The organism is Gordonia sp. GN26 (assembly GCF_054823965.1).
The window spans coordinates 1-57,671 of sequence record NZ_JSYC01000010.1 but is presented as its reverse complement, the minus strand read 5'-3'; the positions used below and the strand labels follow the sequence as shown (position 1 = coordinate 57,671).

Sequence of the window (57,671 nt, the reverse complement as noted above, 5' to 3'; positions counted from 1 at the left end):
CCTGCCGTGTCGACGGCGCCTTCCGCAAGCTCTGGGACGCCAACAAGGGCGACCTGGGCGGCTGCCTGACCCCGGCCTACGGCGTTCCCGGTGGCAAGGCCCAGGACTTCGCCAACGGCCGCATCTTCACCGGCCCGAAGGGTCCGAAGATCGCGACCGGCGCGATCGGCGGAGCCTACGTGTCGGCCGGCGGTCCCGGCGGGCGTCTCGGCAAGCCGGTGAGCAACGAGGAGCCGACCCGCGACGGCAAGGGTCGGGTCAACCACTTCGAGCACGGCCGCATCACGTGGACGGCCAAGGACGGCACGAAGGTTCTGAAGTGAGGCCCCAACCTCGACCGCACGTGTGCGGGCGCTGAGACTTCGCTGAGGAATCGAGGTGTTCGTGCAGGTCGCGCCGGTGGGCGGGATCGTCGAGGGGTGTGGGGACGGTAGCCTGGCGGGGCGTGCGGTGCAGTGTCCGGCTGTGCCGCGTCCGGCGGGATAGAGGTTCGACAGGAAGTGGCGATGACAACGAAGTGTGCTCGGCTGGTGCTGCCCCTGGCGGGCCTCGCACTCGCGCTCGGTTCGGTCTCGGCGTGCTCCGACGATTCGACGGCCAGTGCGCCGATCACCAACAACCCGGTCACCACCACGTCGCTGTACTCGGCCGCGGGATCGTCCACACCCGCGTCGGGTTCGGCCTCGGCCGAGCCGACCGCCAAGGTCTCGGACGCGCCGTCGGGCACCACCTCGAGGCTGCCCGAGACCGAGCCCAACCCGAGCACCAAGGTCCCGGACAACTTCCCGGGGCCCAGCGGTGCCCCGCTCGACGCCAAGGCCAAGGCCTACCTCGCGGCACTCAAGGCCGACAACGTCACCTTCATGGGCGACGGCGACCACTCCGTCTCGCTCACCATGGCGAAGTACGTGTGCGGAGCCAAGCAGAAGGGCACCGACCCGGGCATGGTGAAGGCCTTCGTCACCGCGTCGGTAGGGCCGGGGACCAAGACTGTCGAAGAGGCGAACACCAAGGCCGACAAGGTGATTCGCGCAGCAGAACAGCACTACTGCTGACGTGATGGCCAGACGCACCGCGGGCCGCGCTCGAAAGAGCCCCGCCCGGCGGTTGGGGAAGTTCTCCCTGTTCCTCCTCGCGCTCGCGGTCATCGCGATCGTTCTCATCGTGCTGCTCATCCTGGTGTGGCTGAGGCCCGGACCGATCCCGCCGATCGGACCGGAGGTCCCGTCGACGCCGTCCAAGGAACGCCCCGAGGCGCAACCCGCGGACTGTCCCGATGTGCTGACCGTGGTGATCCCCGGCACCTGGGAGTCGAGTGCGACCGACGACCCGTACGCGCCGTCGGCGAACCCGAATTCGCTGATGCTGCGGGTCTCGCGCGCGTTGTCCAAGGAGTTCGACTCGTCGCGGACGGAGGTCTACACGGTGCCCTACACCGCACAGTTCCGGAACCCGACGAACCTCGCCGACCGTCAGGCCGACTACAACGTCTCACGCACCCAGGGGTACAAGCGTGCCGCCGGCAAGATCATCAACACCAACAAGCGCTGCCCGCTCACCAGCTACGTGCTGATGGGCTTCAGTCAGGGGGCGGTGATCGCGGGTGATCTCGCCAGCAACATCGGCAACGGCCGGGGTGTGCTCGAAGACGGTGACCAGGATCTCGTCCTCGGAGTCGGGCTCATCGCCGACGGGCGCCGCCAGCCCGGCAAGCAGAACGACGTGGACCCCAGCCCCGACGGCGTCGGCGCGGAGATCGCGCTCGGCGGTATGGGCAACATCGTCCCCGGCATCACCATGACCGGCCCGCGCAACGGCGGCTTCGGCGACCTCGAGGACCGCGTGCAGTCCATTTGTGCGCCAGGCGATCTCATCTGCGATTCGCCGACGGTCCTCAATCCGCTCGCCGCGGTGTCGAAGCTGGCCAACGCCGCGAGCAACCCGATCCACGCGATGTACGCCACCACCAAGTACTGGGAGTCTGACGGTCGCACCGCGACCCAGTGGATGTACTCGTGGGCCCAGGACCTCATCGACGAGGCCCCGCGTCCCGCGCACGAGTGACCCCTCGGCGTCCCGCGGTCGGCCAACTCGCTGTAACCCTGTCGCCGAGACCACCGATTCGTTTTGCGGGGCCGTCACGCTGCATTAACGTGTTGGGCTGGCCCGGGCTTCGTCCGGGCGATCGACACAGGGTGCCGTACGGCGTCCCCGACGGCCGGACACGAGGAGAGGACAGCGATGACGCAACCCCCGAATGATGCGGGTGGCAGCTCCTCCGGTCTGCGCAAGTTCCGCTTCGGTGCGGGCGGTGAGGGCAACAAGGACGAGGGCGGAGCCCGCAAGTTCGTCAAGCTGGCCCAGACCGCCGAAGAGTACGGCTACGACACCTTCGCGGTGCCCGATCACCTGGGCAACCAGGTCGGTCCGCTGGCCGCGCTCGGTGCGCTGACCCAGGCCACCAGCACGATCCGTCTGGCGACGTCGGTGCTGGCCAACGGCTGGCGCCACCCGGCGCTGCTGGCCAAGGAGGCCACCACGATCGACGTGCTGAGCAAGGGACGACTCGAGCTCGGCATCGGCGCAGGCTGGATGAAGGAAGAGTTCGACAAGGCGGGGATCGAGTTCGAGTCCCCGGGCGTCCGCATCCGCCGGCTCGACGAGGCGCTGACCATTCTCGACGGCCTGATGCGCGGCGAGACCGTCGACTTCGACGGCGAGTTCTACAAGATCAACGGCCTCGAGGGCAGCCCGCGACCCCGACAGGGACCGCGCCCGCCGATCGCGGTCGGCGGTGGCGGGCCCAAGATGCTGGCTCTCGCCGCCAAGCACGCCGACATCATCTCCGTCGCCCCGGGCACCACGCCCGACGGCAAGATGAAGCTGTCGGACATGACCATCGAGAAGACGGCCGAACGCGTCGACCGCATCCGCCAGGCCGCGGGTGATCGTTTCGACGAGATCGAACTGAACTGGACCATCGCCGTCATCGTCATCACCGACGATCGCGTGGCAACCGCCGAGATGGCGCTGAAGGCCCTCGAACAGGGCTACCCGCCGAACATCGCGCACGACACCGAGTTCACCGTCGACGACGTGCTGTCCTCGCCGTACATCGCGATCGGCAGCTTCGAGGAGATCGCGGATCAGATCCGCGAGGTCCGCCGCCGGACGACCATGTCCTACGTCGGGGTCTTCCCCACCCAGATGGACGCCTTTGCGCCCGTACTGGCCCAGTTGAAGGGGGAGTAGGATGGCCGTCTGTCTCGCGAGTGAACTGCGAGGTGGTGGGTCGTTGAACCGAAGGTGTGCGCCGGATGACCGTCGTACGCTTTTTCGAAGCTGACCATGACGATCACAAGCTTTTCGTTGTGTAACTGGACGTGCGCTACCGTATCCCGCGGTCGGCACAGGACGTGGATGGCAGAAGCGCCGGGTGTTGTCGCCGAAGGACGTCACCGGGGAACTGCACTCGCGTGGGGGAGTCCACGAGGGGGCCACAGGAGTAATGAATGCTGAAGACTGAACTCGAAGACTTTCTCGATGAGACCGGAAACATCTCTTTCACCGAGGAAGCAACGCTTGTCGACTACGTCGAGCAGAACGTACGTGAGCAGGCCGACACGCTGGCTTACCGTTTCATCGACTACAGCCGCGAGCGCGACGGCGAAGCCCAGGACCTGACTTGGGCGCAGTTCGGCAAGCGCCTGCGCGCGGTCGCCGCACGCCTGCAGCAGGTGACCAAGCCCGGTGATCGTGTTGCGATCCTCGCGCCGCAGTCGCTTGAGTACGTGATCGGCTTCTTCTCCGCGCTGTACGCCAGCAACGTCGCGGTGCCGCTGTTCTCGCCCGACGAGCCCGGCCACACCGATCGTCTGCACGCCGTCCTCGACGACTGCAAGCCGACCGCGATCCTCACCTCCACCAAGTCCGCCGAGGCGGTCCGCGACTTCTTCGCGCCGCTGCCGGCCAAGGAGCGCCCGCGCGTCATCGCCGTCGACGCGGTCCCCGATTCGGTGGGTTCGAGCTGGGTCGCCCCGATCGCGGGCAAGGACCACAACAAGGACACCGTCGCGTACCTGCAGTACACGTCCGGTTCGACCCGCGTCCCCGCAGGCGTGGAGATCACCTACCAGGCGGTCGCCGCGAACGTCCTGCAGATCTCCGACACCATCCAGATCGACCGCAACGCGCGCGGCGTCACCTGGCTGCCGATGTTCCACGACATGGGTCTGCTGACCGTGATCCTGCCGGCGCTCGGCGGTCGTTACATCACGATCATGAGCCCGCAGGCGTTCGTCCGCCGCCCCGGCCGCTGGATCAAGGAACTCGCCGCGGCCGCCGACGGCGCGGAGACCTACGCCGCGGCCCCGAACTTCGCCTTCGAACACGCCGCCGCGCGCGGCCTGCCCAAGGAGGGCGAGGAACTCGACCTGTCGAACGTCATCGGCCTGATCAACGGCTCGGAGCCGGTCACGGTCAGCTCGATGAAGAAGTTCAACGAGGCCTTCGCGCCCTACGGCCTGCCGAAGACGGCCATCAAGCCCTGCTACGGCATGGCCGAGGCCACCCTCTTCGTCTCCGCGACCCAGCGTGAGAACGAGGCGAAGGTCATCTACGTCGACCGCGACGATCTCAACGCCGGCAAGCTGACCGTCGTCGAGGAGGGCACGCCCAACTCGGTCGCCCAGGTGTCCTGCGGCCAGGTCGCGGTGAGCCAGTGGGCGGTCATCGTCGACCCGGAGACCGCCTCCGAGCGTCCCGACGGTCACGTCGGCGAGATCTGGCTGCACGGCCTCAACATCGGCGCCGGCTACTGGAACAAGCCCGCCGAGACCGAGGAGACCTTCCACAACAAGCTCGTCGCCCCGCTCCCCGAGGGCAGCCACTCCGAGGGCGCCCCGGCCGACGGCCTGTGGATGCGTACCGGCGACTACGGCGTCTGGCTCGACGGCGAGCTCTACATCACCGGTCGCGTCAAGGACCTGGTCATCGTCGACGGACGCAACCACTACCCGCAGGACCTCGAGTACAGCGCCCAGGAGGCCAGCACCGCGCTGCGTCCGGGCTTCGTCGCCGCTTTCTCGGTGCCGGCGAACCAGCTGCCCGCCGTGGTCTTCGAGTTCGGCAGCGGTCTCACCCCTGACCCCGACGACGCCTCCGAGCAGCTGGTCATCGTGGCCGAGCGCGGACCGGGCCGCAAGGCCGATCCGCAGGAGGTCGCCGACACCGTGCGTGCCGCCATCGCGCAGCGCCACGGCGTCATGGCTCGCGACGTCCTGCTGGTTCCCGCCGGTTCGATCCCGCGTACCTCGTCGGGCAAGATCGCCCGCCGGGCCACCCGTGCCGCCTACATCGACGGCAGCCTGCGCGGCGGCTACAAGCAGACGGCGTTCCCGGACGCTGCGGAATAGCGCGTCCGCACCCGTTCACGGCCGCGGTGTCGGTGATCGTCAGCAACAGTCACCCGGCACCCGGTTTCGGGTGTCGACGAGAGCAGTAGTCTGGAAGCGATGTCTGAACTGAATACCGACGAGTCCCGCGGCACCGATCTGCCCGACGCCTCGTCCCTCGAGACCCCCGGTTCGGTAGACGGAGCAACCGCCGACTCGACCGACGCCACGTCGAACGGTGAGGCCACCCCCGGCGAGACCGCCGGTGACCTCACCGTCGACGAACTGCGGGACTGGCTGCGGGAATGGGTGTCGCAGGCGACGGCCGTGCCGGTCGCCCAGATCGACGTCGACCGCCCGATGGAAGAACTCGGACTCTCCTCGCGCGATGCCGTGGCGCTCGCCGCCGACGTCGAGGACAAGACCGGGGTCATCCTGACCGCGACCGTGGTCTACAACCACCCGACGATCTCGTCCCTCGCGCAGCGCATCATCGACGGCGACCCCGACGAGGGCCTCGACGACACCGCCGACACCTTCTGGCAGCGTGAGCGCACCGCGGACGACGACATCGCGATCGTCGGTCTGTCGACCCGTTTCCCCAAATCCGGCACCACCCCGGAGTCGACCTGGGAGGCGCTCGTCGGCGGCGTCGACGGCATCTCCGACCTGCCCGAGGGACGGTGGACCGAGTTCACCTCCGATCCGCGCTTCGCCGAGATCCTCGAATCGTCGAACATCAAGGGCGGCTACCTCGACGACGTGCGCTCGTTCGACGCCGACTTCTTCCAGATGAGCCCGCGCGAGGTCGAGATGGTCGATCCGCAGCAGCGGCTCGCGCTGGAACTCACCTGGGAGGCGCTGGAGCACGCCCACATCCCGCCAAGCGACCTCAAGGGTGCGCCGGTCGGTGTGTTCATCGGAACGTCGACCAACGACTACCAGCTGCTCGCGACCCTCGGGCTCGGTGAGGGCGCCGAGGACACCGCGGCGTACGCGCTGACCGGTACCTCGACGGCCATCGTCGCCAACCGCGTCTCCTACTTCTACGACTTCCGCGGACCGTCGATCGCCATCGACACCGCGTGCTCGTCGTCGCTGGTCGCGATCCACCAGGCGGTCCGCAGCCTGCGCACCGGCGAATCCGATGTCGCCCTCGCCGGTGGCGTCAACATGCTGATCACGCCCGCCGCGACCCTCGGCTTCGACCGGATCGGCGCGCAGGCCAAGGACGGCCACATCAAGGCCTTCTCCGCCGACGCCGACGGCATGATCCGCGCCGAGGGCGGCGGTCTCGTCGTGCTCAAGCGCATGGCCGACGCCCGCCGCGACGGCGACGACGTCCTCGCGGTCATCGCCGGTTCGGCCGTCAACTCCGATGGTCGTTCCAACGGTCTGCCCGCCCCGAACCCGGAGGCCCAGGTCGAGGTGTTGCGTTCGGCGTACACCGATGCGGCGATCGACCCGCGCACCGTCGACTACGTCGAGGCCCACGGCACCGGCACCATCCTCGGCGACCCGATCGAGGCCGACGCCCTCGGGCGCGTCGTCGGGCGCGGCCGTACCCCCGACAAGCCGATGCTGCTCGGTTCGGTGAAGACCAACTACGGACACATGGAATCCGCCGCGGGTGCGGGTGCGATCGCCAAGGTCGTCCTCGCGCTGAAGAACGGCGTGATCCCGGCGTCGCGCAACTACAGCGGCCCCAACCCGTACATCCAGTTCGACGCGACCAATTTGAAGGTCATCCCGGAGGCCACCGAGTGGCCCCGCTACTCGGGCCACGCCGTTGCCGGCATCTCCGGCTTCGGCTTCGGCGGCACCAATGCCCACGTGGTGGTCCGCGAGGTCCTGCCCAGCGACCTGAAGCCGGAGACGGCTGCGGTCGACGCCGGGGCCTCCGAGCTCCCGGCCACCGAGTCTCTGCCCGGCGAGCCGGATCTCGACGACGAGGACGAGTTCCTGACCGAGGCCGAGCGGGCCGTCCTGGCCGCGCAGGCCAAGAATGTCGAGCCGGTGGTCGCCGAGACCGCGACCGACCCGGCCGAGGGCTTCGCGCCGTGTGCCGTCGAGGGTTCGGTGGTCCCGCTGGTGATCTCCGGCTTCCTGCCGTCGCGTCGCCGCAAGACCGCCGCCGACCTGCTCGAGTGGCTCGAGTCCGACGAGGGCCGGGCCACCCCGCTCGCCGACATCGGACGCGCACTCGCGCACCGCAACCACGGTCGGTCGCGTGCCGTGGTGATGGCCCGCACCCATGAGGACGCCATCACCGGTGTCCGCGCGGTCGCCGAGGGCAAGGGCAATCCCCTTGTGTACTCGTCGGATTCGCCGGATGCGGCGTCGGCCGTGTGGCTGCTGTCCGGCTTCGGTTCGCAGCACCGCAAGATGGCCAAGCAGCTCTACACCGAGAACCCGATCTTCGCGAAGTACGTCGACCGCGTCGACGCGCTCATCCAGAACGAGCTGGGTTACTCGATCGCCGAGATGTTCCTCGACGACGAGCAGACCTACGGCATCGAGACCAGCCAGGTCGGCATCTACACCATTCAGGTCGCACTCGCCGACACGCTGCGCCATCACGGAGCGGAACCCGGTGTCCTGGTGCCGCATTCGATGGGCGAGGCCTCGGCCTCCTACATCAGCGGCGGCCTGTCGCTGGAGGACGCGACCCGCGTCATCTGCCAGCGTTCGCGACTGATGGGCGAGGGCGAGTCGATGCTGCAGGGTGACGACATCCGCCTGATGGCACTGGTCGAGTACAGCGCCGAGGACATCAACGACGTCCTCGTCGACTACCCCGACCTGGAGATCTGCGTCTACGCAGCGCCGACGCACACCGTCATCGGCGGACCGGAGTCGCAGGTCGACGCGATCGTCGAGCGGGCCGAGGCCGAGGGCAAGCTCGGCCGCAAGCTGCAGACCAAGGGCGCGAGCCACACCTCGCAGATGGACCCGATCCTCGGTGAACTCGCCTACGAGCTCACCGGCATCGAGCCGCGACGCCTCACCACCGGGTTCTACAGCTCGGTCGACCGCGAGGTGTTCTACCGCGCGGGTCACGAGCCGGTCCACACCATCGACTACTTCCTCAAGGGTCTGCGCCACAGCGTGTGGTTCAGCCAGGCGATCCAGAAGTCGGTGGAGAACGGTCACCGCACGTTCCTGGAGCTGTCGCCCAACCCGGCGGTCCTGATCTCCGTTGCCGCCGTGACCTTCTCGGCCGGACTGCACGATGCCGAGCTCATCGAGACCCTGCGTCGCAAGGAAGACGAGAGCTTCGGTCTGGTCAACGCCCTGATGAAGCTGTACGTGCACGGCCACCCGGTCGACGTCGCGTCGCTGTTCGGCACCGGCGGTTACGCCGCCATCCCGCGAACCCGCTTCGAGCGCAAGGAGTTCTGGCTCAAGGCGCAGCTGTCGTCGGGTGGTTCGGCCGGTTCGGTCCCCGGATCGCATGTCGCGCTGCCCGACGGCCGGCACGCCTGGGAGGTCAACGCCGCCGCCGTCACCGACCCGCGCGCCCTGGTGCACGCCGCCGCCGCTCAGGTGTTGAAGAACGCCGCGGTCGGTGCCGCGGTGTCGCACGGAGAGATCCCGAAGGCGGGCACCGTCACCACCACGCTGAGCCCGCATCCGGGCGGCGCGTCGGTGAGCCTGCATGTGAAGGCCGACAAGAACTTCCGTCTGCTCTTCGAGGCCGTCGTCACCGGCGACCTCGACGAGACCGCCGGCACGGTGTCCGCGCCGGCGGCGGCCCCCGAGTCCGGGGCCGCGGCGTTCGCCGACGACAAGGTCGTCGTCGAGGACGAGGTCGTCGACGACATCGGGAACAAGTGGAACCCGGAATCCGGTGAGACCGTGGGTGATCGCCTCGCGATCATCGTCGGCGAGTCGATGGGTTACGACCCCGAGGACCTGCCGCGCGAGATCCCGCTCATCGAGCTGGGCCTGGATTCGCTGATGGCCGTGCGGATCAAGAACCGCGTCGAGTACGAGTTCGACATCCCGCAGCTGCAGCTGCAGGCGATGCGCCAGGCGAACCTGGCCGACGTCCAGAAGTTCGTCGAGTTCGCGGTCACCCACCGCGACCAGCTCGACGACCTCGCCGAGAACGCCGGCGGCGGAGGCGAACTCGACACCGCAGCGCTCAACGCCTACATCGACGAGCAGAACGCCAAGGACGCATCGTCGGGCCTGCCGGCCGTCGAGGAGTCGCCGGAGCCGAAGCAAGAGGTGGCCCAGGACGTCGTCGACGTCGAGGACGCCGTCGCGACCTCCCCGGGCACCGACCCGGAGCCGGTCACGGCTCCCGCGCCCAAGGCGGAGACCAGGCCGGCCACCGACATCACCTCGCAGAAGGCCGTCGCCGAGGCCGCGGGTTCGGATGTCCCGCCGCGTGATGCGGCCGAGCGTCTGACCTTCGGCACCTACGCGGTCGTGACCAAGAAGTCCGCGGGTGGCATCTTCAACAAGCTGCCGGTCCTGTCGGAGGAGATGGCCCAGCAGCTCACCGACCGCCTCAACGAGCGCACCGGTGGCGACATCGACGTCGAGGACATCCTCGACTCGGAGACCATCGAGGAGATGTCGAACTACGTTCGCGAGCACCTCGATGCCGGCGCGTCGACCGACGGATTCCTGCGCTATCTGCGTCTGGTTCCCGAGGACAAGAAGGTCTACGACCCCGCAGCGGGCGACCCGACCCCGATCCTGTTGTTCCACCCGGCCGGCGGCAACACCTCGTCGTACGAGGCGCTGCTCAAGCGTCTGCCCGACGACCGGCCGGTCATCGGTTTCGACCGCGGCGTCGAGGGAACGATCGAAGACCGTGTCCGCGAATACATCCCGCGTCTGCGTGAACTGCAGCCGAACGGGCCGTACGTGCTGGTCGGTTGGTCGTTCGGTGGTGCCCTCGCCTACGGGGTCGCCCAGGTTCTCCGCGAAGCCGGTGAAGAGGTCGCCTTCGTCGGCCTGATCGACGTCGTGCGTCCGCGGGAGGACATGACCGAGACCCCCGACACCAAGCGGGCCCGCCTGGAACGGTGGAAAGAGTTCGCGATCCGCAACTACGACCTCGACCCGGACGTGCCGATCCCGATGGAGCGGCTCGTCGAGGCCGACGACGAGGGACAGTTCGCGATCATCATGGAGATGATGTCGATGTCGGGCACCAAGATCCCCGGCGGCATCATCGAACACCAGCGGACCTCGTTCATCGAGAACCGCGTGCTCAGCAACATCGCGCCGGAACCGTACGACGGCAAGGTCGTGCTGTACCGCGCCGACAAGATGCACGCCGGGGCGATAGAGCTCGAACCGCAGTGGGCCGAGATCGACGAGGACGGCCGGTGGGGCGAGGTCGTCGACGACCTCGAGATCATCCACATCGGCGGCGACCACCTGTCGATCGTGGACGAGCCGTACATCGCCAAGATCGGCGCCGATCTGGCCACGCGTCTCGGCGAGCTTGATAAGAAGTAGCTTCAACGAGACATCGTGGTCGCGTAGAAAGTGAAGGACCGTGACTGACACCACCGCAGGCAAGCTCGCCGACCTCCGGCAAAAGCTGGAGGCCGCTCGCGAACCCGGAGGGGAGAAGGCAGTCGCCAAGCGTGCGGCGAAGGGGATCTGTTCCCCTCGCGAACGCCTGGCCATGCTGTTCGACCCGGGGACGTTCGTCGAGATCGGCGCGCTCGCCAAGATGCCGGGCGCCGCGGAGAGCGGTTACGGCGACGGTGTGGTCACCGGTCACGGCCTCGTTCACGGACGCCCCGTCGCCGCGTTCTCGCACGACCAGACCGTATTCGGCGGCACCGTCGGTGAGATGTTCGGCCGCAAGGTTGCGTCACTGATGGAGTGGGCGGGCAAGATCGGCTGCCCGATGGTCGGCATCAACGACTCGGCCGGCGCCCGCATCCAGGATGCCGTTACCTCGCTCGCCTGGTACGCCGAGATGGGTCGCCGCAACGACCTGCTCTCCGGTCTCGCACCGCAGATCTCGGTCATCCTCGGCAAGTGCGCCGGCGGTGCCGTCTACACCCCGGCCAACACCGACATCCTCGTCGCCGTCGAGGACAAGTCGTACATGTTCGTCACCGGCCCGGACGTGCTCAAGCAGGTCAACGGCGAGGAGATCTCCGCCGAAGACCTGGGCAGCGCCCACAACCAGGCGCGCTGGGGCAACATCCACCACATCGCGCCCGACGAGAAGGCCGCCTTCGACTGGGTCCGCGAGTACCTGCAGTACATGCCGTCGAGCGCCTACGAGCAGCCGCCGGTGATCAACCCGGGTCTCGAACCCGAGATCACCGAGTCGGATCTGTCGCTCAACGACTTCATGCCGGACAACGACAACGCCGGGTACGACATGAAGGACATCATCATCCGGTTGTTCGACGACGGTGCCTTCCACGAGGTGGGAGAATTGTTCGCACCCAACATCATCACCGGTTACGCGCGCGTCGACGGCCGGTCGGTGGGCGTCGTCGCCAACCAGCCGAGCGTCATGTCCGGTGTGCTGGACACCGATTCGTCGGAGAAGGCGACGCGGTTCGTCCGCATCTGCAACGCCTACAACATCCCGCTCGTGTTCCTCGTGGACACGCCCGGCATCCTCCCCGGCCTCGCCGAGGAGCAGAAGGGCACCATCCGCCGGTCGGGTCGCTTCCTCTACGCCTACGTGGAGGCCGACGTCCCGAAGGTCACCGTGGTGCTGCGCAAGGCCTACGGCGGTGCCTACGCGGTGATGGGGTCAAAGCACCTCGGTGCCGACATCAACTTCGCCTGGCCGACCGCCAAGATCGCAGTGATGGGCGCCGAATCGGCTGCCGCGGTGCTCACCCGCCGTCAGACCGAGGGACTCTCGGCCGCCGAGGCCGACAAGGTCCGTCGTGACTTCATCGACTTCTACAACACGATGATGGCCACGCCGTACCTCGCGGCCGAACGCGGCTACGTCGACGCGGTGATCGAGCCCGCCGAGACCCGCCTGCAGCTCCGGAAGGCGTTGGCGCAGTTACGCGACAAGCAGGTCCTCAAGACCCCGCGCAAGCACTTCCTGATGCCGATCTAACCGCGCAAACCCACCCCTTTTCGCCAAACCCAGCACCCCTCGAGGTGCTGGGTTTGGCCATTTCTGGTGGGTCTACGTAATCGGTTGTGAGTCGATGTCGATGTGCAGGGTTGCGCCGGTCGCGGTGGTCATGTGCTCGACGGCCACACCGGGTGCCAGCTCGCGGAGCACCAGGCCGTAATCCTCCACGTCGATGACGCCGAGATCGGTGATGATCCGGTTCACGACCCCCTGGCCGGTGAGGGGCAAGGTGCACGTGTCGAGGATTTTCGGGTTCCCGGCGCGATCCGTGTGCTCCATCAGGACGATCACGCGCGACGCGCCGTGGACGAGATCCATGGCGCCGCCCATGCCTTTGACCATCTTGCCCGGGATCATCCAGTTCGCGAGGTCGCCGGTGGACGACACCTGCATGCCGCCGAGAACTGCGGTATCAATGTGGCCGCCACGGATCATGCCGAAAGAGCGGGCCGAGTCGAAAAACGCGCCCCCGTCCCGCACGGTGACGGTCTCCTTGCCCGCGTTGATCAGGTCGGGGTCGACCGCGTCCGCCGCCGGATAACCGCCGGTGCCCAGGATTCCGTTTTCCGAGTGGAGGGTCACCCGGACATCGGACGGGAGGTAGGAGGGGATGAGCGTTGGAAGGCCGATGCCGAGGTTGACGTACTCGCCGTCGGTCATCTCGGTAGCGGCGCGGGCGGCCATCTGGTCGCGGGTCCATCCGACGACCGGAGCCGATGCGGTGGAGACGCAGCGGCCTTGATCGGACGGGACGCTGACGGTGAGCTTCTCGATTCGCTTTTCCTGCGGTCCGGTGTGGACGATCCGCTGCACGTAGACACCGGGTAGATGCACTGCGTCCGGGTCGATCTCACCGGGTTCGACGAGACGCTCGACCTGGGCGATGGTGACCTTGCCGGCCATCGCAGCCAGCGGGTTGAAGTTCATCGCGGACTTGTGGAACAGGAGGTTGCCGTCCGTGTCGCCGACCGCCGCGTGCACGAGCGCGAAGTCGGCGGTGATCCCTGCCTCGAAGACGTACGGTTTGCCGTCGAAGACCCGGGTCTCTTTGGGTGGTGAGGCCAGGGCGACCGATCCGTCGGCCGCGTAGCGCCAGGGTAGTCCGCCGTCGGCGACAGGGGTGCCGACACCGGCAGGTGTGTAGAAGCCGGGGATACCCGCTCCGCCCGCCCGCAGTCGCTCGGCGAGCGTTCCCTGGGGGGTGAGTTCCACTTCGAGTTCGCCGGAAAGGTACTGGCGTGCGAACTCCTTGTTCTCGCCCACATAGGACGCGGTGACCCGGCGGATACGTCCTTGGCGCAGAAGCACTCCCAAACCGTGGTCGTCAACGCCGCAATTGTTGGAGAAGACCTCGAGACCGGTGACGGCCGACTCCGCCAGTGCGTCGATGAGCGCATCGGGAATGCCGCACAACCCGAAACCGCCCACCGCGATACTCGCTCCCTCCCGGACATCGGCCACTGCTTCGGCGACTGACACGTACACCTTGGACGACAACACTTCTCCTTTATCGTTCGGTCAGCAGACATCGTCCGCTCTCGTATGACTCAACAATGTCGTTGCGCTGGAGTGCAATATGTACGGCCAACCCACTCGTGAGCTGCTCGCACGGTGAGCATCTGCGTCAGCTACGTTCATTCTGTGAACGCAACGAGTGATGAGCGTCCGCACGTCGTCGCGCGCGTCGGAGCGCTCCTGCGGGCGGTGGGCGCGGCCGAGCCCGCTGGGGCCTCGACGACCGAGCTCGGTCTGGCGACAGGTTTGGCACGCCCGACTGTGCACCGACTGCTGATGTCCCTGGCCGCAGAAGGACTCGTCGATCGTGACCGCGGCACGGGCAGGTGGACACTGGGGCCGGAACTCTATCTGCTGGGCGCGGGAGCGGCTGCACGATATGACATCGGCGAGCAGGCACACGACGTGGTCGCTCGTCTCGCGAGAGAAACGGGGGAGAGCGCGTTCCTGTCCGCCCGCCGGGGTGACGAGACGGTCTGCGTGCTGAGTGAGGAGGGGAGCTTCCCGCTGCGGTCTCACGTGCTTCACGAGGGAGTGCGGTTCCCGCTGGGCGTGGCGTCGGCCGGTCTGGCGATTCTCAGTCATCTCCCGGCGCGCGAAATCGACGAGTACCTGTCCCGAGTCGACCTTCTCGGCAACTGGGGCAGAGCACATTCCGATGCCGACATTCGTTCGCGGATCGAGTCGACCCGCGAGACCGGCTACGCGCTCAACCCTGGGTTGCTCGTCGAGGGAAGTTGGGGTTTGGGTGCGGCGGTCTTCGATCGTGCGGGACGGCCGGCCTGGGCGCTGAGTCTCACCGGCGTCGAGACGAGGTTCCGGCCGGAGCGGGTCGGCGAGATGGGTGTACTTCTGCTCGAACGGGCGCATCTGCTCACCGGTCGATTGCGATCGTGAGATCTGCGACGATGAGTGTATGTCTGACAACAGCTTCGACAACGCCTCTCAGTCCTTTCGGGACGGGCTCGACGTCCGCCGGCAGGTGATGGGTGACGAGTTCGTCGATCGGGTGCTCGCCCGCACCGAAGGAACGGAATCGGCTGTCCTGCAACAGTTCGTAACTGAACACGTCTGGGACGCCGTATGGAACCGACCTGGTCTCGAGCGTCGTGATCGGAGCCTGCTGAACATCGGAATGCTCACCGCCCTACGAGCGCACGAGGAACTCGCGGGACATGTTCGGGCCGCATTAAACAACGGTCTGACGCGGGACGAGGTCGTCGAGGCGATCGTGCACACCGCGGGGTACTGCGGCGCGCCCGCGGCGTTGTCGGCTATGAAGGTGGCCCAGCAGGTCTTTGACGCCTGAGGTCACTCGGTAGCGTGATCGGCGAGCGCCCTCTTGCCGAGGGCGAATGCCCGGTTGCTGTTCGGCACGCCCGTATACACCGCGGTGTGGAGAAAGACCTCGACGAGCAGCTCCGGGTCGACGCCGGCGCGCAGGGCGGCCCGGATATGCATGTCGAGTTCGTGCTCGTTGCCGACCGCGGTGAGGATCGCCAACGTGAGGAGCCGTCTGGTGTGATGGTCGAGCCCCGGACGGGACCAGATGTCGCCCCACGCCGTTCGGGTGATGAAATCCTGGAAGGGCGCGGTGAATTCGGTGCTCTCGGCGATGGACCGGTCCACGTGCGCTTCGCCTAGTACCGCACGCCGGACGGTCATTCCGTTCGTGTAGGTGTCTGTGAACTCCGCGCTGAGGTGCCGGCGCAGGCACTCGGTGACCCGACCCGCCTGCTCGAGGTTGGCGAGTTCGCCGCACGCCCCGACCGCGTGGAACCTGCTGCCGGCGATCTCTCGCGCCCACTGGCGGGCGACGCTTCCCGGCCCGGTGTCGTGTGCGGTGGCGCCCAGCACCAGCGTGGGGGCCACGATGCGGGCGCGATCATGTGCGCCGCCGTCCCATTCGGTAAGCGCATCGCAGCAGGACGCGTACGCCGCAGGCGTCATTCGGCATAATGTCTCACGGAGGCGGTCGACGAGTTCGGGGGCGTTCTTCGCCAGACCTTCGGTGACCCAGCCGGTGATCGCTTCGGGAACGATCGCGGCAATCCCGTGTTCGCGGGCAAGTCGGGAACGCTCGGCCCATGTTGCAGACGTTCCTGCGGCGCCGACGGCGATCAGGGTGAGAGTGAGGGTGCGGGCCGGATGATGGGCAGCGACGTGCTGACCGACGATACTTCCCAGGCCGACGCCGGCGAAATGAGCACTGTCGATGTGATGGGTGTCCAGCAGGGTCAGGACGTCACCGGCGAGATCGGCGACGGAGTACGGTCCGGCGGGCGCCGACGACCATCCGTGACCCCGGAGGTTGACCGCGACTACACGGAAATCTGCTGACAGCGCGCTGATCTGAGGTTCCCAGACCGAGAGGTCGGTGCCAAGCGCGCCCAGGAGAACGACGACGGGAGCATCCGGGTCCCCGAACTGTTCGTGGTCGAGTTCGACTGTCATGACATCTCTCCTCGGCGTGCGGCCAGGGCCCGGTCCACCAGGTCGGTGGCGTGCCCCAGATAGTTGGTGGGGTCAGTGAGTTCGGCGATTCGTGCGGTATCGAGGTGGCGGGTGATCTCGGGCGATTCGCTGAGACGGCTTCCTGATCGTGCTGCGCGCGTGACGATATCCCTTGCCTCCGAGGTGACCTGGGCGAGCGCCGCGGTGACCCGTTCGGCCAGGATGTGTCCCCCGGTGAGTTGGAGATTCCGGGCCATCGCGTCCGAGTCCACCTCGAGCCCTTGGAGGCTGGTCGCGAGTCGGGACGCCGCTCCGCCCGTGCAGCCGAGAAGACCGGTGAGGGTTTCCCACTCGGCGTGCCATGGTCCGCCGGCCCGGTTGAATTCGTGGTCGGAGTTCGCGAGAACGGTGGCGACCAGACCGGGTGCGCGACGTGCCGAAGCCCGGGCAGTGACGGCCGCCGTCGGATTCCGCTTGTGGGGCATCGCCGACGAGCCGCCGGGGTTCTGTTCGGCGACCTCGGCCACCTCGGTCGATGACATGGCGACAATGTCGGTGGCCGGTTTGGACACCGCGGCGGCGGCGACCCCGAGCGCCGTGGCGATCTCGAGGACCGGGGTGCGGTCGGTGTGCCACGGCGCCACCGCACGGGACAGCCCGAGATCGTCGGCGAGGGCGTCGGAAACGCGGAGTCCGTGCGGGTGAGATGCTGCCAGAGTTCCTGCGGCGCCGCCGAATTGAACGGGCGCTGCCGACAACGCCGCGCCGAGGCGGGTGGCGGCACGATCGAGGGACGTGAACCATGTGGTGGCGAGTAGACCGAAGGTCGACGGCAGGGCCTGCTGTCCGAGGGTGCGTGCCACCATGGGCGTCTCCCGGTGGATGTGTGCCAGGTCGGCGGCGGCGTCAGCCGCGGAATGCAGATCGTCGACGACGATCGAACCACCGCGACGGAGGATGAGCAGCAGAGCGTTGTCGAGGATGTCCTGGCTGGTCGCGCCCTGATGAACCAGTTCGGGCTCTACGCCGAGGAGTGTCGCCCGCTCGCGCAGGATCTTCACGAGAGGAATGACCGGGTTGCCCCCGTTGACGGCGGCGCGCCCCAGTTCGGCGATGTCGACACCACCGGGAGCGCCGAGTTCGGCCACCGACGTCTCGATTGCGGCACACTGCTCCGCGCTGAGCAGCCCGATCGTCGCCTGGGCCCGGCCAAGGGCGGCCTCGACGTCGAGCATGGCGCGTACCCAGGCCTCGTCGGACAACTCTGCGCCCACACGGTCCGCGCCGAACAGGGGATCGAAGAGCTCGCCTCGGGTCGACATCAATGCCATTCTCAGACCACGAAGAAGGGTGTCTCCCGACCCAGGGGGTCGGAGTCCTGGACATGAACCGTCCATGAGTAGCCGTCGTTGACACGGGTGGCGATCAGTTTGGGACGGTCGTGCCCGGAGAGCGTGGAGAGAACCGGATCGAGCGCGTGTGCGGTGGTGTCCTCCGGGAAGTACATGCGGGTGACCAGGCGATCGAGCATTCCGCGGGCGAAGATCGAGACGTCGATGTGCGGGGCTTCGACGAGCCCGTCCTCGGCCGGCAACACAGCGGGTTTTACGGTGTGGATGATCGCGGTGCCGGTTCCGTCGGCCGGGCTGCGTGCGAAGCCCCGGAACGTCGTCAGCCCACCGTCCCGCACCGGGAACCGACCCTCGCCGTCCGCCTGCCACGTCTCGACCATCGCGTCCGCGACGGGCTGCCCGTCTCCGTCGACCACGGTGATCGCGACGGTGATGCGGTCGGCATGGTCACCGGACACGACGTCGGGCCCGTCATCCCAGAGCAGGCCGATGTGCCAGTACGGTCCCACCGTCTGTGACGGCGTCGGGCCGTAGGCCGCGGTCGTGAAATCCCCGCGGGTTACCTCGTACACCGGTGCCACGTGGTCAGTCATCATGGTCGTCCTCGCTCTCGAACACGGTGGCTTCCCGCCCGCGCAGCACGATGTCGAAACGGAAGGCAAGAGCCCAGTTCTCGACGTCGGCGTCGTGGTCGGGGATGCTCACCATCCGGTGCCTCGCCTCGGCCGGCACGGCGTTGAAGATGGGGTCCTGGAAGAACATCGGGTCGTCGGGGAAGTACATCTGTGTCACCAGGCGTTGTGTGAACGCGGTCCCGAACAACGAGAAGTGGATATGCGCGGGGCGCCAGGCGTTGTCATGGTTCCGCCACGGGTACGGGCCCGGCTTGATCGTCGTAAAGGTGTAGCGGCCCTCGGCGTCGGTGATGCACCGACCCAGACCGTTGAAATGCGGATCCAGCGGCGCCGGCCAGTTGTCGCCGGTGTGCCGGTAACGTCCACCCGCGTTCGCCTGCCAGATCTCGATCAACGCGTGCGGGACGGGCTTTCGGTCACCGTCCAGTACTCTTCCGTGGACGAGGATGCGTTGACCGAGCGCCTCGCCGCCGTTGGCGATCGTGAGGTCGCTGTCACCGGGGCGTAGGCGGTCCTCGCCGAAGACCGGCCCGCTCAGTTCGGTCAGGCGGTGCGGTAGGAGTTTGAGCGGTTGCTTGGGATGACGCAACACGGTGGTGCGGTAGTCGGCGAAGGCGGCCGGAACCTTCGTGTGGTGAGTTTCGTATCCGGGAGGCAAGTGCAACATGGGATCTCGCTGTCGATTCTCTCTAGGGCGGGAAACGAGCGGTGGTTCGGCGACCGGGGCCGCCGAACCACGTCAGTCGCCGGGGTTCAGGCGCGTCACCTCGTGCCGCCACGCGGTGTCGAGGTTGAGCGAGCCGCCGAGGTCGGGCAGGTCGGCCAGGTCCTCCGGCGGTATGGGGCGGACCGTGCCACCGGCCGCGACGACCGCCAAGGAGAGCGAGGCGATTGTCGCCACCGAGGCTGCTCGCAGAACCGCTTCCTCGACAGACCCGCCGGTGGCGGTGAGGCCGTGGCCGCGCATGACGACGACCGGACGGTCACCCAGTGCCGTCGCCACCTCGTCACCCAGTCCCTCGGTGTGGATGAGGGCGGACCGCGGGTACTCCGGGACTCCGCCGTGTGCCAGGACCGCTCCGGGGATGTCGTAGGCGCCGACGATCGGCAGGATGGGCAGCCCGGCGAGGTTGGCAGCCACCACATCCCGGGGGTGTGCGTGGACCACGCAGTTGACGTCGGGACGATGGTGCAGCACACGGGTGTGCAGCGGGAGCTCGGCCGGCGGCCGGTGTTCGTCGAGTTCGCCAGGAGCGCCCGGAAAACCGTCCATCGTCACCAGGCGGATGTCGTCAGCGGTGGTATGGGCGAGACCCCGCTCGCGGGGTCCGCGGCACCGGACGAGCACCCGCGCTTCGTCGATGCGGACACTGATGTGTCCGAGGATTCCGGGAGCGAGTTCCCGTGCGGCGAGAACCCGGCAACCGATCGCGATCTGTTCGCGGAGATCCGCGTGCGAGAGGACGCTCATGCGGTCACCGCTTCGTGCGACGACGCACGGGATGCATTGCGCGCCGCGATCGACTTGCGGAGCCGGACCGATTCACGGGGCCAGTTCACCGCCATCCCGCCGGTGACCTCTCCGCTCCCGTCTCTCCAAACCGCGACCAGCCGGAACGGATCAGCTTCCTCGGTGACCTCGGGATCGACGCCGGCGGGGCGGATCCCGAAGAGGTGGATGCGCCAGTCGTACTGATCGCTCCACACGTATGCCACCGGGTCGTGTGGTGGTGTGTCCTCCTTGCCGGCCAGTCGTGCAGCGACGGCTGCGGCCTGCTCGATTCCGTTGGTCCAGTGTTCGATTCGGCTGTGCGCCCCGGTACTGGGACGGAACCATGCCGAGACGTCGCCGATCGCCGAGATGTTCGCGTGGCCGAGCGCCCGACCGTATTCGTCGCACCGCACGCCTTCGGCGTCGGCAAGCCCGGCGCCGGCGAGCCATTCGGTGTTGAGGGATGCGCCGATCCCGACGAGGACGGTGTCGGTGCGGATCTCGGAGCCGTTCGAGAGCAGCGTCCGGATCGAGCCGTCTGCGCGCGTCATGTCATGAACGGCCACGCCGAACTTCGTTGTCACACCGTGCGCGTGGTGCAGATCGACGAACCTCTTCCCGAGCTCGTCGCCCACGACTCGCGCCATCGGGATCGGTGCGCTGTCCACGATCGTCACCTCGAGGTCGTTGGCGCGCGCGAGCGCGGCCACCTCGGAGCCGATGAAGCCGGCACCGATGATCAAGAGTCTGCGTGACGTCGTCAGGCGTTCGCGCAGCGTCCGCGCGTCATCGATGCCGCGGAGCACGTAGACGCCGTCGCTGGTCCAGGGCGACGGACGCGCCTTTGCGCCGGTGGCGATGACGAGGTGGTCGTATCTGACGACGGCACCGTCGTCGAGATCGATCTCGTCGTCACCGGGCCGGACGGCGGCCACGGCGCGACCGAGATGGAGCTCGACCCCGAGGTCCTGGGCCTCCGACCGGGTGATCAGCGGTACGTGGGGATCAGAGTCGACGGCGAGCTTGGACAGCGGGGGCTTGTCGTAAGGAACCTCGTGCTCGGCTTCGAAGACTTGAATGGTCCCGGTGAAACCGAACTGCCGCAACGCCTTCGCCATGCGTATCCCGGCCACCGAACCGCCGGCGATGACCACGCGAGTGCTCATTCGTCCTCCAACCACAGCGCCGAGACCGGACAGCTCTTGGCTGCGGCCTCGACACGCGCGCGTTCACCGTCGCCGACCTCGGCCTGCAACAAGACGACAAGACCATCGTCGTCGAGGTCGTAGTAGTCATCGGCTCCGACAACGCAATTCGCGTACCCCTGGCACGCACTCAGATCAACTTTCAGCACAGCCATGTGCGTCCTCCAGATAACAGACAGTCACGCGCGAGGCGTGATCAGGCCTTGATTCCCATGCCGCCGTCGGAATGCATGACGCGACCTGTGATTCCACGCGCCCGGTCCGACGCGAGGAAGACATAACTCCACGCGTGATCGGCGCCCGAGAGCGCGACGGCCAGCGGAGTGCGGCCGGCGAGCTCGCTCGCGCGATCGGGCCCGTCGAGTCTTCGGGCGGTGATCCCCAGGGACGACAGGCCCCGCAGATCGGTGTTGAGCGTGCCGCCCGGCGCGACGCCGTTGACCCGGACGTCGGGTGCCATTTCATACGCGAGGGTGGTGACCAGCCCGCGGACCGCGAACTTCGAGGACACGTAGAGCGTCCCACCCCGTCCCGGGTAGTAGGACGAGGTGGACTCGGTGAGGATCACGTTCCCCTTCGACCGGGCAAGCTCATCCATGGCGCTCTTCACGCTGAACAGATGGGACTTGACGTTGATGGAGAACATCTCGTCGAAGGCCGAACCCATTGTCTCGGGGTCGAGTTCGGCGAGCTTCCGGTAGAAGTCGAATACCCCGACGCAGTTGACGAGGACGTCGAGACCGCCGTCGCGATCCACCGTCGCGGCGACGGCGGCGTCGTTCGCCGCGAGGGTTGTCGCGTCACCCGCGATGACGAGTACCTCTGGTCGCTCGGACTCGAGTGCTCGGCACTTGTCCTCGCTGATCTCGAGTACCGACACCCGGGCCCCTTCCGCGCAGAATGTCTCGACCACCGCCCGTCCGATACCCGATCCGCCGCCGACGATCAGAGCGCGTTTTCCGTCCAGCCACCCACTCATGCCTGGTCCTCCTCGGTGATCAGCGGGCTGAACGGACTCCCGACCATTGCGGAGAGCGTTGCGTCGTTCTGCCAGGTGAGGGCTTCGAGCTCGAGGGGGTCGAGCGTGATCCACTGACCGGACCGCGGTGAGCGGATGAGGATGCGAGCGCCGTTGCGCGTCAGCACCTTCGACACCTCGATCTCAGAGAACTCGTTGCCGATCGTCAGTGCGGGCCCGTCCTGGTGTTCCTGAAGCCCGGCGAGCTGCGCTCCGGCAAGCGCGTTGGCAGCGGCGTCTTCTGCTTCCCCCTCCCAAGAGAGCTTCACAGGAAGATCGCCAGGTTCTGGGTGCGGAGCACCGACTCGTCAACTGCTATGTGGCGACGGGCAAGTCGCCACACGGAGCCCTCCCGGCGCAGCAGGTCGGTGCGACCCGCAGAGATCAGCGACGCCTCGCGGACATCACCACGACTCCGGAACAGTAGGACCGCGGATTCGACGATCAACTCGTCGGGCGTGTCGGTGGCGAAGGTCCGCACGTTGCTCAGGTGATGGCGGATCCGCGAGGGCGGGTCCTCGGTCCAGGCGTGCTCGGTGTGGAAGCGCGCGACGCGCCTGCTCAGCGAGTACTTGTCCTCGTCGAAGTGGGCCATGCGTTTTGCAGTGTCGTAACCGGAGTTGAGCGCGGTGGTGATCCGGATGGGCATGAAGTAATGGATGTCCTCGCTCAGCGAGTCAAGCCAGGTCTCGTAGTCCTGGTGATCCAGGATGTAGGTTTCGTCGACCAACCACTTGTGCGCCGTCAGGTGTCGCGCGTCGTCGAACGGCAGTGATGGTCCGGTGGCCTCGGTGCGAGCGGCGTCCTGGCCGAGCGGGGATTGATCGGATCGGATGGGGATGTGTGTGGTCATGCCGAGGTCTCCACTGTGCTCGAATCGCAGGATGTACCGAGTTCGGGTGCGCCGACCCGGATCTGGGCGACCTGCGGAGGTTCCATATCGAGGTGGTCGGCCCATGTGTTGAGGAGGTGTCGTTGGTTGTACTCGCCGTAACCGACGTGGGCGACGCCGGGGCCGGCGAACTCGTCGGCGGTCAGCGGCGCCACCACCGGGCTGTCGTCGTGGAGCATGCCCATCCGGCCGTTGAGGAGTAGACGCTGAGCCATTGAGCCGGCTGCGGTGTTGGTCAACGAGACCCAGTTCTCGACATCGTCCTGCTCGAACATGCCGCTGCTGCCGAAGCACATGAGATAGGCCTTGTACGAGAGCTTCTTGAACTCCTCGGGCGCCTCCTTGTCCACGACGAACCACGAGAGGACCTCCGTCTCGTCCGCGCTGATCGGTTGCCACTGGCGCAACGAGATGAACGGGAGCACGTCGTCGGACTCGCCGACCTTGGGCCAGTTGTGGACAAGGCTGAGATTGGGGAACAGCGATGCTGCCGAGATCATGAAGCCGTCGCGACCGATGACGTCGATCTGCTCCTGGGTCCACTGTTCTTTCATCCGCGTGATCATCTCGTCGGGGTATCCGACGTAACCGACCCGTTCCTCGAAAGTTCCGGGCGGCAACTTGTAGGTGGTTCCGCCGCCTTTGCCGGCCCAGTAGGTGTTGCCGTCCTTGCGCTTTTCGGCCTTCGGTTCACGGAACAGCCCGATCTCGACGACACTCGTATGGGTTTGCGGGGTGTGGTACATGTCGCCGGCAAAGTTCTCCGCGCCGATCTTCCAATTCGCCTTGACCCGCCAGCGTTGCGGGCCGAGCACCTCGACGCCGCTCCCGCTCTGCTTGGTGTAGTAGTCCAGGTAGAAAGCGAAGTCGCCGAGGAACTCTCGCAATGGAGGCGCCTCGGGATCCATCGAGACGAAGATCAGACCGTTGTAGATCGCGAGACTCGGAGCAGGGAGCAGTCGCTGGCCCTTCTTGGCAAACCCCGCCTCGCCCCCGTATGCCTCCTTGTGGAAGGGCAGTCCGACGATGCGGCCGTCGTTCTTGTATGACCAGCCGTGGTAGGGGCACCGGAAATGGGATGCGTTGCCTTGCTCGGCGCGGCACACTTGCATGCCGCGGTGCAGACACATGTTGAACATCGCGTGGACCTCGCCGGATTGGTCGCGGCTCACGATGAAGGAGTTGTCCACCACCCGACGAACGACGTAGTCGCCGACCTCGGGGATCTCCGACTCGTGCGCCACGAACATCCAGGACCTGCTGAACAGCCGCTCCTTCTCGGCGGCGAACACCTCGGCGTCGTTGTAGATGTGGGCGGGAAGCATGCCCTTTCGGACGTTTCGCAGAACGTCGTCGGCGTCGCGCATGTGACCTCGTTTCAGTGTGATCGGGGATGAGCCGAGAGTCTGCTGTGAAGATGAATTGGTGTCAATGCCTCTGCTCTATGGGCTCAAGAGCCCGGCGCGTCTCCATCTACCTGCGGGAACGCTGGAACATGGGCCTCCGGTCGAATGGCCGTGACCCGCAAGGGGCTGACGGGACATGAGAGCTGAAAGTGCAGCTCACGCTGCATGTATCAGGTATCTCAGGGGTGCTCGCGAGGTCTACGCGAGAAAAGTTCGAGACCTCTGCACAGCAGAAACCAACTGTGCGCCGCTTGTGAAAGGTTCAACAAATGTGTTCACTGTGACTTAGCTCATGGTGGCCGAAGGGGAGTGTCGGATGGCACGCGGTGGCCGAGCGCAACTACCTGTAGCGGTTGAGGAGAATCAATGACCGAGCCCTTTGTCGACCTGTACACGCGCAACGGCTTCGCCGGACCGGTGGGAACCATTCTGCGGTCGCACTATGCCCCGCCATACGCGCAGGTGAAGGGGACCTACGCCCCGCGTCGGATGGACGTGCACGCTGTTGCCGATGAGCTGTTCCGAGGTGCCGGCGAGCTCCCGGTTGCCGTCCTCGAGGGCGATGACGTCAGCATCGAGCTGTCCTACCGTGCCGAGGGCTCGTCCACCGCTGTGCGCAACGTGCTGGCCGACGAGATCCACTACATCCTCGAGGGCGCCGGCCGGTTGGAGACCGACTTCGGCGTACTCGACGTCGCCGCAGGCGATTTCGTACTCCTGCCGCGAGCGGTTACCTACCGCTTCGCATCGGTGAGCACGCCGATCCGCGAGATCGTCGTGGTGACCGCCTCGGAGATGGTGCTCGATCCGCAGCCGCCGGTGGCCCTAGACGTCACCCAGCATGTCGACATTCCCGAGCCGAATCCACAGCCACGTCAGGACGGCCCGTTCGAGGTCATCATCCGGCATGGCAAAGACACCACGATCTACACCTTCGATGTCGATCCCATGCCGTGCATCGGTACCGGAGAAGGCCCGGTGGTCCGCCGGTTCTCGTTCGAGAACGTGCCGCACCTGACGTTCGAGCAGACCGGGCCCTTCCCTCCGAAGCTGTTCGACGACGCTTCGAGTCGCGTGCTGATGTTCAATCTCAGCGACCGCGAGAGTCCGCGTCCGCCGATCCACCACAACGCCGACTTCGACGAACTCATCTTCTATGTGGCGGGTCCCGGCCGGTATGGCGAGGTCGACGTACCCGGAACGATCATGTGGACGCCCAAGGGGATCGTCCACCACGGTCCGGCCGAGGACGTCCCGAACGGGTATCGCGCATTCCTCGTCGAGACCCGCGCGGCGATGCGCCTGACGCCGGCCGGCGAAACGATCGCCACACTGATGGAGACCGGGATGTTCGGTCTCTTCGACGAGAACTGACCGTACGCAAGCCCATTCAACGACCGCATCGCACGCCCCGGGCTGCGATGTCGACGGCCCGTGCGCCGGTGATCCGCGCGCATGCCTCTTCCGAAAGGACCGAAGATGACCACCACCGAAGAAATCACCTCCGCCCCGTACGACGACTTCACGGGCACCGAACTCGACACCGACAAGTGGATGTTCCTGGAATACCCGATGCCCGACGGGAGTACCCATGTGTGCGCCGAGCCCAATGCGGAGGTCGTGGTGGGCGACGGTACGTTCTCCATCCGCATCGAGCAGTTCGAGAATCACGATCACGTCGTCCAAATAATCGACAATCCGAAGCACCTGGTGTTCACCACTGAGGCTTTCGACGTGCCGGAGAGCGGTGAGATCCGGTTCTCGGTGACCATGGCCGCCGAGGGGCTCAATGCCACCGCCCACGATTATCGGGACGGCTTTGCGGCCTTCAATGTTCTCGATCTCCAGGGCGGATGGGTGTTCGACCTCGCGGCGACCTCGGATCGGATCTTCGCGATCCACGAACGTCTCCCGTTCCCCGGTGTCGTCACGCCCTTCACCCACTGCATCGATGCTCCGTTGAGCGGTCTCGCCGTCGAACCCGGCGCGGAGCACCGCTACTCGGTGACCCTCGATCGCGAGGCGCGGTCGGTGGTGTGGGAGGTCGACGGCAAGGGCGTGTACTGGGTGGACGACGCAGAAGTGCCCGGACAGGTGCAGGTGGGTTTCGGGGTCTTCACCCTGCATCCGGTGCAGGACAGTGGCAGTGTCTCCTTGCGCGGCCAGGGGCTCGCCGCACGCTGGCGCAACCTGACGATCGAGATGCCCAGTAGTGCATAATGGCAGCACAAATCGGGTGACGGACCGCTGCCGAGCATGGGATCGGGGGATCGTATGACCGAGTTCAGGGCGGCGCCTGCGCGGCAGACCCGTCTGTATCAGGACGTTGCCGATCAGTTGCGTGAGGCGATCCTCACCGAGCAGTTCGTCGCCGGCGACCGACTACCCATCGAATCGGAACTCGCAGCCCAGTTCGGCGTCAGTCGGGCGGTCGTGCGGCAGGCGACTCTCAACCTGGAACACGAGGGGCTGGTGACCGTGCTGGTCGGTGCCGGCGGCGGGACATTCGTCACCCAGCCCGACACCACGCCGGTTCTCCGCGCACTGGAGAACTACTTCCGTCACCGGGGCGTGCCGTTCGAGGACTACCTGCACGCCAAGCGGATCCTCGAACCGACGGTTCTCAACGACATCATGCGGTTCAGTGATCGAGCTCATCGAGATCGCCTGCAGGCGAACGTCGATGCGTTCGAGAGCGCGTGTCGCGAAGGTGCCCCGGACGGAGAATTGCTGACGCTGTCGCTCGAGTTCCATGAGATCTTGATCTCCGAGGTCGGGAACCCGGTTCTCGAACTGGTACTGGGCGCCCTCGTCCGCCTCGGTGATCGGGTGCCGGAGTTCCAGCAGACCCACAACCAGGATTGGCAGCACATTCTCGACGAGCACCGGGAGATCCTGAAGGCGTTGGCGGACAACAATGCCCGCGCCTTCCGGGAGTGCATGCTCGAACACCTCGAGTCGGTCGAGCACATCTACGGCGATGCCCACGTCATCGAGTCGCCGCGTCGGCGGTGAATGCGAGACCCACGCAAGAGGATTGAAAACCATTGCGGGACAGCGATGACAAGGTGATTTCGCCGGCGATTCTCTGGTTGGTTTGTCTGCAGGTCAGGTATGATCACTGTCATGCAGATAAACCCGCCGGGCCGCCGCTTTCAGGACCCGGCGATCCCGGCGCCGCAGTATCCGATCGAGTCCGTCGACAACGCGCTGAAATTGGTTCTCCTGCTTGGTGAGAAGCCCGCGATCCGGATGACGGATGCAGCCCGCTACCTGGGGGTCGCGACCTCCACGGCCCATCGGCTGCTCGCGATGCTGCAGTACCGGGGCTTCATGCGCCAGGACCCGGTGTCGAAGGTGTACCGGGCCGGACCGGCTCTGACCTGGGTGGCCTTCGCGATCTTCGGCCGACTCGACATCCAGGGCGTGGCCAACCCGGTTCTGCGCGATCTCAGCGAGCGGTTGCGCGAGACGGTCCATGTCGGCATCCTCGACGGCGCGAGTGTCAGGTTTGTCGCCGCGGTGGAGAGCCCGACTGCGGTGCGGGTGGCGTCCCGCCTGGGACGCACGATGCCGGCGCACTGCACCTCGACGGGTAAGGCGTTGCTGGCCCGGATGTCGACCGACGAACTCCATCAGCTCTACCCGGTGGAAGAGCTCGAGACGATCACACCGCATTCCATCAGCAGCCGTTCGGAACTCGAGGCGGAGTTGGCGACCATCCGGGAACAGGGATTCGCGACCAACCGGGAGGAGAGCGAGGACGACGTCGCGTCGGTCGCCGTGCCCATCGTCACTCGCGCTCCCGGCTTGCGGTTGGCCTTGAATGCCTCCGCTCCGCAACATCGACTTCGCCAGTCGCATTACCGATTGCTTGCCTCGATGCTCGTCGAAGCTGCTGCCGAGATCGGTGAGCAGCTGGGCTGAGCTCCCGAAAGGACCCCATGACCGAACTGGCAAAATTTCCGGTGACGGTCGCCGTCCGGCGCCGCGCCAAACCCGATTCCGTTGACGCGCTGATGAAGTGGGGGCGGGATCTGTGCGCGACCGCGCGCGATCATCCCGGTTTCATCGGTTCGGACCTCAGTGTTCGCGGTCAGGGCGCCACCTCTGAACTCGTGATCGGACTGAGTTTCGACACCTCGGCGAGCCTCGCTTCCTGGGAACGCAGTCAGCGGCGTGTCGAACACCTCGCGAGCAGTCACATGCTGACGGAGGGGCCTGTCATCGGGATGACGGTGGCCGATTTCGACCGAGGTATGTTCGGTGGTCGGCCGGGGCAGGTCGCGGTCGCCCCGCGTCGCTGGCAGACCGCGGTTGCGGTGTGGCTGGCTCTGTTCCCTGCGGCCGTCCTGCTGAACTCGCTCGTCATGCCACGGTTGCCGAACCTACCCGTGGCTCTGAGCACCCTGGTCAGTACTGCCCTGCTGGTTCCGTTCGTGGTGTGGGCCGGGGTGCCGACAGTGCATCGGGTTTGGGAGCGAGTCGCGAGGATTGGCTCTGCACAGTAGAGAACCGCTGGCGTACTAGGGATTCAGCCTCGAGGTTTGCAAAACGCCCTGGCCTTAATGGTTCAAACAATGTAGGTTCAACCACGTGGGGCCGTCTTGCCCCTCCTGATCGAGCTTTCGCCTCCGCACAAACTCGATCCTCCACTGCCGGTGCCATCGCACTCGAAGCCGCGAAATCACGTCACCCGTACATCCACGAGGGAGCTTTCGAATGACCCAGCCCGTATCACTGTGGGAAGCCGCTGCCCACGAAATGGAGAACTATGCGTTCGTCTCCGACCCTGAGCTGCAACCGAAGTGGGATGTCCCGGCGAAGATCGCGATCAACGTCGCGGTCGCAGGCCGGGCGGGTGTGGGCGATTCGTCTGCCTACCCCGTCGACATCGAGGAGTACATCGATTCCGCGTCGGAGGTCATCGAAGCCGGCGCGGCAGGCGTCCACATCGACTTCACCTGGGTGACCGATTCCAAGGGTCGTCGCCTGGACAAGGACCTCCCCCCGACCGAGGCCTACGGCCTGGTGCTCGATCCGTTGCGTAAGCGATTCGGTGATGACTTCGTGTCGAATCTCAACGTGCTGAACGGAAAGACCTTCGAGGAGTGCATGAGCCCGGCGGTCTCAGGTCTCGCCGAGGTAGCGCCGTGTGCGGCCGGACATCCTGAAGAGTTCGTGATCCCGGCCGTCAAGACTCTGACCGCGAACGGCGTGAGTCCGGAGATCGTCGTGCACAGCTCCGGTGAGATCGAGTTCGCGAAGCGCCGGCTTTTCGACACGGGCATCGTCACCGGGCAGACCAACTGGATCGTGCTGTACGGGCTCCCGGTCGACGTCGGACGAACTCTGATCTCGGGTGCGTGGGTCACCGACACCCGTTCCATGGCCACCCACCTCTTGCTGATGGTCGACCAGATCCGGCAGATCGACCCGAATGCGGCGATCACGGTGTGCAATGCCGGGCGCGCGAATCTCTACATCACGACGCTGGCGACGATGATGGGACTGAACATCCGCGTCGGACTGGAGGACAGCGGGTGGAAACACCCCAACAGCGACGAGACGACCACGAGCAATCTCGAATTGTTCACGCGGGCAAAGACGATCGCTGCCGAACTCGGCCGCGTTCCGGCATCGGCCGACGACTACCGAACCCAGATCGGGCTCAGCGCCCGGCGCGCGTAGTCATCCCCGAGCCATCGAATCAACCACGAGAGAGGGTATCGGAGTATGACGACGAGTAGTGAGTTCGAAGGAAAGGTGGCACTCGTCACCGGTGCGGCATCCGGAATCGGAAGGGCGTCCGCCCTGGCGTTCGCGGCCGCCGGGGCCAAGGTCGTGGTCGTCGACCTCGACGAGGAACAGGGAAACAGGACAGTGGAGCTCGCCGGCGGCGAGGGCGCTGCCTGTTTCGTCCGCGCCGACGTCTCCGACCAGCAGGATGCCGAACGGATGGTGGAGACCGCGTTGTCGAAGTTCGGGCGGCTCGACGCGGCGCACAACAACGCGGGGATCGAGATCGCCGGTAAGGCGATCGCCGATCTGCCGCGGGAGGACTGGGACAAGGTCATCAGCGTGAACCTGAGTGGCGTCTTCGCCGGCATGCGCGCTCAGATCCCAGCGATGCTCGAGTCCGGCGGTGGCGCCATCGTGAACACTGCATCGGCGCTGGGCACCGTCGCCCTCCCGAACCAGGCCGCGTACGTGGCGTCCAAGCACGGTGTTGTCGGCCTGACGAAGGCTGCGGCCATGGAGTACTCCGCGCAGGGTATCCGCGTGAATGCGTTGTGTCCCGGAGTGATCCGTACTCCGATGGTCGAAGAGATGGCTGCCCATGACGCCGGGTTCATTCCACTGATGAACCAGATGCATCCGATCGGTCGTCTGGGAACCACCGAGGAGATGGGCGCGGTGACCCTGTGGCTGTGCTCCTCGGCAGCGTCATTCGTCACGGGTCAGGCCATTCACGCCGACGGCGGTTACACGACGCACTGAGCTGGACTCGGCGCAGGCCGACCGCCGACCAGACGCACCCCCGGGACTCTCCCGGGGGTGCGTTCGTCGTTCTGCCGGTGGGTGTTTCCGCTGAGGTAACACGAAACCCTCTCTGCAACACAGAGATACGTTGCATATCCGAGTCGACGCAGCTTAGTGTCGAGACGGGATGTGACCCAAGACACGATGGGCATCCCCGCGGCGCCGCGCGTCGCGATCTGGCCGGACCCGGCCGAAGTGCCTCTGCGGGAACCTGTCCCGGCACAACTGAAGGAGACGATCGTGAGTACAACTCTGGAGCCCGACGTGACGGCAGCATCGGTGAAGCAACCAGGCGGCCGCCTCGCCGGCAAGCGGGTGCTCATCACCGGAACCGGTGGTGGGCAGGGTGAGGCCGCTCAAGCGATGTTCGTCCGCGAAGGCGCGCGCGTCGCCGGCTGCGACGTCCAGGAAGGCCGTGCGGAGGCGACCGCCGGCGCGCTGGCCGCCGAGGGGCTCGATGTGTCGGGTTCCACCGTCGACCTCACCGACCCCGCAGCGGCGACCGCGTGGGTCGAAGAGAGCGCGGAGCGGCTCGGCGGAATCGACGTGTTGTACAACAACGCGGCGGGCTTCGGCTTCGCGCCGTTCCCGGACATCACCTACGAGATGTGGAAACACGTCATCGACGTCGAACTGAACCTGGTGTTCACCGTGACGAGCCCCGCGTGGAAGCATCTCGTGGCATCCGGCGCTGGATCGATCATCAACGTCGGGTCGATTTCGGGTATCCGCGGTGTGGCTCCGCTGGGTCAGGCTGCCCACTCCGCGGCCAAGGGGGCGATCATCGCGCTGACGAAGTCGCTGGCGGCCGAAGGCGCCGAGCACGGACTCCGTGTCAACGCCATCTCGCCGGGCTTCGTCGCATCGCCCGCCACCGACACCGCGGTGGACGCACAGGGACGCGACTACATGCTGGGACTGCACCTGATCCAGCGCGCTGGAACGGGCGCGGACACGGCGGCGCTCGCCACCTATCTCGCGTCGGACGAATCGTCCTGGGTGACTGGGCAGAACATCGTCATCGACGGCGGATGGTCGGCCGGTTTCCGCTGATCCACTCCTGAATCCCGATCGCCGATGGATGAACCCGCCACCCCGAGGTGCCGGGTCCGTCCATCGGGCCGGTCGCGTCGGTACTAGTTGCCGATCGCCCGCATCGGGCCCGGGGTCCAGAGGCCGTTGTGGGTCTCGGTCGAGAGGGTCAGTTCGGCGTCCTTCTGCGGCAGGATGGGGGTGAGGCCCTGGAGTGAGCCCCAGTCCTTGGCCCAGTCGTTGCGCAGATACGACGGGTAGACGCGACCGCGCAGTTCGTTCTCGATGATGCCGAGCGGACCACCGGCGTCGCCGGACATCCAGCGCTGCGAGTTCACCCGCTCACCCTCGCGGTCGGGGGAGATCCGCCAGACGGGGGTCTCGAGGACACCGTTCTTGACCTGAGCGGGCCGCTGACACGGGAACGCCAGTCCGGCCTCCCAGTCGATGAGGACCGGCTCCTCGCTGCCCACGAGGGTGTTGAGCGACTCCATCGACGACACCCGCGGCGGGGTCACCGCGAGCCACTGATCGCGCAGCGGCGAGGTGTCCTCGGCGAGTACGCGGACCACGGAGGCGCCCGGAGGTGCCTGATCCAGCGGGAAACGCAGGTTGCGCCACTCGGGTGCGCCGCCGATGTCGAGCGGGATCATCTGACCGGCGGGGGCGACCGTGCCGTCCGGTGCGACGCGGCCGAACTGCAGCCGCACCTTCTGGCCCGGCCGGACCACGGCGAGGTCGTCGATGTACTCGACGTAGCCGGCGACCGACATCGTGATCAGCGGCTGGGCGTCGGAACGGCCCTCGGGCAGCTGGTACCAGTCGGAGGTGAGGCTTCCCGTCCCGGTCGGGGAGTTGTAGGTGCCCAGCACCGGGGTCTTCGACGGCGACAGTCCGAAGGGCAGCTTCACCGTCGAGCCGTTGACGCCGGCCTGTGCGGTGCGTCCGCCGCTGGTGTCGGTCGTCGACGACGTGGTGTCGTCGGAGCTGCTGCCATCCTCGGTCGGATCGGTCTGCGTGCGATCGACCTCGGCGGTCGACGTGCCCGCGGAGTCGTCGGACTCCTCGGTGTCCTCGGACAGATCCGACGCGACGCCGTTGGGATCGAAGCCCACCAGACCGGCGCCCGCGAGAGCTGCGCCCGGCGACGGATTGTTCTGTCCGGCAACACGTGCCGGGGCGAGGAGTCCTGCGGTCGGATCGTTCTCCACGAGCACGGCGTCGGCGAGCGCACACGGTTCGCCCTTGAGGGCGTTCACGTTCGAGCTGAGCCACGACCACGAATTGCGCTGTGTCCAGTCGGCTTTCGCGAACGAGACCAGGGTGAACACCAACATGATCGCCGAGACGATGATGATCGACGGGCTCCGCAGGCGGGAGAACAGCGTCTTCGACGACCCGGCACGGACTGCCTCGTCGACGTAATCGTCGCGGAAGTGCTGCCAGAGACCGAGCAGGGTCAGGGCGACGGCGACGGCGAGGATGCCGGTCCACAGCGGGATGCCCTTGACATCGGGAACGGCGTCGCGCCACGGGATTCCGTAGCTGCCGACATACCACCACTGGTTGCGTCCGGAGAACGCCAGCGCGAGCACGTAGGCACAGGCGGCCGCGAAGAGCGTGCGGTTCCGTCGGCGCCGCATGATGGTGCGGTCGGCACACGCGGTCGCCACCGCGGCGAGCGCACCGCCGATCCCCGCGTACACGCCCATCTGATGGGTCCACTTGGTCGGCAGGAAGGCCATCAGCACAACCGAACCCGCGACCATGGCGAGCAGACGCCAGGTGGGCGCGGTCGCGATCCCGGGCAGACGACGCCGGTTGAGCAGCATGATCACCACGAGGATGAAGCACGTGAACACGATCAGGACACCAAAGCGTCGGGCGATGCCGCCGTCCGCGGTCGGGTTCATCAGCATGTAGTAGCGCATCGGCTCTTCCCACCACTTGTTGGTGGGACCGACCTGACCGTTGACCGACACCGCTTCCAGGATCGGGGCGAGGGGCTGGTCGGCGAAGATCTCGAACATCACCGCCAGGCCGGCGGCCAGGATCGGCAGCAGCAGCGGAAGGGCGCCGTCGCGCTTGCGGCGCACCATGAAACGCTTGAGCAGCGGGCGGATACCGGCAACCAGGGCGATCGCCGCGATGACACCGGTCGGGTGGATCGTCAGTGTGAACGCCGCCGAGATGATGGCGACGGCCAGCGGGAAGAACCGGCCGGTGGCGATGGCGCGTTCGACGCAGACCCACGTGAACAGGGTGCCGAGTGCGATCAGCGGTTCGACGCGCAGCCCGTTGTTGTACGGCATCCACACGGCGAGGAAGACCAGGGCGGCGGCCCAGATCGCGGGTGTCGACTCGCGGACCGCGCGACCCAGACGCGGGATCGCGGCACGGGAGATCAACCACCAGGACGCCATCGCGAACATGAACGGCAGAAGGCGAAGCCACGGGGTGGCAGTGCTGATGTCCATCCACACCGACAGGTACTGGTAGTGCCAGCCGAACGGATCCTGCGGCACACCGAAGTAGCGGTAATAGTTGTCGAGATACCCGGCCTCGCGGGCGATCCGGCCCACCGTCACCTGGTATCCGTCGTCGGCGGTGTTGCCACCGACGAACAGCCAGATCCCCAGGATCAGCGCGACGAACCCGTCGACCGGGCGCACCCGCCACCAGCCGGCCGGGAAGATCTTGTGGTGACCGCGGGCGTCACGGGCGTCGAGAACCGCCAGGGCGGCCAGCGACAGGATGGTCGACGCCACGCCCAGGACCAGCAGCCAGAACTTGAGAGTCGTGGGGGTGGATACGAATCGGGTGTCGATGGTCGACCGGAAGGACAGTCCCTCGGTGGACACGTTCGACGGCAGTCCCGAGTAGACGCCGATGATCTGCGGACGCGCGTTCGGGTCCTCGAGATCGAACTCGTGGATCGCGCCGTCGGTCTCGGGAACCCCCTGGATCGAGCCGCGGCTGCCGTCGGTGTCGGCGTCGACGGCGATCCGGCAGTCGGGGGAGTTCTGTGCGGCCGCACGAGGAGTGTTGAGCAGCACCACATTCCGCTGGACGACCTGCAAATTGTCTGCGGTGGCCCGGATGAACAGGCCGACCTTACCGGCTTCCGCGCCGCCCTCGGGCACCGTCGACAGCAGGACGCCGCCGCTGCGCGGGAGCGAGGCACCCAGCGCACAGGGAACCGAGACCTCCATCGACACCGGCACGAACGACACGTTCGGTGCGGCGACGTTGGCGACCGAACCCTGTTGCGGCCAGACGAGTTCCGACTTCGTGTAGTCGACCGGCAGGAACGGGCTCAACAGAGCGAGCAGGATGCCGAGCGCGCCCGCCGCCATGGCGACGATGCGTGCCTTGCCCGCGTGGCGTTCGGAGAAACTCTGCTCCGGACGGGTCGGCGGTGGGTCGTCGTGCTCCGGGTCGATGGGAGCGTCAACGCGGTCAGTCATCTTCGGGCACCACCCTGATCGGGCCGGGTCGTGACCATCCCCATGTGGTCGCCGACCCGGTCATCACGTCCGCGGGCCGCGCCTGCGGCACCAGCGGGTTGAGTCGCTGCAGGTTGCCCCACTCGCGATACCAGTCGTTGTCGAGATATGTCGCCACCGTCGACGGCCGGGTCAGCGCCTCGACCGTCGTCAACAGGCCGCCGTCCTCGGTGGCCATCCAGGTCTTGGACTGCGAGTTGGCAATCCAGGACTCGGGCAGGATGCGCCAGTCCGGGACGTCGAACACGCCGTCGTGGGCGGTCATCGGCCGCTGGCACGGGAACCATGCGCCGGCGGCGAAGTCGATGAGAACCGGATCGGTCGAACCGACCACCTGCTGCAGGGTCTCCAGGACCGGGGCGCGCGGCGGCGTGATCGCGAGCCACTGGTCGGCGTCGAGGTTGTTGTCCTTGGCGACGAGGCGCATCACGGTCGCCTCGGCGGGCACACGGTCCATCGGGATGCGGAGGTTGCGCCACGGGCGGTTGGTGCGCTCGGCGTCGATCGGGACGGCAGGTGCGCCGACCTCGACGAATTGGCCGTCGACCTCGCGGCCGAACTCCACCTGCAGTTGCTGTCCGAAGATCGGGACACCGTCGCGGTCGTAGGTGAACACGGCGCCGGCGGCGGTGACGACGATCAGCGGCGAGGCTTTCCGATCCGGGAGGCGGTACCAGCCGGTGGTCAGCCGCGCCTGTCCGTCGCTGGTCTCGTGACTGCCCATGACCGGCGTGGTGGCCGGGTCGAGGCCGTACGGGAGCGCCGCGGTGCTGCCGTTGACCCCGCGCGGGCCCGCGCCGCCTGCGGTGCCGGGGTTCGAGCCGTAGACGATGAAGGTCTTGGACAGGTCCGCGGAGGTGTTCATCGCACCGGGCTTCTGGGCGCCGGCCTGCGGTGTCAGGTCGGGCTTCACGCCGTTCGGGCTGAAGCCGTGCGAGTCACCCTCCAGGGTCTTCGACGCCGATCCGCCGTCCGCCGGGGCGAGCGTGCCCTTGTTGGGGTCCGGCTCGACGAGGACCGCGTCGGCCATCGCGCACGTGTTGCCGCGCAGGGAGTCGAGGTTGGCCGAGAGCACGGTGAACGTGTCGGCCCGGCTGACGGCGGCCTTGGCGAAGACCGCGAGCTCACAGACGACGATGAGGACGGCGATGACCGCGATCGGTGCCGAGGCGACACCGATGCGCCACCCGGCCGGGGCGGCACCGCGCTCGTGGGCCAGACCGGTCTCGTCGACGTAGTCCATGCGCAGGTGCTGCCAGACGGCGAACACGAGCGCGACGACGGCCAGTGCGAGCAGCACCGTCGAGACCTGCATACCGGCGACGACCGGTGCCTTGTCGAACCAGGCGATGCCGAAGTTGTACGGCCACGGCCACGCGTTCTTGCCGGCCGCGGCGGCGGCGCACGCCACGAGCAGTCCGGCGACCAGGATCGACAGGTTGCGCAGCGTCCGGCGCGCGGCCTGGCCGATCGCCACACAGGCGACGGCGGCCAGCGCGGCGCCGAGGCCGGCGAAGATGCCGAACTGGATCGTCCACTTGGTCGGGGTGAACGACAGCAGCAGGATCGTCAGCAGGGATGCGCCCAGGACGCGCCACACCGCGCCGGGATCGACCCCGTCGATCCGCTTGCGGCGCAACATGATCGCGAGCACCAGAAACATCGACACGGCGAACAGCAGCACCGGGATACGACGTGCGAGTGCACCGTCGGTGTGGTTCACGACCAAGAAGTAGTAGCGCAGCAACTCCTGGTACCAGGCCAGAGTGGGACCGACGGAGTAGCGGATGCGGATCGCCTCGAAGACCGTCGCCAGCGTCTGGTCGCGGAAGACCACGATGACGACGAGCGCACCGGCACCGAGGACGGGCGCGAGGAGCGGCAGCAGACCGTTCTCGCGACGGCGGCGGACGAGGATGCGCAGCAACGGCCGGGCGCTCGCGATCAGCAGTGCCAGAGCCACGAGACCGTGCGGGGCCAGCGCCAGCGTGAGCAGCGCGGTGAGCGCGGCGAGGGCCGCGGGGAGCATCCGGCGCGTCGAGACCGTGACCTCGACCGCCCACCAGGTGAGGAGCGTGCCGAGCACGATGATGCCCTCACTGCGCAGGCCCGAACACATGGGCAGCCAGAAGGCCAGGAACACCGCTGCACCGGTCAGCATGGCCCACTGGGACCGGCGGACGGCGCCGCCCAGTCGGGGCAGCAGGACCCGGCTGAGGATGAACCAGGCCGCCAGCCCGGCGATCAGCGACGGCAGACGCATCCACAGGCCGGTGGTCGAGATCGTCGACCAGTAGGCGAGGAAGTTGTAGTACCAGTCGAACGGCGCCTCGGGGATGCCGTGGAAGCGGTAGTAGTTCGCCAGATAACCGAACCCGTCGGCGGTGCGGCCCATGTTCAGTATGTAGCCGTCGTCGGGTGACCCGGCCCCGAGGAACAGCCAGACCAGCAGGATCGCCGTCACGACGAGGTCGGCGGCGCGCGGCTTCAGCGAGTGCCACCAGACGCGGGTCCGCGCCCCGATCCGGCGGTGATAGCCCTGGATGCGGTCGAGAAGGGCGAGGGCGACCAGCGCCACGATCACCGAGATCACGGCGAGCACCATCACGATGATCTTCAGGACCGTCGGCGAGGACTCGTACCGGTTGTCGACGACGATCGAGACCGACATCCCGGCGGCGGCAGCAGTGCGGGCCTGCTCGGGACTCAGCTCGCTGAAGATCCCGGCGACCTGCGGTCGCTTCTCGGGCGGCAGGACCGTCGACTCGCCGAGTCCGACGAACTGGGCGCCGGGCCCGCTCGGGGCGGAGAAGATGTGGAGCTCGCGGCAACGGTCGAGATCGGCGCGGGGCGCGGTGGCCGCGACGCTGTTGCGGAAGGTGACCGTGACGGCCTGATCGGATTTCGTCACCCACAGCGACGAACCCTTCGACTTCGGCGCGCTCACCGGCATCGTCGACAACACGACGCCGTTGCGAGCACTCGCCAGCGTCGAACACGGGATCCGGGCGTCGAGCGTCTGCGGGGTCTGCGCGATGAGCGGCGCCATCACCGATGACGTCTCGGCGGCGAGCTCCTGACCGGCGGGCCAGGTGATGTCGGCGTCGGTGGCCTTCACCGGCAGTAGTGGGGTCAGAGCGCACAGCACGACGCCGAGAACGCCCGCGACGATCGCGATCAGACGGGCGGTTCGTGCGGAAACACGGGACGTCGGAGCTGTCACAGGCACGGTGTTTGATCGTATGCGACCGGCACCCGCCCACCTAGCGCCCACCCTTCGTGGCTCGCTCCGCTCGCACCTCAGGGAGCGGACACCGGACCCGCTCCGCTCGCACCTCAGGGAGCAGACACCGGACCCGCTTCGCTCGCACCTCAGGGAGCGGACACCGGCTTGGCTCAGGGAGCAGGCACCGGCCCCGCTCGCACCTCAGGGAGCAGGCACCGGCCCCGCTCCCTGAGTAGCCCGGAGCTTGCGGAGGGCGTATCGAAGGGTCAGTGCCGCAGCGGCGCCGGGCTCCACAGTCCGCTGCGGGTCTCCGTGCCGGTGTCGATGTCGGCGAGGGTGTCCACGCCGCCGTACGGTTCGTAGCGTTCTAGCGCGCCCCAGTCGCGTCCGATGTCGGCCATCAGGTACGTCGGCAGGGCGGTGGGCTGCTGCGACACGTCGATCCAGCCGAGTGGGCCGCCGCCGTAGTAGTTCTGCCATGCGGAGACCGCGGCCGCCAGATCCGACCCCGGCTTGATCCGCCACTGGGGGATCTCGGCGACACCCGCGTCGTGGGTGAACGGCCGCTGGCACGGGAAGGCCAGACCCGACGTCCAGTCCACGTGCACCGGGTCGGTGCTGCCGACGACGTCCTGCAGCGTCGTCATCTGCGGTACCCGCGGCGGGGTGAGGACGATGAAGCGGTCCTCGTTGAGGTTGTCGTCGGTGGCGACGATGCGGACCGCGGTGGTGTCCGCCGGCAGCTCGCTGGTGTTGTAGCGCAGGTTCCGCCAGGCCGGGCGTGGGCCGGGGTCGATGAGTTCGGTTTCGCCGGCGGCGGTGAGGTCGGCGTCCTTGGTGTCCGGCCCGATCGGGTCGGCGGTGTACTCGAGCATCACGTTCGGGTTGTCGTATTCGCCGGCCACCGACATGGTCAACAGTGGACGGTCGCGCCAGTCCTCCGGGAGGGCGTACCAGCCGGAGGTGAGCCGGGCCGGGACCTGGTCGAGCTTGGAGTAGCTGCCCATGACCGGGGTGGTCTTCGGGTCGAGGAAGAACGGCAGCGCGGCGCTGCTGCCGTTGACGCCGGGTTCGGCCAGTTCACCGCCGCCGGTGCCGCCGGGGTTGGAGTTCACGATCTTCGGGTCGGCCCACACGTTGCCGGACAACACACCCAACGAGCCCTCACTGGCCGTCGACGCCAGGTCCAGCGGTACACCGTCGGGGGAGAAGCCGACCGTCTTCGGCGAGGTGCCGGGTTCCGGGGCCGGTCCGCCCAGCGGGTTGCCCAGCGACCCGTCGACGGGCCGCAGCATGTCGCGGTTGGGGTCTCCCTCGACCCACACCTTGTCGGCCATGCCGCACGGCTTGCCGGCGAGCGCGGCCAGATTGGAGCGCGGCACCGAGTACGACGACGACTGGTGGATACCGGCGAACACCGCGGTGATGATCTCGAAGACGACGATGGCCATCGCGAGATAGGCGAGCGGTGCGGCGGCCATCGACGCGGTCACACGCCGGTACCAACGCCGGTCGGAGGTGTCGGCCCGCTTGGTGGGATCCCCGTCGGGGGAGTGCGGGTCGGTGCCGGTGAACGGTTCCCGGAAGTGGAACCACAGCGCGAGGAGGAGCAGTGCCAACGCGGCGTACAGGAACACGCTGCCGAGCATCACCCCGCCCACCTTGACCTGCTCGTAGGCCCAGGGCATGCCCCACGCGGAGTAGTAGTAATAGGAGTTCGGCGCGGTGAACGCCAACCCTCCGATGAACAGGACGAGCGCACAGAACAGGGTGCGGTTGCGTCGTGAGTGCATCGCCTGCTGGCTGGCGGCGACCGCGGCGATGGCGGCCAGCGCGGCGGCGATGCCGGCGAAGACGCCGAAGTGGTGCGTCCACTTGGTCGGCGTGAACATGAGGAACACCAGCGAGGCGAAGGTGATCGCGACGATGCGCCGGGTGGGTCCGATGGCGGTACCGGGGATGCGGTTCTTGCGGATCAGGACCGCCGCGGCCACCACCAGGCCGAGGATCATCGCGAGGACGGCGAAGCGTCGTGCGATGGAGCCGTCGGCGGAGAAGGCGAACAGCGCCGAGTAGCGCCCGAGCTCGTTGTACCAGTTCATCGAGGGTCCGAGCGCCGTCTTCATGCTCGATGCCTCGGAGAACGAGCGCAGGGTCAGGTTCGAGAACACCACGAAGGACACGAAACTGCCGGCGGCCAGGATCGGGGCGATCAGCGCGACGAAGGACCACCTCAGTGCGCGGCGCGACGTCGAGGCGCCGGTGATGACACGGGCTCGCTTGATCAGCGCCATGATCATCGGCCGGGCGCCGGCGATCAGTGCGGCGACGGCGAGCACACCGGTGGGGCCGGCGGCGATGCTGAACGCGCCCACCAGGCAGGCCACGGCTGCGGGCAACAGACGACCGGTGGCGATGGCGCGTTCCACCGAACACCAGGTGAGGAGGGCGCCGAGGCAGATGATCGGCTCGGGACGCAGGCCGTTGTTGAACGGGAACCAGCAGGCGAGGAAGGCGAAGGCGGCGGTCCAGGCCACCATCGGGCGGGTGACCGCGGCGCGGCCGAGCCGCGGGATAACCTCGTGACTCACGATGAGCCACACCAGGATTCCGCAGGCGAGCGCGGGGAGTCGCATCCACGGACTGGCCACCGAGACGTGGCTGAGCAGTCCGAAGACCTGGTAGTACCAACCGAACGGTGCCTCCGGTGCGCCGTACCAGCGGAAGTAGTTGGCGGTGTAGTCGGTGTCCTGCGCGACCCGCGACATCGTCAGCAGGTAGCCGTCGTCGGAGGTGTTGGGTCCGATGATGTGCCAGAGGATCAGCGCACCGATCACCACGTAGTCGCGTGCGTTGAGGCGCCACCAGCGGGCGGGGAAGATGCGGCGGTGCTTGCGGCCGTCGGATGCGTCGAGGGTTGCCAACGCCGCCAGTGACAGGAGCGTCGCGGCGACTCCGACGATGATGACGAGCCACTTGGAGATGGTCGGCGCGGTGTTGTAGCGGGAGTCGACGGTGACATGTGCGTCGAGACCGGCGATCTCCGACGCGGGCCCGGACAGGTCGGTGAAGAGGCCGGTGACCTGCGGCCGTTGGTCGGGCGAGTTCTTGAAGGCCTCTTTGTCCTCCGTGGTCCCCTCGAGTGGTTCCCCGGCATCGTCGGTCATGCCGACGAATTCGGCGGTCACCGCGTCGGAGTCGGCGCGGACGACGATCTCGCGGCAGTCCTGCGCGCGCATGTCCTGGAGGTTGGCGGAGATCAGCGGGACGTTGCGGATGACCACCTCGACGCCCTGGCGGTCGGCGGGGGCATCGGCGGCACCCGTCTTACGGATGAAGAGGCCGCGTTCGGCGGATTTCTCCGCCTGTTTCGGCGTGGTGGACAGCAGGACCGAACCGCCGGGTGGGAGGTCGTCGACGGCCGTGCACGGGATCGTGACGTCGAGGTCGACGGGCGTGTAGCCGATGAGCGGGGAGGCGACGGAACCGATCTGCCCGTTCTGGGGCCAGTTGATCTCCGCGGTCTTCTGCTCGACCGGCATCAGCGGGGTGGCGAGCGCGAGCAGGAACCCGAGCAGGCCGGTGACTATGGCGACGATCCTCGCTCGTCGAACGGTCTGCGCTGGCACAAAGAGAGATGGTAGCCGTTGCGGTGTCTCGCCCCGGTCGGCGAGGCGACACCCTGATCGATGCCGCAGGTGCGCCGGGGTCGGCGACTAAAGTGAACCCATGTCCGACTCCACATCCGATCCGGCCGGTCCCGAGCCGCTGCCGATCCTGCTGCTCAACGGGCCCAACCTGAACACCCTGGGTACCCGTGAGCCGGCGATCTACGGCTCCGAGACGCTCGACGACGTCGTCGACCTCGCCGAACGGACCGCGTCGGAACTCGGCTTCGGCCTGCGTGCGGCGCAGACCAATCACGAGGGCCAGATGATCGACTGGATTCACGAGTCGGTCGGGAAGATCAGCGGAATCGTCATCAACCCGGGCGGGTGGACCCACACGTCCGTCGCCCTCGCCGACGCCCTGGTGGTGCCCGGCGTGCCGATCTTCGAGGTGCACATCAGCAACGTGCACAAGCGTGAGGCGTTCCGCCACCACTCCTATGTCTCGCCCCTCGCTGCCGGTGTCATCGCGGGCTACGGCATCCGCGGCTACGAGTTCGCGATCCGGCGGCTCGCGGAGATCGTGGCCTGAGGATCTACTGCAACCCAGGGGTTGCAAGTCGCTCCGGATGATGCAACCATGGGGTTGCATCATCCGGAATGACCCAGGAGGCGTCATGAGTGCGACCGACCCCGAAACAACCAGTGCGGCAACAGATGAGGATCTCGACCGGATCGAGCGGGAGATCACCATCGAGGCGCCCGCCGAACGCGTGTGGCAACTCGTCAGCGAGCCTGGCTGGTACATCAACGACAACGCGATCACCGAGCACCGGATCGACCGCGACGGGGATCTGTCGACGGTTCACGATCCCGTCCACGGCGCCTTCGTCTTTCGCACGGTGGAACTCGACGAACCCCGCTACGCCGCCTTCCGATGGCTCGCCGACGCAACCGATCCCGACTCGGAGTCGACGCTGGTCGAGTTCTGGATCACCGATTCCGGTTCCGGGGTGAACCTCAAGGTCGTCGAGTCGGGATTCGCCTCGCTGTCCGGTTCGGATGCGGAACGACGCGCCAAGTTCGACGGCAACGTCGAAGGCTGGAAGATCGAGCTCGAACTCGCACGCACCCATCTGGCCGGAAGTTCCGATGCCTGAGATTGTTCCGGTCGAGGTCTTCGGTGCCCTCGCCGACGAGAGTCGCTGGCAGATCCTCGTCAGATTGGGGGCCGACCCCGCGTCGGCGTCGACCCTCGCCACCGAGTTGCCGATCAGCCGTCAGGCGATCGCCAAACATCTCAAGATCCTGACCGAGGCGGGCCTGGTCACGGCATCCCGGGCCGGACGCGAAATCCGGTACGAAGCGGTCGGTTCGGAGCTCTCACGCGTGGCCCGGCACCTGGACACCATCGCGCGTGGCTGGGATCGGCGACTGGCCGGCATCAAGAAGGCTGCCGAAGGTGGTTGACCGGCGAGCGCGTAGATGTCGCGAAACGTGGCGGTTGGCGACACGTTTCGCGACATCTGCGTTCAGGGCGTCCCGTCGCCGATGATCTCGTCGAGCGCCCGGGCCGTCTCCGCGGCGTGCGGTGCCCGGATCATCGAGATGTGGTCGCCGTCGATGTCGACGAACTCGACCCTGCCCGAGGTGAAGTGGCCCCACAGCGCGGGATCGTCGGTGTTGGTGCGCGCCTTCACCACCGTGATCGGACCAGAGAAGGGACTGGGCCGATGCCGTCGGATCATCCTGGTGCCCAGACGGAAGAAAACGACCCACTGCACCGGCGTCGACAACGGAACGAGTCCCGCGGTGAGCACGAGGGCGTTCAGGGCGACCTCCTGCACGACGCGCTGGACCGGTGAACCGGTGGGCTTCTTCTCCTCGGTCCCGGTTCGATCGGGCAGCGTCTCGTCGGCCTTGGTCAACGAGCGCAACGAGTCCCGAATGCGCCGTGCGACGTTCGGCGCGTCCCCGGTGAGGCGTTGCGCCAGAACCGGGTCGATGACCGAGTCGAGCACCGCGACCGGATGGCAGGTCTCGCCGGCCCGGGTGAGGCGTGCGGCGACCTCGACGGCGATGAACCCGCCCAGCGAGTAGCCGCCGATCTGGTACGGGCCGTGGGGTTGCACCGAGCGGATGTCGATGATGGCACGACGCGCCGCGGCACGCACGGAATGGTCTGCACGGCCGCGTTTTTCGACGCCCCTCGATTGGATGGCGTAGATCGGGCGGTCACCGGAGAGCGCGCGGACCACCGGTGTCAGGCTCGTCGCGAGGCTGCCGGCCCCGGCGATCAGGAAGATCGGGTCGCCGACCCCCTTCCGCAACGGGATCAGCGTGGCGCCGGTGGCGTTCTTGGACCGCTCCTTCGCGGCCGTCTCGATCCGCTGCGCGAACTGCGCGATCGTCGGTGCCTCGGCGAACATGGCCGTGTTCACCTCCAACTGGAGGTGGTGCTGGACCTCGGAGAGCATCTTCGCGGCGGCGAGTGAGTCGCCGCCCAGTTCGACGAAGTCGTCGTGACGCCCGAAGGATTCGGGTTCCAGACCCAGGATCTCGCTCCAGAACCGGTGCAGCGCCATCTCGGTCAGGCCGCGCGGCCGTTCAGGTGTCGGACGTGGCGGGGGAGGCGGTAGGGCGGCACGGTCGACCTTGCCGCGTTCGTTGCGGGGGATCTCGGCGACCACGACGATGTCCCGCGGGATCATCCACGGCGTGAGCGTCTTTCCGAGCTCGTGGCGGATCTCCGCGGGTGACGGCGACCATTTCTGCGGGTCGACGGCCACGTGCGCGGTGAGTCGACCCTCGTCCCGGTCGGCGGTGACGACGGCGTCGGTGGTCCAGGGCAGGGACCGCAGCGCGGACTCGACCTCCAGCGGTTCGACGAGGTAGCCGCGGACCTTGATCGCGTCGTCGCCGCGACCCAGCAGTGTCAGTTCGCCGTTCGTGTCGAGACGGCCGAGATCCCCGGTGCGATAACGTCTCCGGCCGTCGGGCAGTGAGGTGAAGCGGACCCCGGTCAGTTCCGGGTTCGCGTGGTACCCGGCGGCGATGTGCGCGGATTCGACGATGACCTCGCCGGTGGACCCCGGCGGTAGGTCGCGGCCCTCCTCGTCGACGATGCGGACGAACTTGTCCGACGCCGGGATGCCGACCGGTATCGCGCCGTCCTCGACCTCCCGGTTCGGCGGGAAGAGATTGAAGGCGAGGTTGCCGATCTCGGATGCGCCTGCCCAGCAGCAGAACACGCCATTGCTGAGGATCGTGTCCCGCGCGAGTGCAACATCCGTGTGGTGCGCGGGCTCGCCGCAGGTCGACAGCAGTCGCAGCGAGTCGACGGCGTCCTCTGCCTCGAGTTGGCCCAGCCACGATCGAAGCAACGACGGGGTGAGGTGCGCTGTGGTGGCCCTCTCTGCGGACAACCAGTCCCGTAGTCCGGTCGTGGTGCGGCGCCGGACATCCCAGAGCAGCAGCGTCGCGCCGTTGAGCAGACTCATCGCGAGCGCGTCCAACCCGCCACCGAAGCTGAGCGGCAGCAGCACCGCGGCGCGATCGTGGGGACCGAGTTCCATGAACCGGCGGCCGTCGCGCGCGTGGTTGACGGGCATCCGCTGGGCGAGCAACACGCCCTTGGGCGTACCGGTGGAGCCGGAGGTGAACAGGAGCACCGCCGGATCGTCGGGTGCGGGTTCGACGGTGAGCTGGGTGGCCTGGCCTCGCGACTCGTGATCACGGGCGATCGCAGGCGCGAGGAGATGTGCACCGGACAGGCGCAGGATGTTCGCGCGCCGGTCCTCGGGCAGGAACGGATCGACCAGGACGAGTGGACGCCCGGCGCACCAGACCGCGAGCATCGAGATCACCGAGTCGACATCGGACTCGATCTCGACGGCCACCGGGCTGTCGGCCGGAGTGGTGCCGGCGATCTCCCGGGCCAGGTCGTCCACTCGTGCCGCCGCCTGCGCGAAGGTGACCGACTCCTCCGGGGTGCGGATCGCGACCGCGTCACCACGGCTGAGAGCGACGGTTCGCCATCGGTCCGCGACGGTGTTCGTCTCGGTGGGCCCGAGGACGTCGACATCGCCGGGGATTTCGCTGGTCATCTGTCGAACTTCCACGGTAGGGGAACGTCTGAGACGCGGCCAGATGGCGCAAATCGCCATATTCGGCGACCAAGTCCAACCGCACGGGTGCACGGTCCCATTGCCCGAACCCCCTCAGTTTGTTAACTGAGCCTAGCCTTCATTGAACTGGATGGCACTTGGAGGGTGAGGGACGCTTCCCTGCCCGGCAGCGAAATGCTGCCGGGCAGGGTGCAGGTCACAGTCGGTGGGCTCCGTTTCGCCTGTCGAATGGGGAGATGCGATGACCCTTAGTTCGCGGCGAATGCGCTCTTGGCGACGGCAATGTCGAGCGCCTCGCCTACTTCGGTTGCGTACAGATCGCCGGCGCAGGTGGACAAGCCCGTGGCGAGGGCCGCGTCCGCGTGGCAGGCCGCTTCCCAGCCGACATCTGCCAATCGTAGGACGTACGGCAGTGTTGCGCCCGTCAGCGCCTGGGTCGACGTACGTGCGACGGTTCCGGGCATGTTTGCCACGCAGTAGAACAAGGTGTCATGGACCTGGAATGTGGGGTCGTCGTGCGTGGTGGCCCGTGAGTCTTCGAAGCAACCACCCTGATCTATCGCGATGTCGACGAGCACTGCGCCGGGCTTCATTCTCGCCACCACACTGTTGGGCACCAGGACAGGGGCCTTTGCCCCGGGGACAAGTACTGCACCGATGACAAGGTCTGCATTGACAACAGCCTCCGAAAGCGCGAGTGCGGTGCTGTATCTGGTGTGAACTCGCCCGCCGAACCGAGCGTCGATCGCACGAAGCTTGGCGATGTCGAGATCGAAGACGGTGACCTGAGCTCCCATCCCAACCGCGATCGTGGCCGCGTTGACGCCACTGACGCCGCCGCCGATGATGACTACCTCCGCGGCCTCTGTGCCGGGTACGCCGCCGAGCAGTGAGCCGCGGCCACCTTCGGACTTCATCAGGTGGTAGGCGCCTACCTGTGGGGCGAGGCGACCGGCCACCTCACTCATCGGCGCGAGCAGTGGCAACGATCCGTCGGCGGTTCGCACGGTCTCATAGGCGATCGAGGTTGTCTTCGAATCAAGCAGCGCCTGTGTGCATTCACGGCTGGCCGCGAGATGTAGGTACGTGAAGATGGTCTGGTCCTCCCGCATCAGTGGATACTCGGGCGCGATCGGCTCCTTGACTTTGAGCAACAGTTCGGCTTGTTCCCATACTTCGGTGGCAGTTCCGAGGATCTGGGCTCCAGCCTCCTTGAAGTCCAGATCTGAGATGGCAGAGCCCTCGCCCGCGCCGGACTGAATGACGATCTCGTGGCCCCGGCGGTTGAGCTCGGCCACGCCTGCGGGGGTGATTGCGACGCGGTACTCGTGATTCTTGATTTCGCTGGGGATTCCGACACGCATGTGATGCTCCTGACTTGTGAGTGTGTTTGTTTGTGCCCGACACGAAGAGTGTTCGGCGGCGAACTTCTTGTTGGTGCGTTTCTGGGTGCAGGTTGCGAATCCTTATGCCTGCGAGAGTTGTTCGCAGAAGGTGCGCGCCAATGCGGTCGCATGCACTGTGTCGTGGCCGGATACGATGCGGATCGACACGCTCCCGGGCTCGGCGCAAGGTGTCGCCTCGATGCGAACCCGGTCACCCAAGAACACTGGCTCTTTGAGGCGAAATTCAAAGTGCCGCAATGGTCCTGAACGCGAGCCCGCCAGGTTCGCCATTAGTGTCGCCAGTAACGGTCCGTGGACAACCAGTGCCGGGTAATGCTCCACCTGCGTGGCATATGGATGGTCGTAGTGGATGCGATGGCTGTTCGATGTCAGCGCTGAGTAGCGAAACAGTGTTGCTGTGTCAAAGCGCGGCTCAATGAACGTCGTGGCGGTGGTGGCGCCCAGGTCGCCGGTGTGCGGGCGAGGCGCCACGGTGGGGCCGCCGGACCGATAGACGATGTCCTGTTCTTCGACAAGGCAGCTTGATCCGTCCTGGAAATACTCGTGGGCGACGGTGACAAAGAGAAGGTGTCCGGTCTGGCCGTGCTTGTGCCGCACAGAGCTGACAGCCGAGCGCTTATGGGTCTCGCGACCCAACAACACGTTGCGGGACGCGGTCATCCGAGCGCCGGCAAACATGCGCCGCCGATGGGGGATCGGTGGCAGGAAGCTACCGGTCGCTGAGTGCCCGTCCAGCCCGAGTTGCTCAGTGGGAGACCACTCGGTGAAGTAGAGCCACTGCCAAGGAACCGGCAAAGGTGCTCCTGCTCTGAGGAGGTTGAAAGATTGAGGGCTGCCGCCAGCTGGCGGGCACGGGCGGGGTCCAGGGCGTCGATCTCTACAGACGCCGCCGGACGCCAAGACTTGGCAAGCTCCGCAAACAGGGCATCGATCTCGAATTCGTCGGCAGGCACGGTTAATTTCCCTCTCGATCGGGTCAGGAGGACTCGGGTGAAGGCATGAGTGAGCCAGGCGCCGGCAGAAGCCGAACGCCCTACGGACTTGATGTGGGGTGGTGGGTTGCCGGGCCCGAGCACGAGGGATTCAGAGCCCGGCAACCGTTCGCCGACGGCTGGGTCGTCAGTAGGTCTGGAACAGCTCCGTGAGAACCGCTTGGCCGAACACGAGGGAGTCGAGGGGAACTCGCTCGTCGATGCCATGGAACATCGACGGGAAGTCGAAGTCTGCTGGTAGCAGAAGCGGACAGAAGCCGTAGCCGCGAATTCCTATACCGGCGAGGAATGCGTTGTCCGTCCCCGCAGCGAGCAGATACGGCGCAACATCGGCATCGGGACAATGGGTTTGGATGGCACTTGCCATCGCATCGACCAACGGGCCGTCGAAAGCGGACTCGGTCCCCTCGACGTCGTGGTAGATCTCGATTTCGACATCGGGCCCGGCGAGCTCCCGAATGCGTCCCAGTACTTCGTCGCGCTGGCCGGGCAGTACCCGAACGTCGATGAACGCCGAAGCGTCGCCTGGGATCACGTTGGCCATGTAGCCGCCGTTGATCATGGTGACGTTGGCAACGGTGAGCAGACCGGGCTGGACGAAGGAAGCGCACGATCCCGTGGCCTCGGCAATCTCGGTCGGGTCGGTATCGGCAGAGAAGCCGCCGATGTCGCGCAGACGCTCGATCAGTGCCTCGGTGGTTGCGGTCAACGACACCTGCCACGGCTCGCGCCCGATACGGCAAACCGCCTCGGCCACGTCCATGATGGCGTTGTCCTTGGTGATACGAGACGCGTGCCCCGTGGTGCCGGTGGCGCGCAGTTTGAGCCACAGGATGCCCTTCTCTCCGGTCTGGATGAGAAAGACCTTTCGCCCGTTGACCTCGACTGAGAATCCGCCGACCTCGCTGATCGCGGTGTCGACTCCCTCGAAGACCTCTGGGTGGTTCTCGATCATGTACAACGAGCCCTGGCTGGAGTTGTCTTCTTCGTCGGCGAAGAAGGCCAGTACGATGTCGCGGTTGGGCTGCTCCCCGCGCCGGATCATGTCGCGAACCGACGCCAGGATCATCGCGACCATGTCCTTCATGTCGACGGCGCCTCGGCCCCAGAGCATTCCGTCCTTGATGACCCCACCGAACGGGTCGACCGACCACTGGCTGGCATCTGCGGGCACGACGTCGAGATGAGCATGGACCATCAGTGCGGGCAGGCTGGAATCCTTGCCCTTCCACCGGGCGATGACATTGGCCCGACCTGGAGCGGCCTCATATGTCGTCGGTTCCAGTCCGACCTCGCGAAGTAGCTGGGACACATACTCGGCGGCCACGTCTTCGCCGGCGGACTTGCCCTCGCAGTAGTTGGTGGTGTCGATGCGGATGAGTGCCTGGGCGATCTGGCAGACCTCTTCGGTGCCGGTCGCCGGCGCTACACCCTGAAGAACGTTCTGGGACATACGTTGTCTCCTATTCTGTCGGCGCGCTTGTCAGTTCTTGACCGTGAGGCGTCGCGGCACCGATGCAAGACATTCGGCGCCGGCGTCGGTGACGACGAACGACTCGGACAGTTCGTAGCCCCACCCGTCCATCCAGATCCCGAGGATTATGTGGAAGGACATGTTGTTCTCGAGTTCGGTCTTGTCCCCGGGGCGGAAGCTGACGGTGTGCTCGCCCCAGTCCGGTGGGTAGCCCAGACCGATCGAGTAACCGATGCGGGTGGAGGCGCTGAATCCGTTCGCCGATGCGATGTCCTGCCAGCGCTGGGCGACGTCCTCGACGAGTGCACCCGGCTTAACCGCGGCCAATGCGGCTTCGAGACCATCGGCCACGATGTCTGCGGTCTCGACGAGGATCTTGGGGGGCTGGCCCAGGTACACGGTCCGGGCGAGTGGCGAGTGGTACCGCTGGTGGCAGCCGGCCAGTTCGAGGATCGTCGCCTCACCGGTCGCGAACGGCTCGTCCGACCACGTCAGGTGGGGTACCGAGGTTCCCGGGCCGGTGGGCAGCATCGGCACGATCGATGTGTAGTCACCTCCTGCGTCGGACAGGCCGGAAACACCTGCCTTGAGGATCTCGGCGACTGCATCGCACTGACGCACCCCGACGTCGACGACATCGATCGCGGTCGTCATCACCTTGGTGGCGATCTTGCCCGCGATCCGCATCTTCTCGACCTCGGCGGGAGACTTGACCACGCGGACCCAGTTCACGAGTTCGTGGGAATTGGTCATGCGCGCTTTCGGCAACCCATTAACCAGTGCTTCGTGGGATCGGGGGCTGAAGAAGTGTGCGTCCATCTCGACGCCGATGATCCCTTCGCCGAGACCGCGGGTACGCATGTCCTCGGTTATCCAGTCCATAGGATGGCAATCGTGCTGGTGCACATAACGATCGGGGAATCCCACCACCTGATCGGCCGACAGGTTCGTGGTGAGCACCGCGCCGGGTGCATCGATTCCACGAGTGTAGAAGAGTGGATCGCCGTCGGCCGGGACCACAAGCATCTGAGGGGTGTAAAACGACCACGCGTTGTACCCGGTCAGGTAGTTGAGGTTGGCGGGGTCGACGACCACAAGGGCGTCGTATCCCCGTTCGACCATGACCGCTTGGGTTCTGGCGACACGAGAGGCGTATTCCTCCGTGTCGAAAAGGTTGGTGATCACTGTGAACTCCTGTCAGCAGCCGGACACCGCGCGTGCGCGGAGTTGGAGTACCTGGGCATGTCGATTTGCGGTACACAACGCTGTGCTGACCGCCGATGGTGATGAATTAGCTGTCGCGCTGCGGCAGCTACGAAAGATAATACGTATGATGTAGTCCGAGTCAAGCGGAAGGAGATTCTCGTTTAGTTGGCGCCTCAGCGCGGAACGGGGTAGTCATGGAAGGGCCTTTCGCACGCTCGGAGGGTCGACCGAACGCAGCATGCATGCTTCGCGGCCATGTCGCTCGACGAGCGAATCTAGTGCCGATAGCGACCGTCGATGCGTTAAGGTATGATCATATTATGAATTTGCAGGTTCGGGGGAACAAGTGAGCGGCCGGTCGACCGAACAGGCGGTTGGATCCATCCTCGGCGAGATCGCTGTGAACGCCGGGCAGGCGAGCGAGCTCAAGAGCGACCGGGTCGTGACTGCTTTCGAGCGCCAGATCCTCAGCGGCCGACTGACGCCGGGGACGCGTTTACCGACCGAAGGCGAACTCTGCGACATGCTCGGCGTCAGCCGCAGTGTCATCCGTGACTCGATCCGGACACTGATGGCCAGGGGGTTGGTCACCGTGCGTCAAGGCCGGGGCACCACCGTCGCCGAGCCGAGCGACGCCGCTTACAGCAATGCGATGCTGGTGTTGCTGACGCGTTCGGGGATGACCATGGGCGACGTGTTCCACGCTCGTGCCACCATCGACATCAGTCTGGTCGGGCTCGCCGCCAAGAACGGAACCCCGGATGACTGGGACGTGCTCGACGATGCCTACGCACGCTTCGAATCGGCGGTGGCCGAAAACGATCCCGAATCGGCCACCGAATGGCATGCGCGTTTCCACACCGGCATCCTGGCCGCGGTCCATCAGCCGGCGTTGACCCTGATGCTCCGCCCGATGACCGATCTCACGGTTCTCAGTGGCACTGCGTCCGTTCGGCGGACCATGGGGGGCGACTGGGAGGTCGAGGGACACGTCCCCATCCTCGAGGCTCTGAAGGCCGGCGATCCCGAGCGTGCGACGGCCGCCATGGAGAAGCACTACGAACAGGCGACGCGACCCGAGCCCTACCGCACGTTCCTGGATCAGCTTTTCGCCGACGCGTACTTCAACGACGAAGTCGGTACCGGTCTCGACACCCAGCGATAGCGGACAGGTCGTCGCAACAGAGATCAACACGATTGAGGGGCACCGTGATCACGGTGCCCCTCAATCGTGTGCGGGCTACTGCGTGTCGGCTTGGGTGCGCAATACGTGCAGGCGCTGATCGAGCCGCACCGCGCGGTTCATCTCGTTGCCGACGATCGTCAGCCCTTCGTCGATGCCCATGCCAGGCTTGGCCAGCATCTGCGTGACACCGGTCGCGACGCCGATGTGGGTCGTTGCCCGCGCGGATCGGTCTGTCTCCGTGCATGTTCCACCCAGGAACGGCCCGACGCCACCGGCCTTGCACACGAGGATCGCCTCGAGAGTGTTGTGGATGGAACCGAGATCGGGAGTCTTGATCTGAATGAGGTCGACGGCCCGCGCGGCGACGAACTGTTCGATGTCCTCAAGGGTGTTTGCCCACTCGTCGGCGGCAATCTGCACCCGAGAGCCCCGGCGGGCGAGTTCGGTGCGTAGGGCCGCGAGTGCTTCGATCTGGCCTTCGAGGCTCCCCGCGTCGATGGGGTGTTCGATACGCACCGGATGCGGTCCGGCCGCTTCCTCCAGGCGTGTCAGGATGTCCGCGGTGCGGGTGATCGAGCCATCGGCCACAACACCGATCTGCCCGTACACATCCAGGTGCACGGTGGGGCAGTAGTCGGGACGCCGGGAGAGTCGTGCGACCCGTTCCCTGATGAATTCGACGTAGTCCACCAGAGCGTCGCCGTCGGGGCCGACCAGTGTGGGGGTGTTGATGAGCCCGTGGGGGAGAACCGGAACGTGCTTGAGCACCATCTTGTCGACGCCGGACCGGCGGTCCTCTCCACTCTGGGCGTACAACGGCACCGGTGCTAGCGTTCCGGGCAGCTGCCACTCGTCCATGACCACTCGGCCCATGATGTGGTGGCCGGCCGCGTGGGAAGCGGCGTCGAGAAGTGCCTGCGAGAGACCGTAAGCCGCGGCGCGACCCAGGCCCGGGACGTCGGCGACCAGGGATTCGACGTGCGTGGACGACGAGCGGAATGCACTGACGTCAAGTCCTCGCAGCTGCGCCGCCAGGTCGTTCTCGATCGCCGCGGCGAGCTCGGCTGCGTTGATGCGGGGTTCGCGTCCGCCTACACCCGAGTACTGAACGCTGGCACAGTCGCCGACGGCCACGTAACCGTCGTCGAGGATGAGCATGACCGACGTCGCCTCGGCGGATTCCCGGATCGAGGAGTAGCCCGGGGTGAGTGGGCTTCCGGTGTAGCTGAGCCCGTCTCGGGATGCTCCGGCCTTGATCGCGGCCTGGTCGTCGAAGAAGAATCCGCCGACGCCTTCGGTCGCCACCACGTCGACGATGTGGCGGCGAGACGGGGTGGGGAGGTATCGATACGCGGATGTGGTCTCGATGCTGCTGGACATCATTCTTCCGATCTGTGTGATGTTGTCGGTGCCGTTGCTCTACGAGACCGATTCGGCGGCAACCGGTCCGAACGCTCCACCGGATCGAGCCGCGGCAATTGCGGTCTCATCCAGCCCGAGTAGTTCAGACAGGACCTGCTGGGTGTGTTCACCGCGTTGGGGAGCCCGCGTCGGCGGTGCCGATGCGTCGCCGACCTTGACCGGTGAGGCGAGCGTCTTGACCGTGCCGTATCGGGGGTGTTCGGCCTCGACGACGAGTCCACGAGCACGGGTATGCGGGTCGACGAGTGCATCTGCGACCGACTTCACCTCCCCGGTGGGAACGCCCACCGCGCGTAACTTCTGGACCCAGTGGGCCACCGTCTCTTCGGCGAATGTCGGTTCCAGGATCCCCAGGAGTTCGGTGGCGTGCTTCTGCCGGTCGCCCATCGTTGCGAAGCGGGGGTCTTCGGCCAGCTCGGGACGACCGATCACACTGGTGACTCGTTGCCAGAACTTCTCTTTGGGAGCGGCGATCACGAACCAACCGTCAGAGGCCTCGAACGCCTGGAACGGGATGATCGAGGGATGGGCCGAATGATGGGTCCGCGCAGGCATGTATCCGGTGTTGAGGTGCCAAACACCGGGATAACTCAACATGCTCACCGCAGTGTCATACAGGCTCACATCGCAGTCCATCCCGACGCCGTCGCGCTCCGCGGCGCGAAGGCCGGCCAGCAGCGCGAGCGCCGCCACGAAACCCGTCGACCAATCGACCACCGAGAGACCGGATTTCGTGGGCGGTCCATCGGGTTCACCGGTCACGTCCATCCAGCCGGTGAGCCCTTGGATCATGTAGTCGTAACCCGGTTCCTTGCTTCGCGGACCGGTCATGCCGAATCCACTCAGCGAACAGCAGACAATCGCCGGATTGAGATGGGCCAGGTCGGCGTAGGTGATCTTGAGCTTGGCGGGCACGTCGCCGCGCAGGTTGGAATAGACGGCATGACTGACCTTCACAAGGTCTTCGAACACCCCACGGCCGGCCGGTGAGGACATGTCGAGCGAGATCGACTTCTTTCCCCGGTTGAGTCCTTCGAAGAAGAGTGAGTCCTCTTCTTCGAAGAACGGCGGCACGTACCTGCCGACGTCACCTCCGGTCAGCGGATCCTCGATCTTGATCACCTCGGCGCCGAGGTCGGCGAGGTGCGAGGTCCCGAACGGACCTGCACCGTACTGTTCCAGCGACAGGATACGAACGCCGCTGAGCGGCAGGCGTGGTGCAACCTGGTCGGCACTCATGTCTCTCCTAGTGTTGTGGGCCATGGGCCGTGGATGTGCTTGAGGGCGTGGATATTCGGTGTCCGGAAGGACAGTCCTGGTCGCTGTGGACTACGGAGCCGGTGTCTCCGAGACGAGCCGGAGCTGGGTGAAGGCGAGAATGCCCTCGGTTCCGCCCTCGTAGCCGTAGCCGGAGTTGCCCATGCCGCTCATGGGTACGTCGGGCATCGCGTAGGCGAGTTGGTTGACGCCGATATTGGTGGCATTGATCTCCGCCAGCACGGTGTTGCGGTATGCCGTGGAGTCGGTGAACAGGTAGGCGGCGAACGCGTAGGGCGCGGAGTTCGCGGCTTCGATGGCCTCCTCGACGGAGCTGAACGAGAAGACGGGGGTTATGGGGCCGAAGGGTTCCTCGGTGAGGATCTCGGCACCGGAGTCGAGTGGCAGGTCGGCGATGACGGTGGGTTCGAAGAAGAAGCCGTCCCGGTCGGCTTGGCGGCCACCGGTGGTGATGCGTCCGCCCTTGGCCCGTGCGTCGTCGGCCAGCGCCACGAGTGCATCGACGCGCGCCTGTGTCGCGAGTGCACCCATTGTCACACCCGGTTCGGTGCCGTGGCCGATCACGAGTGACTCCGCCTTCGCGGTCATCTTCTCGACGAACTCGGTGTAGTGGGATTCGTGGACAAAGAAACGGGAAGGCGCGACGCATGATTGACCAGCAGAGCCGAACTTCGCCACGGAGACGGTGTTGACGACGAAGTCGACGTCGGCGTCCTCCATCACCAGCACCGGGGCATGCCCGCCGAGCTCCATCACGGTGCGGATGAGCTTCGGGGCGGCCTGAGCGGCCAGGAGCTTCCCGACCGGGGTGGATCCTGTGAAGGACAACACCTTGATGTCGTCGGAACCGGTCAGACGCCGCGACACCATGGGCGGGTCACCGAAGATCAGGTTCACCACTCCGTCGGGTAGGCCGGCCTCGATGAACAGCTCGACGATCAGCCGGGCGGTGGCGGGTGCGAGTTCGGATGCCTTGAACACCACGGTGCATCCGGCAGCGAGTGCGGCTCCGAGTTTGCGTGTCGTGAGGACAGCGGGGAAGTTCCACGCGCTGATCAACGCGACGGCACCCAATGGGGTGGGGACGGAGAAACGTCGCGACCCGGGTGCCAGCCCGGGGTAGATGGTGGTCGTGATGCGTTCGGCCTCTTCGCCGTTCCATCGCAGATTGAACGCAGACCGGGCGATCTCACCGCGAGCGTCGGCCTCGGTCTTCCCGGTCTCGAGCAGCATCGTGGCAGCCGCTTCCTCCATCCGTTCCGACAGCAGCTGCGCGGCACGACGAATGATCGCACCGCGCTCGGATGCCAACATCGCCGACCAGGCCGGGAACGCCTCGCGCGCAGCGTCAATGGCCTCGGAGACCTGTTCGGCCGTGGCCAGCGACACCGTTCCGACCGGCTTGCCGTTGCCCGGGTCGATGTTGTCGATGGTTCCCGCAGCGCCCTCGACCCACTTCCCATCGATGTAGAGATCGGAACTCATGTTCGCCAGGCTGGTGTTGATCGACATCAACCACTCCTCCTCAGCACTGCCTCGCGCAGTGCATTTCACTCGCGGATGGAAGCCCTCATCTGGGCAGGTTCGCATCGACGTCGCTACGCAACTCGACTTGAATCATGATACATATTATCAATCGTAACGGTATGGACCGCAAGTGCGGCGTGACACGAAGGTGAGGTGCGGCGGTGAGTGCCGACGCGACAACGGATTACGGGCGAGGTGCCGCAGAGGCCGGCCAGGGCACTGCCCGGGTCAAGCGGGGGATGGCCGAGATGCTCAAGGGCGGCGTGATCATGGACGTGGTCACCCCCGAGCAGGCGAAGATCGCCGAGGACGCCGGCGCGGTGGCCGTGATGGCTCTCGAGCGCGTGCCCGCCGACATCCGCGCCCAGGGCGGCGTCTCGCGGATGAGCGACCCGGACATGATCGACGGCATCATCTCCGCGGTGTCGATCCCGGTGATGGCCAAGGCGCGTATCGGCCATTTCGTCGAGGCGCAGATCCTGCAGAGCCTGGGCGTGGACTACGTCGACGAGTCCGAGGTCCTGACCCCGGCCGACTACTCCAACCACATCGACAAGTGGGCGTTCACCGTTCCCTTCGTCTGTGGTGCGACCAACCTGGGTGAGGCGCTGCGTCGTATCACCGAGGGTGCGGCGATGATCCGTTCCAAGGGTGAGGCCGGCACCGGTGACGTGTCCAACGCC

45 protein-coding genes (1 of these 45 running past the window's edge) are annotated in these 57,671 nt (G+C 66.5%); 22 read left to right on the top strand and 23 right to left on the bottom strand.

All coding sequences use genetic code 11. From position 1 onward, the window contains the following. The 7 genes from OK17_RS03690 to OK17_RS03660 form a co-directional block, all read left to right on the top strand. Positions 1-323 carry the 3' portion of an alpha/beta hydrolase-fold protein gene (locus tag OK17_RS03690; protein WP_232717502.1) on the top strand. 1,219 nt of this gene lie to the left of the window's left edge, so 323 of the gene's 1,542 nt are visible here — the last part of the coding sequence; the start codon falls outside the window, past its left edge; the stop codon is at positions 321-323. Positions 324-506: 183 nt separating this feature from the next. Beyond that, on the top strand, positions 507-1,055 hold the full coding sequence (locus OK17_RS03685) for a DUF732 domain-containing protein (protein WP_232717501.1): 549 nt from the start codon (positions 507-509) through the stop codon (positions 1,053-1,055). Position 1,056: 1 nt separating this feature from the next. After that, the gene (locus tag OK17_RS03680; protein ID WP_232717500.1) at positions 1,057-2,064 is read left to right on the top strand and encodes a cutinase family protein; all 1,008 of its coding nucleotides are present in this window, start codon (positions 1,057-1,059) and stop codon (positions 2,062-2,064) included. Positions 2,065-2,241: 177 nt separating this feature from the next. After that, complete coding sequence (locus OK17_RS03675) at positions 2,242-3,252, top strand: LLM class F420-dependent oxidoreductase (protein ID WP_232717499.1); 1,011 nt, start codon at positions 2,242-2,244, stop codon at positions 3,250-3,252. 260 nt (positions 3,253-3,512) lie between these two features. After that, a complete protein-coding gene (gene fadD32, locus OK17_RS03670; protein WP_461416694.1) occupies positions 3,513-5,414 on the top strand; it encodes a long-chain-fatty-acid--AMP ligase FadD32 in 1,902 nt (633 codons plus the stop codon). Between the two features lie 99 nt (positions 5,415-5,513). Further along, positions 5,514-10,874 (top strand): polyketide synthase Pks13, encoded by a 5,361-nt coding sequence (gene pks13 / locus OK17_RS03665; protein WP_461416693.1) that lies wholly within the window; start codon positions 5,514-5,516, stop codon positions 10,872-10,874. 40 nt (positions 10,875-10,914) lie between these two features. Then, complete coding sequence (locus OK17_RS03660; protein WP_006867069.1) at positions 10,915-12,465, top strand: acyl-CoA carboxylase subunit beta; 1,551 nt, start codon at positions 10,915-10,917, stop codon at positions 12,463-12,465. A 72-nt stretch (positions 12,466-12,537) separates the two neighbouring features. On the opposite strand, the gene OK17_RS03655 is transcribed toward OK17_RS03660, so the two are convergent. Beyond that, the gene (locus OK17_RS03655) at positions 12,538-13,983 is read right to left on the bottom strand and encodes a 3-oxoacid CoA-transferase subunit B (protein WP_232717496.1); all 1,446 of its coding nucleotides are present in this window, start codon (positions 13,981-13,983) and stop codon (positions 12,538-12,540) included. A gap of 144 nt (positions 13,984-14,127) precedes the next feature. On the opposite strand from OK17_RS03655, the gene OK17_RS03650 reads away from it, so the two are divergent. Both OK17_RS03650 and OK17_RS03645 read left to right on the top strand, forming a co-directional pair. Next, entirely contained in the window at positions 14,128-14,898 is a 771-nt protein-coding gene (locus OK17_RS03650) for an IclR family transcriptional regulator (RefSeq protein WP_232717495.1), read from the top strand. A 19-nt stretch (positions 14,899-14,917) separates the two neighbouring features. After that, positions 14,918-15,310: a carboxymuconolactone decarboxylase family protein gene (locus tag OK17_RS03645; protein ID WP_232717494.1), complete on the top strand. Its 393-nt coding sequence runs from the start codon at positions 14,918-14,920 to the stop codon at positions 15,308-15,310. Positions 15,311-15,312: 2 nt separating this feature from the next. Here the strand turns inward: OK17_RS03645 and pcaDC are convergent, their stop codons facing one another. The 11 genes from pcaDC to OK17_RS03590 all read right to left on the bottom strand — a co-directional run bounded on the left by pcaDC (position 15,313) and on the right by OK17_RS03590 (position 24,416). Next, positions 15,313-16,455: a bifunctional 3-oxoadipate enol-lactonase/4-carboxymuconolactone decarboxylase PcaDC gene (pcaDC, locus tag OK17_RS03640; protein ID WP_232717493.1), complete on the bottom strand. Its 1,143-nt coding sequence runs from the start codon at positions 16,453-16,455 to the stop codon at positions 15,313-15,315. Then, positions 16,452-17,777 carry a lyase family protein gene (locus OK17_RS03635; RefSeq protein WP_232717492.1) on the bottom strand — a complete coding sequence of 442 codons (1,326 nt, stop codon included), beginning with the start codon at positions 17,775-17,777 and terminating at the stop codon, positions 16,452-16,454. The genes pcaDC and OK17_RS03635 overlap by 4 nt, the downstream gene beginning before the upstream one ends. An 11-nt stretch (positions 17,778-17,788) precedes the next feature. Then, a complete protein-coding gene (pcaG, locus tag OK17_RS03630) occupies positions 17,789-18,400 on the bottom strand; it encodes a protocatechuate 3,4-dioxygenase subunit alpha (RefSeq protein ID WP_232717541.1) in 612 nt (203 codons plus the stop codon). Next, positions 18,393-19,109 carry a protocatechuate 3,4-dioxygenase subunit beta gene (pcaH, locus tag OK17_RS03625; RefSeq protein WP_232717491.1) on the bottom strand — a complete coding sequence of 239 codons (717 nt, stop codon included), beginning with the start codon at positions 19,107-19,109 and terminating at the stop codon, positions 18,393-18,395. Before pcaH ends, pcaG begins: the two co-directional genes overlap by 8 nt. Before the next feature lie 72 nt (positions 19,110-19,181). Further along, a complete protein-coding gene (locus tag OK17_RS03620; protein ID WP_232717490.1) occupies positions 19,182-19,913 on the bottom strand; it encodes a class II aldolase/adducin family protein in 732 nt (243 codons plus the stop codon). Next, positions 19,910-21,100 (bottom strand): NAD(P)/FAD-dependent oxidoreductase, encoded by a 1,191-nt coding sequence (locus OK17_RS03615; RefSeq protein ID WP_461416692.1) that lies wholly within the window; start codon positions 21,098-21,100, stop codon positions 19,910-19,912. Before OK17_RS03615 ends, OK17_RS03620 begins: the two co-directional genes overlap by 4 nt. Next, positions 21,097-21,294: a ferredoxin gene (locus OK17_RS03610; protein ID WP_006867079.1), complete on the bottom strand. Its 198-nt coding sequence runs from the start codon at positions 21,292-21,294 to the stop codon at positions 21,097-21,099. The genes OK17_RS03615 and OK17_RS03610 overlap by 4 nt, the downstream gene beginning before the upstream one ends. A gap of 41 nt (positions 21,295-21,335) precedes the next feature. After that, on the bottom strand, positions 21,336-22,118 hold the full coding sequence (gene hcaB / locus OK17_RS03605; protein ID WP_461416691.1) for a 3-(cis-5,6-dihydroxycyclohexa-1,3-dien-1-yl)propanoate dehydrogenase: 783 nt from the start codon (positions 22,116-22,118) through the stop codon (positions 21,336-21,338). After that, the gene (locus OK17_RS03600; RefSeq protein WP_006867081.1) at positions 22,115-22,426 is read right to left on the bottom strand and encodes a hypothetical protein; all 312 of its coding nucleotides are present in this window, start codon (positions 22,424-22,426) and stop codon (positions 22,115-22,117) included. The genes hcaB and OK17_RS03600 overlap by 4 nt, the downstream gene beginning before the upstream one ends. Continuing rightward, a complete protein-coding gene (locus OK17_RS03595) occupies positions 22,423-23,010 on the bottom strand; it encodes a 3-phenylpropionate/cinnamic acid dioxygenase subunit beta (RefSeq protein WP_232717487.1) in 588 nt (195 codons plus the stop codon). The genes OK17_RS03600 and OK17_RS03595 overlap by 4 nt, the downstream gene beginning before the upstream one ends. Continuing rightward, positions 23,007-24,416, bottom strand: coding sequence for an aromatic ring-hydroxylating dioxygenase subunit alpha (locus OK17_RS03590; RefSeq protein ID WP_232717486.1), 1,410 nt, complete (start codon positions 24,414-24,416; stop codon positions 23,007-23,009). The genes OK17_RS03595 and OK17_RS03590 overlap by 4 nt, the downstream gene beginning before the upstream one ends. A 405-nt stretch (positions 24,417-24,821) precedes the next feature. Here OK17_RS03590 and OK17_RS03585 point away from each other — a divergent pair, with 405 nt between their 5' ends. The 8 genes from OK17_RS03585 to OK17_RS03550 all read left to right on the top strand — a co-directional run bounded on the left by OK17_RS03585 (position 24,822) and on the right by OK17_RS03550 (position 32,051). Further along, on the top strand, positions 24,822-25,829 hold the full coding sequence (locus OK17_RS03585; RefSeq protein ID WP_232717485.1) for an AraC family ligand binding domain-containing protein: 1,008 nt from the start codon (positions 24,822-24,824) through the stop codon (positions 25,827-25,829). A gap of 105 nt (positions 25,830-25,934) precedes the next feature. Beyond that, positions 25,935-26,675 (top strand): DUF6081 family protein, encoded by a 741-nt coding sequence (locus tag OK17_RS03580; RefSeq protein WP_232717484.1) that lies wholly within the window; start codon positions 25,935-25,937, stop codon positions 26,673-26,675. A gap of 54 nt (positions 26,676-26,729) precedes the next feature. Further along, on the top strand, positions 26,730-27,470 hold the full coding sequence (locus OK17_RS03575) for a FadR/GntR family transcriptional regulator (RefSeq protein ID WP_232717483.1): 741 nt from the start codon (positions 26,730-26,732) through the stop codon (positions 27,468-27,470). Positions 27,471-27,569: 99 nt separating this feature from the next. Continuing rightward, the gene (locus OK17_RS03570) at positions 27,570-28,382 is read left to right on the top strand and encodes an IclR family transcriptional regulator (RefSeq protein WP_406567016.1); all 813 of its coding nucleotides are present in this window, start codon (positions 27,570-27,572) and stop codon (positions 28,380-28,382) included. A gap of 17 nt (positions 28,383-28,399) precedes the next feature. Next, positions 28,400-28,966, top strand: a complete 567-nt coding sequence (locus OK17_RS03565; protein WP_232717481.1) for a hypothetical protein — start codon at positions 28,400-28,402, stop codon at positions 28,964-28,966. Between the two features lie 211 nt (positions 28,967-29,177). After that, positions 29,178-30,146 (top strand): 3-keto-5-aminohexanoate cleavage protein, encoded by a 969-nt coding sequence (locus tag OK17_RS03560; RefSeq protein WP_232717480.1) that lies wholly within the window; start codon positions 29,178-29,180, stop codon positions 30,144-30,146. Between the two features lie 45 nt (positions 30,147-30,191). Continuing rightward, positions 30,192-30,956 (top strand): SDR family oxidoreductase, encoded by a 765-nt coding sequence (locus tag OK17_RS03555; protein ID WP_232717479.1) that lies wholly within the window; start codon positions 30,192-30,194, stop codon positions 30,954-30,956. A gap of 282 nt (positions 30,957-31,238) precedes the next feature. Continuing rightward, on the top strand, positions 31,239-32,051 hold the full coding sequence (locus tag OK17_RS03550) for an SDR family NAD(P)-dependent oxidoreductase (protein ID WP_232717478.1): 813 nt from the start codon (positions 31,239-31,241) through the stop codon (positions 32,049-32,051). Between the two features lie 83 nt (positions 32,052-32,134). Here OK17_RS03550 and OK17_RS03545 read toward each other — a convergent pair whose 3' ends face one another. The 3 genes from OK17_RS03545 to OK17_RS03535 all read right to left on the bottom strand — a co-directional run bounded on the left by OK17_RS03545 (position 32,135) and on the right by OK17_RS03535 (position 42,391). Then, entirely contained in the window at positions 32,135-35,497 is a 3,363-nt protein-coding gene (locus OK17_RS03545) for an arabinosyltransferase domain-containing protein (RefSeq protein ID WP_461416690.1), read from the bottom strand. Next, complete coding sequence (locus OK17_RS03540; RefSeq protein ID WP_461416707.1) at positions 35,490-38,759, bottom strand: arabinosyltransferase domain-containing protein; 3,270 nt, start codon at positions 38,757-38,759, stop codon at positions 35,490-35,492. The genes OK17_RS03545 and OK17_RS03540 overlap by 8 nt, the downstream gene beginning before the upstream one ends. Before the next feature lie 269 nt (positions 38,760-39,028). Beyond that, a complete protein-coding gene (locus OK17_RS03535; protein ID WP_232717474.1) occupies positions 39,029-42,391 on the bottom strand; it encodes an arabinosyltransferase domain-containing protein in 3,363 nt (1,120 codons plus the stop codon). Between the two features lie 100 nt (positions 42,392-42,491). On the opposite strand from OK17_RS03535, the gene aroQ reads away from it, so the two are divergent. The 3 genes from aroQ (at position 42,492) to OK17_RS03520 (ending at position 43,840) form a co-directional block, all read left to right on the top strand. Beyond that, positions 42,492-42,962 carry a type II 3-dehydroquinate dehydratase gene (gene aroQ / locus OK17_RS03530; protein WP_232717473.1) on the top strand — a complete coding sequence of 157 codons (471 nt, stop codon included), beginning with the start codon at positions 42,492-42,494 and terminating at the stop codon, positions 42,960-42,962. A gap of 85 nt (positions 42,963-43,047) precedes the next feature. Continuing rightward, positions 43,048-43,530 carry an SRPBCC domain-containing protein gene (locus tag OK17_RS03525; protein WP_232717472.1) on the top strand — a complete coding sequence of 161 codons (483 nt, stop codon included), beginning with the start codon at positions 43,048-43,050 and terminating at the stop codon, positions 43,528-43,530. Then, on the top strand, positions 43,523-43,840 hold the full coding sequence (locus OK17_RS03520) for an ArsR/SmtB family transcription factor (protein ID WP_232717471.1): 318 nt from the start codon (positions 43,523-43,525) through the stop codon (positions 43,838-43,840). Before OK17_RS03525 ends, OK17_RS03520 begins: the two co-directional genes overlap by 8 nt. 62 nt (positions 43,841-43,902) lie before the next feature. On the opposite strand, the gene OK17_RS03515 is transcribed toward OK17_RS03520, so the two are convergent. From OK17_RS03515 to OK17_RS03495, 5 genes are all read right to left on the bottom strand, one after another. Continuing rightward, positions 43,903-46,476, bottom strand: coding sequence for an AMP-binding protein (locus OK17_RS03515; protein WP_461416689.1), 2,574 nt, complete (start codon positions 46,474-46,476; stop codon positions 43,903-43,905). 269 nt (positions 46,477-46,745) lie between these two features. Continuing rightward, positions 46,746-47,861, bottom strand: coding sequence for an alanine dehydrogenase (ald, locus tag OK17_RS03510; RefSeq protein WP_461416688.1), 1,116 nt, complete (start codon positions 47,859-47,861; stop codon positions 46,746-46,748). Positions 47,862-47,963: 102 nt separating this feature from the next. After that, positions 47,964-48,581, bottom strand: a complete 618-nt coding sequence (locus OK17_RS03505) for an HTD2 family dehydratase (RefSeq protein ID WP_461416706.1) — start codon at positions 48,579-48,581, stop codon at positions 47,964-47,966. Positions 48,582-49,022: 441 nt separating this feature from the next. Continuing rightward, the gene (locus OK17_RS03500; RefSeq protein WP_461416687.1) at positions 49,023-50,348 is read right to left on the bottom strand and encodes a M20/M25/M40 family metallo-hydrolase; all 1,326 of its coding nucleotides are present in this window, start codon (positions 50,346-50,348) and stop codon (positions 49,023-49,025) included. 30 nt (positions 50,349-50,378) lie between these two features. After that, positions 50,379-51,554, bottom strand: a complete 1,176-nt coding sequence (locus OK17_RS03495; protein WP_461416686.1) for a M24 family metallopeptidase — start codon at positions 51,552-51,554, stop codon at positions 50,379-50,381. A 367-nt stretch (positions 51,555-51,921) separates the two neighbouring features. Here OK17_RS03495 and OK17_RS03490 point away from each other — a divergent pair, with 367 nt between their 5' ends. Then, on the top strand, positions 51,922-52,740 hold the full coding sequence (locus tag OK17_RS03490) for a FadR/GntR family transcriptional regulator (protein WP_461416685.1): 819 nt from the start codon (positions 51,922-51,924) through the stop codon (positions 52,738-52,740). A 75-nt stretch (positions 52,741-52,815) separates the two neighbouring features. Here OK17_RS03490 and OK17_RS03485 read toward each other — a convergent pair whose 3' ends face one another. The 3 genes from OK17_RS03485 to OK17_RS03475 all read right to left on the bottom strand — a co-directional run bounded on the left by OK17_RS03485 (position 52,816) and on the right by OK17_RS03475 (position 56,973). Continuing rightward, the gene (locus OK17_RS03485; RefSeq protein WP_461416684.1) at positions 52,816-54,144 is read right to left on the bottom strand and encodes a methylaspartate ammonia-lyase; all 1,329 of its coding nucleotides are present in this window, start codon (positions 54,142-54,144) and stop codon (positions 52,816-52,818) included. Between the two features lie 36 nt (positions 54,145-54,180). Beyond that, on the bottom strand, positions 54,181-55,422 hold the full coding sequence (locus OK17_RS03480) for a CaiB/BaiF CoA transferase family protein (protein WP_461416683.1): 1,242 nt from the start codon (positions 55,420-55,422) through the stop codon (positions 54,181-54,183). 90 nt (positions 55,423-55,512) lie between these two features. Further along, positions 55,513-56,973, bottom strand: a complete 1,461-nt coding sequence (locus OK17_RS03475) for an aldehyde dehydrogenase family protein (RefSeq protein ID WP_461416682.1) — start codon at positions 56,971-56,973, stop codon at positions 55,513-55,515. Between the two features lie 176 nt (positions 56,974-57,149). Here OK17_RS03475 and OK17_RS03470 point away from each other — a divergent pair. Further along, the coding region (locus OK17_RS03470) for a beta/alpha barrel domain-containing protein (protein WP_461416681.1) at positions 57,150-57,671 on the top strand (522 nt) is incomplete at its 3' end.

Bases quoted from the DNA above. Each gene is read 5' to 3' on its own strand.
- OK17_RS03685 (WP_232717501.1), top strand. From the start codon at position 507: ATGACAACGAAGTGTGCTCGGCTGGTGCTGCCCCTGGCGGGCCTCGCA.
- OK17_RS03675 (WP_232717499.1), top strand. From the start codon at position 2,242: ATGACGCAACCCCCGAATGATGCGGGTGGCAGCTCCTCCGGTCTGCGC.
- fadD32 (WP_461416694.1), top strand. From the start codon at position 3,513: ATGCTGAAGACTGAACTCGAAGACTTTCTCGATGAGACCGGAAACATC.
- pks13 (WP_461416693.1), top strand. From the start codon at position 5,514: ATGTCTGAACTGAATACCGACGAGTCCCGCGGCACCGATCTGCCCGAC.
- OK17_RS03645 (WP_232717494.1), top strand. From the start codon at position 14,918: ATGTCTGACAACAGCTTCGACAACGCCTCTCAGTCCTTTCGGGACGGG.
- pcaDC (WP_232717493.1), bottom strand. From the start codon at position 16,455: ATGACAGTCGAACTCGACCACGAACAGTTCGGGGACCCGGATGCTCCC.
- OK17_RS03635 (WP_232717492.1), bottom strand. From the start codon at position 17,777: ATGTCGACCCGAGGCGAGCTCTTCGATCCCCTGTTCGGCGCGGACCGT.
- pcaG (WP_232717541.1), bottom strand. From the start codon at position 18,400: ATGACTGACCACGTGGCACCGGTGTACGAGGTAACCCGCGGGGATTTC.
- pcaH (WP_232717491.1), bottom strand. From the start codon at position 19,109: ATGTTGCACTTGCCTCCCGGATACGAAACTCACCACACGAAGGTTCCG.
- OK17_RS03620 (WP_232717490.1), bottom strand. From the start codon at position 19,913: ATGAGCGTCCTCTCGCACGCGGATCTCCGCGAACAGATCGCGATCGGT.
- OK17_RS03615 (WP_461416692.1), bottom strand. From the start codon at position 21,100: ATGAGCACTCGCGTGGTCATCGCCGGCGGTTCGGTGGCCGGGATACGC.
- OK17_RS03610 (WP_006867079.1), bottom strand. From the start codon at position 21,294: ATGGCTGTGCTGAAAGTTGATCTGAGTGCGTGCCAGGGGTACGCGAAT.
- hcaB (WP_461416691.1), bottom strand. From the start codon at position 22,118: ATGAGTGGGTGGCTGGACGGAAAACGCGCTCTGATCGTCGGCGGCGGA.
- OK17_RS03595 (WP_232717487.1), bottom strand. From the start codon at position 23,010: ATGACCACACACATCCCCATCCGATCCGATCAATCCCCGCTCGGCCAG.
- OK17_RS03590 (WP_232717486.1), bottom strand. From the start codon at position 24,416: ATGCGCGACGCCGACGACGTTCTGCGAAACGTCCGAAAGGGCATGCTT.
- OK17_RS03585 (WP_232717485.1), top strand. From the start codon at position 24,822: ATGACCGAGCCCTTTGTCGACCTGTACACGCGCAACGGCTTCGCCGGA.
- OK17_RS03580 (WP_232717484.1), top strand. From the start codon at position 25,935: ATGACCACCACCGAAGAAATCACCTCCGCCCCGTACGACGACTTCACG.
- OK17_RS03575 (WP_232717483.1), top strand. From the start codon at position 26,730: ATGACCGAGTTCAGGGCGGCGCCTGCGCGGCAGACCCGTCTGTATCAG.
- OK17_RS03570 (WP_406567016.1), top strand. From the start codon at position 27,570: ATGATCACTGTCATGCAGATAAACCCGCCGGGCCGCCGCTTTCAGGAC.
- OK17_RS03565 (WP_232717481.1), top strand. From the start codon at position 28,400: ATGACCGAACTGGCAAAATTTCCGGTGACGGTCGCCGTCCGGCGCCGC.
- OK17_RS03560 (WP_232717480.1), top strand. From the start codon at position 29,178: ATGACCCAGCCCGTATCACTGTGGGAAGCCGCTGCCCACGAAATGGAG.
- OK17_RS03555 (WP_232717479.1), top strand. From the start codon at position 30,192: ATGACGACGAGTAGTGAGTTCGAAGGAAAGGTGGCACTCGTCACCGGT.
- OK17_RS03545 (WP_461416690.1), bottom strand. From the start codon at position 35,497: ATGACTGACCGCGTTGACGCTCCCATCGACCCGGAGCACGACGACCCA.
- aroQ (WP_232717473.1), top strand. From the start codon at position 42,492: ATGTCCGACTCCACATCCGATCCGGCCGGTCCCGAGCCGCTGCCGATC.
- OK17_RS03525 (WP_232717472.1), top strand. From the start codon at position 43,048: ATGAGTGCGACCGACCCCGAAACAACCAGTGCGGCAACAGATGAGGAT.
- OK17_RS03520 (WP_232717471.1), top strand. From the start codon at position 43,523: ATGCCTGAGATTGTTCCGGTCGAGGTCTTCGGTGCCCTCGCCGACGAG.
- OK17_RS03515 (WP_461416689.1), bottom strand. From the start codon at position 46,476: ATGACCAGCGAAATCCCCGGCGATGTCGACGTCCTCGGGCCCACCGAG.
- ald (WP_461416688.1), bottom strand. From the start codon at position 47,861: ATGCGTGTCGGAATCCCCAGCGAAATCAAGAATCACGAGTACCGCGTC.
- OK17_RS03505 (WP_461416706.1), bottom strand. From the start codon at position 48,581: ATGTTTGCCGGCGCTCGGATGACCGCGTCCCGCAACGTGTTGTTGGGT.
- OK17_RS03500 (WP_461416687.1), bottom strand. From the start codon at position 50,348: ATGTCCCAGAACGTTCTTCAGGGTGTAGCGCCGGCGACCGGCACCGAA.
- OK17_RS03485 (WP_461416684.1), bottom strand. From the start codon at position 54,144: ATGATGTCCAGCAGCATCGAGACCACATCCGCGTATCGATACCTCCCC.
- OK17_RS03480 (WP_461416683.1), bottom strand. From the start codon at position 55,422: ATGAGTGCCGACCAGGTTGCACCACGCCTGCCGCTCAGCGGCGTTCGT.
- OK17_RS03475 (WP_461416682.1), bottom strand. From the start codon at position 56,973: ATGTCGATCAACACCAGCCTGGCGAACATGAGTTCCGATCTCTACATC.